Origin of the sequence: Bradyrhizobium sp. LTSP885, from assembly GCF_000938305.1 — a bacterium.
Classification (GTDB): Bacteria; Pseudomonadota; Alphaproteobacteria; order Rhizobiales; family Xanthobacteraceae; genus Bradyrhizobium.
Genome location: NZ_JYMT01000011.1, coordinates 57,672 through 114,651, shown reverse-complemented (window position 1 = coordinate 114,651; position 56,980 = coordinate 57,672). Strand labels below are relative to the sequence as shown.

Below are 56,980 nucleotides of genomic sequence, written 5' to 3'. Positions count from 1 at the left end.
ATCGCGTAGGTCCGAAAGCGATGCACCACCGGCGCGTACATTGCGTCCGCGCCGGAGAACGCACCGAACAGGAACGGCCCCTGCCTGCCGTAGCGCGCATGGCAATCGGCCCAGATCTCCTGGATGCGCGCGACATTGGCCCGCGCATCGTCCGACAGCGCCACGGCGCGGATCGGGCGGTGCAGGTTCATGCCGCATTCGTTGCGCAGCGCCATGAATCCGGAATGCATCTCCGCCGAGATCGCACGGGCGTGCGCGCGGGCGGCGCGATCCGCCGGCCACAACTTCACGTCCGGGACTGTCTCGGCGAGATATTCGATGATCGCAAGCGAATCCCAGACCGTGAGGTTGCCGTCGATCAGCGCCGGCACCTTGCCGGAATCGCTGACGCTGAGGATGCGATCCTTGTCGGCCTGGTCGGTGTAGATCGGAATGAAGACTTCCTCGAACGGGATGTCGTTGGCGCGCAGCGCCAGCCACGGCCGCATCGACCACGACGAATAGTTCTTGTTGCCGATGACGAGCTTCAGCATTGTCCGGAGAATCCTGTTGTAGATCGCATCTTGCCATAGTGCATTGCACGCGTTCAACCTGTACATGACGCGGATGCCGCAAGCCTTGTTACAAGAAGACTTGCTACAAGAATGCTGGCTGCAAAGGCGCAGCGCAGCGGCGCGGGCTCGAGGGAAAGCAACATGACTGGCTATTGGGTCGATGTCTTTGCGGTCGGCTTCTTCGCTCTGGAATGGACGGTCTATGCCATCACGCTGGAGCACACCGTCTACGGACGCGACAGCCTGTCGGCGCGCATGCATGTCTATCGCGAGATCTGGGTCAGGAACCTGCTGGATCGCGAGTCGCGGATGGTCGACATGCAGATCATGGCCAGCTTGCAGAACGGCACGGCGTTCTTCGCCTCCACCAGCCTGATCGCGATCGGCGGCGCCTTGGCGCTGCTGCGTGAGACCAACGATGCATTGACGGTGCTCGGCACCCTGCCGTTCGGCTTGAGCCCCTCGCCTGCGCTGTGGGAGGTCAAGTGCGTCGGCCTGATCCTGATCTTCATCTACACGTTCTTCAAATTCGCCTGGGCCTATCGCCTGTTCAATTACGTCGCGATCCTGTTCGGCGCGATGCCGCCGGCGACACAACGCGGCACGCCCGCGGCCGAAGCGCACGTGATCCGCACCACACGACTGTTCGAAAGCGCCGGCCAGCACTTCAATCGCGGCCAGCGCGCGTTCTTCTTCGCGCTCGCCTATCTCGGCTGGTTCGTCAGTCCCTGGGTGCTGTTCGTCACCACGGCTGCGGTCGTGATCGTGATCTGGCGCCGGCAATTCACATCGAACGCCTGGGAGGCGATGGGAAGTTGACGCCTGGAGCGCGATTGGATGCCCTCAGTGCGTCCTCGCCGGAACGTTCTGCAGGGCGCTATCATGTTGCACGAGATAAGCATCCAGCTTGCACAAGAGGTCCTGCCGTTCTTGCTCGGATACAAAAGCCGCGCAAAGGCCATTGCGGGCCAAGCCCACGATCTCGCTCAAGGAGAGGCCGAGAGCTGACCGGCAAGCGAGCAGATTCTCCGTGACGTAACCATCGAAGTACGGCGGATCGTCCGAGTTGATGGTGACGTGCAGACCCCGCGCCATGAGCTCCTTCAGTGGATGCTTGTCCATCGACGGCACCACATGCAGCCGGACGTTGGACAGCGGGCATATTGTGAGGGCGATGCGCTTGTCGGCCAGTTCGCGAACCAAATCAGGATCGGCCAGACAGGCATTGCCATGGTCGATCCGGTCGACCTGCAAGAGCGACAGCGCCTGACGCACATAAGAAGCCGGGCCCTCCTCGCCGGCGTGAACGGTCGTGCGGAAACCTCGCTTGCGGCATTCCTTGAAAAATCTGGCGAACTTCGACGGCGGGTTGCCTACTTCCGCGCCGCCCATGCCGATGCCGATGATCCGATCCGCCCATGGCATGATCTGGTCGAGCACCGCGAGCGCATCCGCTTCAGTCCGGTGCCGCTGGACGCTGATGAGCAGTCCGACACTCGTGCCCTGTTCCCTGCTCGCATCATCCATGGCCCGGAGCACGCCCGACATCAGGGTTTCGATCGCGACGTCGCGTGTCGTGAAGCTCTGCGGCCCGATGAAAAGTTCCGAACGGATCACACCATCTTCGTGAGCCCGTCGCAGATAGGCGCGGGTCACGTCGTAAAAATCCCGCTCCGTCACCAGGACTTTGCAGCCCTCATAATAGAGATCGAGGAACGATTGCAGGCTGGTGAATTGATAGGCTGCGCGCAGCGCATCGGCGCTGTCCCATCGCAGCCGCAAACCGTTACGGGTCGCGATGTCGAGCATCAATTGCGGCTCGATGCTGCCTTCAAGATGCATATGTAGATCGGCCTTGGGCAGGCCGCGAACGAAGGACTCGATGTCAAGCATTGACTATTTCCTATTGACGGTTGGTGGGGCACCCTTGCCGTCACGCGACAAGACCTTGATTGATTGACGCCGTTCAAGGTGGAAAGGCATGAAGCTCAACCCGCTCGCGGGTTCGTTCTTCAGGATGGAGAGCAGCCTCTCCGCCGCGACCGCGCCCATTTCCTTGAAAGGCAGGTGGATGGTGGAGAGCGGTGGATCGACGTATTGAGCCATCACCGAATCGCTGCAGCCCACGATCGAAATATCGTCGGGTACCGACAGACCCGCTTCCCGGATGGCCATGATCGCGCCGAGCGCCAGAATATCGCCCGTGCACGCGATCGCGGTGTAGCCGGGTGACTGATCGAGGAAGCCCCGAACAGCCGCCCGCGCCGTAGCCGCGTCATAGTCTTCGGTTTCGGCAACACCAAGCGGAGGAAGTTCGATGCCACGCGCCGCGAGTTGTTTGAGGGCTCCGCGTAGGCGGTCGGCAACCGGCGGCGTATTGCCGGTCGGGCCGGTCAGCACCGCGATCCGGCGGTGCCCCGCATCGACCAGGGTGTCGATCGCGAGAGCCATAGCTGCTGCGTCCGGCATGGCGACCGAGAACGAGTCGGGATAAATCTCCGCGCAGTCCTGAAACACCACAGGCACGTTGCGGGATCCCAGAATGCGCAAGATGTCGGGATGACGGCGGGAGCCAGTGAGTATCAGACCATCTACGCCTCGGCTGAGCATGGTCCTGACTTGTTCCAGTTCGCGGTCGACGTCTCGGTTGGAACAAGCGACGAGCACTCCGTAACCGGCCGCCCGCAAAGTTTCCTCCGCCGCTTCAATTGTCGGCGCAAAAACCGGATTCGACATCGTGGGAACGATCAATCCGATCGTCTTCGAGCGACCATTGAGCAGAATACGCGCGGCATTGTTCGGGATATAGGACAGCTTCTGAAGGACTTCCTCGATGGCCTTCAACTTCGAGGCCGCGACCATGTCCGGCTGATTGAGGGCACGAGACACCGTCGCGATCGAGACGCCCGCCAGCCGGGCAATCTGCTTGAGCGTTACCTCGCCCTCGGGTTGCGACGAGGGGGCGTTCCGCAACGTATTTTCAGTCGTCATGCCTGGCATCTCCGCCGCCCGGGCCCGCCCGCTTCCTGGGCGGGCGGCCAAAAATTCCGGAACGGTTGCGGTTTCCAATCTTCATGCAGCGGTCACGTCTTCGGTGCGGAATTTCTGCACTGCCTTGAATCGGCTGACAATGTAGTCGCCGAACGCCACCGGGTCGTGCCGCGGCGGATTCTGCTCCGAGCAGCACGTCGGCAAGCAAACCACCGGTGCGTCGTAGTCCAAATTGAAGAACATCGGGATCGAATAGCGCTCCCGTCCGGTGCGATTGGTAACGCGGTGGAAATTGGACACGTAGCGGTCGTTGGTCCAACGCTGGAAAAGGTCGCCGATATTCACGACGAGCGTGCCGTCAATGTATGGCGCAGCAATCCACCCGCCGTCACGCTTCTTGAGTTCAAGACCTCCGATCGGATCCTGGGCCAGCAAGGTGATCATGCCAAAGTCGGTATGCGGTGCGGCACCCAGTGCCGTGGCCGTGGCCGTCGGCGGCTGGGGCGGATAGTGGAACATCCTCATCTGCACCATTGGCTTTTTGGCGTATTGAAGGAAGTAGCCCTCGTCCAAATCCAGCGCGCGTGCGATCAATCGGAGCAGATTCTCGCCAAGGGTCTTGGCTTGTGCGAAGTAAGCCTCGGCGGCTTCGCGCAGCCACGGCAACTCTTCGGGCCACTGGTTTGGCGCGTGCAAGGGACGCCGGGCAATCACATCCGGGTCGTCCAGCGCCAGGTCGAGGCCGACCTCATAGCTTTCCTTCAGATCGGCTTCGAAGCCCGGCTGCTTGGTAACCCCTTGGGGCATGAATCCGCGACGGAAGTACGGATGCATCACATGGCGTTGCCGCATTTCCTCGGGCAGAGCGAAATACCGTCGGGTCGCGCCAAACACCGCGTTGAGGATGTTCTCGGAGATGCCATGGTTGGAGACATAGAAAAAGCCTGTCTCCCGGCAGGCACGATCCAGATCTCGGGCGAGCTCGTCGATCGGCTCTCCCCGGAGCAGCGGCGCAAGGTCAAGCACGGGGACTTCACTGCGGTCTGCGACACGGGTCGGTTCAATCATGATTGGTCCTCACATTTCCAGGTTCGAATGGGATTGGCGAATGGGATTAGAAGGTCGCGATCCGGCCTCTGTCATTGACGCTGGTCCAGAACAGGAGCCGGCGCTGAACAGTGACGATGATGCCGTGCAGCCCGACCCCGATCAGTGACAGCACGATCAGAATGGCGAAGCTGCCTGCCATATCGAAAGTGAAGTTCTTCTGCAGGATCAGAAATCCGAGACCGGCCCTCGCGCCGACGAATTCGCCGACGACAGCGCCGATCACGGCGAGTACGATTGCGATGTCCAGCCCGGCGAAAATGTACGGCAGTGCATGAGGCAGGCGAACCATGTGGAACACCTGCCAATCGTTCGCCGTATGGGCCCGGAGCATTTCGATCTGGTCGCGCGGCGCGGAGCGCAGGCCTGCGATGGTGTTCGCCAGCAGCGGGAAGAAAACGATCGTCGCGGTGATCACGACCTTGGACGACAGGCCGTAACCGAACCAGATGACGATGATCGGCGCGATCGCCACTTTCGGCACGGTCTGGAACGCCACGACATAGGGATAGACCACCCGTTCCAAGAATTCCGATTGGCCGATCGCGACGCCGAGGACAATTCCCAATACGGCGCCCGCGGCGAAGCCCGCGACGATCTCGGTGAAGGTGACGCCGAAATGGTACAGGAATGACGGCGACATCACCTCTCGCACCAGTGCCATCGCCACACTGCTGGGGGGTGGCAGGACGATCGCCGGAATTTCGAGCACGCGGACCGCGACTTCCCAGGTCGCCATCAGGATGACGAACAAGATCGGTGCGACCAGACCGTTCTCCTTCAAGGAGGCGGATCGAACCCGTCTCGCAGTTTTTTCGGGCTTGATGGTCACGCTGTGAGCCCGCGCAGATATGCTTCCGTCCATCAATCCAACTCCGCTTCTGTGCTGAAGTGGCGCCGAATGGCCGTCACGTGGCGGCCGAACTCGGGCGTGTTGAACATGGCCAGCGTTCGGGGACGAGGCAGCTCGACAGGCAGTATTTCGGCGATCCGTCCCGGCCGTGGCGTCATCACGATCACCCGGTCCGCGAGGAACACCGCCTCCGGAATGCTGTGTGTCACCAGCACGACGGTGATCCCCTGCTCCCGCCAAATCCGAAGCAGCTCCAGATTCATGGTTTCTCTTGTCATGGCGTCGAGCGCACCGAACGGCTCGTCCATCAGCAGGAAGTCAGGCTGGTGCACCAAAGCCCGGCAGATCCCGGCGCGTTGCGCCATGCCGCCGGACAGTTCCGCCGGATAACGATCCTCGAAGCCCGACAATCCTACGGTCGCGAGCAGCGCCCGAGCTCGCTGCACCGCGGCTTTCTTCTCCATGCCCTGAATCTCGGCAGGTACGGTCACATTGGCCAGAACGCTCCGCCATGGCAGCAGGACTGGCGATTGAAACACGACGCCCATTTCGCGTGTCGGTCCGTTCACGCTGCGCCCGTTGATCAACACCTGGCCGGACGTACGCTCGAGGGTGCCGGCCAGGATGCGCAGCAGCGTACTCTTGCCGCAGCCGCTGGGGCCGACAATGGTGACGAACGACCCATGCTCGATCGTTACGTCGACGTTCTCGAGGGCCACGATCTCGTCGTACCCATGCGAGCGGTAGCGCTTCTCAAGCTGAGCGATCGCAACGCCGGTCATTGCGCGACCTCGCACGTCCGAGCGGCAGCACGAATCTTTTCGGCGTCGAAGTCATTGACGCGATCGTAGAAGTTGGGAATCGCGGTCAGATAGCTGTCAGCCGGCAGCGATCCGTTGATGATGCCAGCCTCATTCAGGAAGTTCTGGAGTCGTGCGAGACCTGCGGGATCGGTCGCACCCCACTGGCGCCCGCCGTTCAGCCTGAAGCCATCAGCCAAGGTGCTGAGTTGCGCGTTGATCGTGTTCAGGTCCATGCGCATGGCGGTTTCATCATCGACACCGGAGGGCTTCGTGTCCGGAAACCGGCGCCAGTGAAGCCGCACTGCGCATTCCGGATTGGCCAAGGCATAGACAGTTGCTTTGGCGATGCCCCGGGCGATCGCGACGACCTTGTCGGGATCGGAAGATATCGAGCGCTGCAACGTCCCAAGTGAATAGTCGGGATAGGTTCGCCATTCCGCCGGAACGATTTCGCGCAGCTCCAGCCCGGCGTTGCGAAAACTGGCAACGCCGGGAGCCCAATAGATGAGCGCATCGACCTGACCGCGTCGCATGGCCTGCACCGGCGGCGCCCCAAGGCCCAGCGGCAGGAAGCTGATTCCAGCCGACTCGACCGTAATCCCCTGTTGCTTCAGCGAGTGCTGCAGCAGCGACACCCCGGCACTGACCACGCTGAACACGCCAATGGTCCGGCCTCTGAGGTCGGCAATAGTCCGTATCTTCGAATCGACCGGCACTGCGATCGACCAGTCGGTGACGCCGTTTGCCATGACGACACGAACCGGGAGCTTGTTGGTGACAGCGGATTGAATGATGGCGGAGGCATTCGCCTGCACGAAGTCGGCGTTACCGGCGACAAGGAGTTGGATCGCCTGCAACGAAGAGCCGACCGGCTGCACGTCGACATCGTAGCCTTCCTCAGTCCAGTAGCCGAGGGAGAGCGGGAGCGTGACCATCGGGTAGCCGACATTAAGCACCGACGTCCCGACGGCGAGCACGACGTGTCGCGGTTTCTTTGCTTCGGCCAGACAGGACAGGGGCGTCCCCACCACTAGTAATGATAAAAGCAATAGGAAACAATTCTCACGTAGACAGCGCATTGGAGCTCATCTCCCATTTTGCCTGAAAACCTTTGCAAAAACAACTGCAAACCTTTTCAGACGATCTGCAAAGGTTTTCAGCAAGAAATATGCCAGTTCTAGAAACTGATTTGGAACAGGATCATGCGGGATTGGGAGCTACCGGTTAGGTCGGCGGTTGACCGTCTCTTGGCCACTTCATGCGCAAAAAATGATCATGCCGGGACTGAATCGCCTGCCTTGCTCAGTATTCCCGACCGAAGCCCGCTTCGCACCACGCCGCTACGACCCAAAATCGCGCGGCGTGAAATCGAGATCGAGCACCTTCCATTCGCCGTAGCGCTCCCTGGGCAGCATCCCGTAAGGCTGGCAGGCCTGCAGCCCAGTCGTCGCGCTCTTCATCAGGAGCACGCCTTTCGCTGATGCGGTGCCCTCGATCAGCTGGGGGGCGACTGCGAGCTTGCCGTCCGGCGTCATCAGCACCCGCAGCTTGACCCTGACGTCGTCGCCGGTGTTCAGGTCGGCCGGAAGTTTCATGCAGGTTTTCAGATGGCGGCGGAATTCCGCGACGATGCCGGTGCCGACGTCGGCCTTCTCGGAGGCCGCCGCGTCGAAATTGTCCTTTCCAGGCGCGCTGCCGGCAGGCGCAGCCGGCAGATCGGGCGGCAGGCCGAGGATGACACCGTATTTGACGGACACATCAGGCTCGGGCGGCGTATAGGCCGGCGGTGACGGCGGCGCAGGCTGCTGGGCAACCGGCGGAGGTAGCTGTGGCGCCGGAGGCGGCTCGGCCTTCGCCGCCTGTTGTGGGGTGGGACTGGGCTGTGGCGCTGGCGGCGTGGCCTGTTTCTGCTGGGGCTGCGGCGTAGGCGGCGTCGCCTGTTTCTGCTGAGGCTGCTGTTGCGGCGGCGTCGCCTGCTTCTGTGGCGGTTGCTGAGCGGCAGGTTGCGGCGTGGCCTGGTCCGTCGGCTTGTCCAGTGACGGCAACTGAAACTCGGGCGTCGGTGACGGGCTCGGCACGGGATCAGGCTTGATCTCGGCAGCCTCCTGCTGCGTCACGACCTCGACCGGCACCGTGTCGGCGGCGACGGGATCGAACTGATGGACTTCCGAATACAGGAAAATCAGCCCAAGCAGCGACAGGTGCACGAGCACCGACGCGATCATGTCAGTGTTTGGCCGGAACTTCATCCCACTCGATCAAATCGTGATGTCTCCCCGCCCTTTAGCATAGCGGTTGGGGCCGACCTGCCTCAATCCCATTTCGGCGCAAAACCGAAATCGGTCAGCCGGCCATCCGCGCTGCCCATCGCGGAGATCTCCCGCATATCCGCCTCGGACAGCTCGAAATCGAAGATATTGATGTTCTCCTGCAACCGCTCGAGCTTCGAGGTGCGCGGGATCGCGGAAACATTTTGTTGCACCAGCCAGCGCAGGCAGATTTGGGCCGCGGTCTTGCGATAGCGGTCGCCGATCCGCGCCAGCGCGCGGTCGCCCTTGATGCGGCCCTTCGCGATCGGGCTGTAGGCGACGAGCGCCAGGCCGTGGCGCGCGCAGGCCTCCATCACCTTGGCCTGGTCGAGATAGGGATGGTACTCGACCTGGTCGCAGGCGAGCGGCTCCGGACAGGCCGCCACTGCCTCTTCGATCAGCGCCACCGTGAAGTTCGAGACGCCGATATGCCGCGCCAGTCCCGCTTGCTTGACTCGCGCCAGCGCACCGAGCGTCTCGGCCAGCGGCACCTGCGGGTTGGGCCAGTGCAGCAGCAGCAAATCGACCTCGGTCAGGCGCAGCCGCGCCAGGCTCTCCTTGGCCGATCGCTCGAGGTCCTTGGGCAGGAAATGGCTGGTCCAGACCTTTGACGTGACGAAGACGTCGTCGCGCTTGATCCCGGAAGCGCGCAGCCCCTCCCCGACCTCGCGCTCGTTCTCGTAGATCTGGGCGGTGTCGATATGACGATAGCCGAGCCGCAGCGCCTGCTCGACGATGCGCGCGCAGGTTCGGCCGCGTAATTCCCAGGTGCCGAGCCCGATCGCCGGGATTTTGGCACCATTGCCTTCGATGAAGATCATGCGGCCATTATGGGCCGCCAGGCCTGCGCTGCCAACTCACGCCGGCGTGGGAAGTTGAGGATCGCCACCGCCTTCGCGTGCAAACCGCATCCGGCAAATTTCGTCGCGCGAGCGCGGCTCACCCGGGCGATCGCCAGATTCGCCGGACGAGGTGAACTGCTTCACATCTTTTTTCTGCCAAAGGCCGGGTTACGGTGGCGAATTGCTGTTGAATCAACCCGCAAGCGAATTTCCGTGGGAGAATATTATGAGCGATCCTCTTGCCAAGCTGATCACGCTGACGGCGCGCCTAACTCAGACTCCGGGCGAGACAGACAGGCTTGTCATTGCCAGCGGTGGAATCGAGTTTGAAGGCCCGTTTCCAATGAACGCCGGTGACGTATTCGACTTCGACGATCAGGACCTCGTACCCTTCTCAGGGCAACTGCAACTTGATCTGATCGCGGAGCATCCAGGTCAGCAGCCCGCGAACCTCGGGCCGGTCATCATCCGAGCCGACGAACAGGGCCGCGGAGAACTGACGCAGCAGTTCCGAGGGTCCGGAGCGCTCTACGATCTGGCGTACAAAGTCATCTGACCGATCAAGCACGCACGAAGGCTACGCGCGTCACGACGGCGCCTGCTCCCGCGCATAGTGCGTCGGCGACACTCCGACATGGCGGGTGAACGCGACGCTGAACGCGCTTGCGGAACCGTAGCCGACGCGTTCGGCAATTTCGGCGATGCCGCTTTCATTCTGCCGGAGCATGTTCTTGGCCACCGCCATGCGCCAGGCGAGCAAATACTCCATCGGCGCGACGCCCACCGCGCGGCTGAACCGGTCGAAGAACGCTGAACGGGAGAGCGCGGCGTCCTTCGCCAACTGTGCCACCGTCCACGCGCTGGCCGGGCTCTCATGCATCCGTCGTATCGCGACGGCAAGGCGCTCGTCGGCGAGCCCGCGCACCAGGCCAGGCGACGCCGGGGTGCCCGCTGTCGAACGCAGCGCTTCGATCAGAAGCACTTCGAGGAGGTGGGCGAGGATGACCTCGCGCGCCGGACGCCGTTCGCGGAATTCGTCTCTCACGAACTGCACCAGGGTCGCAAGCCGCGGCTCGCCGCGCACATGCACGAGTTGGGGAAGCAGCGACAGCAGCAAGCCCGCGTCGGGGGAGCCGAAGCTGCAGTGGCCCACCAGCATCCGCAGGTCGGTCGGGCCGTCCTGATCCCCGATCCTGAACTCGCCGGTGGCCAGCGCGACCGGCAGGTTTTCGGGAGCCGCTTCCGAGGGAGGCGCGAGGCTGGACATCGCGACGCCGTAAGCCGCAGGGATCAAGACGAAGTCGCCCGAGCAGAGCGTGATCGCTTCGTGCCCGTCGATCACGAGGCGACAGCCGCCCTCGAGCACCACGCAGTAGAAGGGCTGCCCGGCGTCCGAGCGGCGGACCTGCCACGGCCCGGCGCCGACAATCGCCTTCGAGAACCGGGCGCCGGGCTGCAGCAGCGTGACGACCTCCGCGAGCGGATCGACCATATCTGGACTCCTGCAAACGCATCATGGACTTTCGAATATAGAGCGTCCGGCTGCGGTGGCCTATCTCCTCGATACGGTCAACCACCCAAGAGTCCTCCATGAAAAATATCCTGATCACCGGATGCTCGTCCGGCTTCGGACTTGAAACCGCCAAATACTTCCTCGATCGCGACTGGAAGGTCGTCGCCACGATGCGCAGTCCGCGCGAGGACGCCCTGCCCCGTTCCGAGCATCTGCGCGTGCTCGCCCTCGACGTCACTGATCCCGAGAGCATCCGCCAAGCCGTCGAGGCCGCGCGGCCGATCGACGCGCTCGTCAACAACGCCGGCTTCGGCGCAGCCTCGCCCTTCGAGACCACCCCGATGGCGACGGTGCGCGAACTGTTCGAGACCAACACCTTCGGCACCATGGCCCTGACGCAGGCGGTGCTGCCGCAGTTCAGGCAGCGCAGGGCCGGTGTCGTCGTCAATGTCACATCGAGCGTGACCTTGAAGTCGATCCCCTTGATCGCGTCGTACACTGCAAGCAAGGCAGCGGTGAACGCATTCACCGAGTCGATGGCGCTGGAGCTTGCGCAGTTCGGCGTGCGCGCCTGCCTCGTGCTGCCGGGACGCTCGCCCGAGACCCGTTTCGGCGATAACGCGCGCGCCCGCATGCACGGTCTCGACCATGAGGCCTATGCCGACCTCGTCAAGAGCGTCTTCGCGCGCTTTGGCGAGCCGGGACCGATCACGCACGCGCAGGACGTGGCCGAAGCGGTGTGGCGCGCGGTGAACGATCCGTCGAGCCCCATGCGTATCCCCGCCGGCGCCGACGCCGTGATCTGGGCCGCGTCGAGCTGAGCCCCAGCCAGTCTGTTTCTCAATTCTCGAACGGAGCCTCATATGCAAAATAGATGCGTCGCCCTGGTCACCGGGGCCAATCAAGGAATCGGCCTCCAGATCGCAAAGGATCTCGTCGCGCACGGCCTCATTGTGCTGGTCGGCTCGCGCAATTTCGAGCGCGGGGTGGCGGCGGCCAGGGAAATTGGAAAGGAGGTTGGACCGGACGCCCATGCGCTCCAACTCGACGTCACGGATCAGGCCTCGATCATCGCTGCGGCGAAGCGCGTTCGCCACGAGTTCGGCCGCCTCGACGTGCTGATCCAGAACGCGGCGATCTCGAATACGAGGAAACTGCCCGGCCAGTCCGTTGAGGATTACGCAAAGACGACCCGCCCGAGCAACGTCTCTCTCGATGAAATGCGCGCGGTGTGGGAGACCAACGTATTCGGCGTCCTCGCCGTCTATCAGGCGATGCTGCCGCTGCTGCGCGGAACGCCAGGCGCCCGCATCGTCAACGTGTCGAGCGGCGCTGGGTCGTTGACGGCGAATTCGGACCCGGCCTTTTCCCACCGCGCAGTCTTCGGCCCGGTCTACCCTGCGTCCAAAACGGCTCTCAACGCCTTGACGGTCGCGATGGCGATCGAGCTGGAGCCAGAGGGGATCAAGGTCAACGCAGTCTCTCCTGGCTTCACCAGGACAAATCTCAACGGATATGCGGGTACTGAGACCGTCGAGGAAGGCGCCCGCGAGGCGGTGCGCGTTGCCCTGCTCGGCCCGGATGGTCCGACAGGAACGTTCACCCACGCAATACGCGGAACGCTGCCGTGGTGACGTCGTCCGTTAGCAGATAGCCTCGTGCCAGCGGATGGCGCGAATGTGCCGGCTCAAGGTTCCGGCTGATATCCGTCGGTCAGCGTCTTCAGGAAGGCGATGATGTCGGCTTCATCCTGCGCCGTCATCGCCGGCGCATCGCCGGCATGGCGGTCGAACGGCGGATCGCTGACGTCGACATTGGCGTGATACTTTTCCGGCAGATCATCGTACTTCCGTAACCTCCCGTCTGCTGCGCGCGGAAAAACCTTCTCCGGATTGGTGTCGCGGAAATTGTAGAAGTCGAGCACCTGCTCGAGGCTGCGGAAGGTGCCGTTGTGGAAGAAGGAGCGGCGGGTCGCGGTGTTGCGCAAGGTCGGCGTCAGGAACATGCCGCAATATTGCGTCTGCTCGGCGACGTCGGTGCGCTGCGGGCCGCAAACCCCGAGATCGAAACGATCGGGGTCGCCGTTTTCAGCGAGCGCGGCATTGCGCGGCGCGCCGAGCGCCTCGTACTGATGGTCGGTGAACAGCGGCGGCAGGCTGTCGCGCGTCGGCGCCGACGTATGACAGCCGGCGCAATTCGCCTTGTCAGGGTCGCCGAACAATTGCAGGCCGCGCAGCTCGCTCTCGCTGAGCCGCGCCCTGCCCTCCAGCCAGTAGTCGTACTTGCTGGTATAGGGATGGAAGCTCACCTCTTCGACCTGATAGCGCGCTACCGCGAACATCGCCTCCGCGATCAGCAACCGCCCGTTGTCGAATATACCGGCGCCGAACAGCTCGGCGAAGCGCCCGGCGTAGGGCGCGCGGCGCAGCTTGTCCGCCACCACCTCGAGACTGCCGCCATCCATCTCGTTGGGATCGAGCAGCGGGAAAAGCGCCTGATCCTGCAGCGTGTCGGCGCGGCCATCCCAGAACAGGCCGCCTTGCGGCACGATGTTCGCCGCAGCAGCTGCAGTCGCGGTCGCGACCTTCTTCGCGCGCGCGCTCTGCTGGCCGAGCGCCGCCATCTGCGCGAGGTCGACGACATTGTCGTCTTCATCCTTCTCGGGCCCGATGCTGAAATTCGGCTGGCGCTCGAGATAGGTCAGCGAGGGAACGGCGCGCGCGCCCTGCCGCTTGAGCGTGGCGCCGCCGAGCATGACCGGCCCGTCATTCGGCGGGCCATAGGCGTGATCCGGGCTATGGCAGGACGCGCAGGACAGCTGGCCTGACGACGAGAGCGACGCGTCGTAGAAGATCTGCTTGCCGAGTTGCGCCATCGAAGACAGCGGCGCAACGGATGGACGCATCAGATGGATCGGATTCGGGTTTGTGCCCATAACCGCCTTTGCGTCCGGAAGTCCGGACGTCTCCACCGCTGCGACAGCGCCGGCCATGCAGAGCAGGCCGGCGCCGAGGAGCCACAAAGTGCGGCCGTTCATGTCACGTCCGACGATTAGCGGTGATGATCAGGCGGGCTGACGATCACGGTGCCGGACGTCGGATCGAGGAACAGCTGGCTCTGACGATCGTCGCGGAAGCGATCGCGATCGAAGTCAAACAGGTCCATGATCGATTCGGCGCTCTCGTCGAACGAGCCGCCACCCAGGCGCTGGCCGTGCAGCCAGTTGTCCTCGATGAAGCGCACCACGGACGCCTGCGTCAGGCGGTCGTGGCTGACGAAATTCCGCTTGGCGTAGGGCGAAATCACGATGAAGGGAATGCGCGTACCCGGACCGCAGCGGCCGTTCACGGGCTTGCCGCTCAGACCCTTCGACTGCGGCTGCTTGGCGGCACCGAGGCCGCACTTGCCGGGACCGTTGACCTGATCGGCGGTCGGATCGTAGGAGGCGCTGGTCGGCACGGCATAGGCGTGGTCGTACCAGCCGTCGGAATCGTCGTAGGTGACGATGACGGCGGTGTCATGCCATTCCGGCTGCTTCTGCAGGAAGTTGATCAGCTCGACATTTCCGGCCTGCTCGTCGAGCGGATCGGAATTGCCGGGATGGCCGTCCTGATAGGCGGGCATCTTGATGTAGGAGACCGCCGGGAAATTGCCGGCTTTGACCGCGGCGTAGAAATCTTCGAGGTCGTAGTTGTGATTGGCCGGATCGACGGTCTTGCTGCCCTCGACATAGGTGTGGCCGATCGCATCGACCGAACTCGGCCGCGCATGGGTCGGGTTGCCCGTCGACTTGTAGTACTGGAACCAGGCGTGGTGCGGGATATAGTCCACGATGGTGCCGCTGACATTGCTCGAGAACGTGCTGCGGGTGCAGCCGGTCGTCCCGTTGGCGTTCTTGAGCGTCAGGTCGAAGCCGCCCATGAAGCCGCCCCAGCTGATATGTTCGGCGTTGAGCAGGTCGCCGATATTCTTGCTGGTCATCAGCACGGTGCTGGTCGCGCTCGAACACTGGTCGTAGGCGGGATCGGTATCGCCGATCAACGTCAACCCGCCCTGGCCGTCAGCGATCGACGAGGAGCTGCCGATGATGTTCTGCGCGCCGTTGGTCTGGCCGGAGATCACCTCGAGCGCGCCTTGTGTCGACGGACCGTAGGTGCCGGTGTAGGTGTTGTCGTTCATGGCGAAGTTCTGGGCGTAGTTCCAGAACGCGGTGACGGTGTTGCCGTCGAAATAGCCCAGCACCTGCGCGTTGGTGCCGAAGGCGCCGACGCCGCCGGCCGTGCCACGCCCGGTGAATTCCGGAAACAGGTCGGCCTTGCCGTTGTCATAGGCCTGCTGCTCGGGTGTGTAGGCGTGGTTCTGCGATTTCGTGTTGGCCTGGGTGCGGTCGAGACGGAACGGATTGGCCGCGCCGGTGCCGTTAGCCGGGTTGAGGTTGGGATTATTGGTCAAGAGGTTCGCATTGGCGAGGTTGTTCACCTTCGGCGTATGCGGCTTCGCGGTGAAGGGAATCGAGCCCGTCGGGTTGGCTGCGTTCGGATACGTCGCAAAATAATGATCGAACGAGCGGTTCTCGTTGAAGATCACCACGAGATGTTTGATCGGCGTATCGGTGTCGATCTCGTGCGGATGACGATGATCCCGCTCCCATTCGTCCTGAGCGGTAGCGCTGCCCACGAGCGCAGCAGCAATCACACAGAGTCCGACCGTCGAAAGAAGTTTGGCTTTCACCGTAGTGCCCCCAGCTATTGCAAATTTATGACGTTAGCGTGCGACACGTTAGCCACGTCCCGTAACAGGTCTGTGTCGGTTTTATGCAGTCGATGAATATCTGTGAAAAAATGACGCGCGTATTTCTCGCGACGGTTGCAACACGCGCGACTGCATACGGAGGTCAATTCGCATAAGCTTGACGGCGCGGCGCTCCGAGTCCACGAGAGAAGACGCGGAAAAAAGCTCATGCGCGCCGCCGAAAGCGGAGCCCGTTATTCACCGCCGGCGTCCGCCGTCCGCTTCCTAGGCGTGCGGCCAAATTAGGATCGATGCCAGCATCGTTCTTGCCAGCCCCAAAGGCCGCGAAGTACGGTGACGGAACAAGCTCATCTCAGAATGGGCCGGACCGGGAGAAAACGCATGATGACTTTACGCCCTGCTCTTTGTGCCATCGGCTTGGCCGGCCTCATCGGCAGCGGCCTGGCGCAAGCCGGAACCAACGACATCCTGATCGGCCTTGACAACAAGGTCACCTACGGTCCCGAAGGCCAGATCAACGGCGCTCCCGGTAACGACGCCGTGCTGGTCGTGGACATTTCCAACCCGGCCAAACCCAAGATCCGCGCCAACCTGCCGCTGACGAACTCCCTGCTGGGCCCGCCCACCAACCTGCAGATCACACCGGACGGCAGACTGGGCCTGGTCGCCAATTCCGTAGTCCACGTCCAGGAGGGCAACTCCTGGAAATCGGTCCCCGATAACAAACTGTACGTGATCGATCTCACGGCCAACCCGCCGAAGTTGATCGACACGGTGACCGTGGGACGGCAGCCATCTGGTCTGTCGATCTCCAGAAAGGGCGACCTCGCGTTGATCGCCAACCGGGACGGCAAGAGTGTCTCTGTTGTCTCGATCCAGGGCTCGACGGTCAAGGCCGTGGGCGAGGTACCGGTGGAGCAGCAGGCGGCCGCCGTCGTCATCGCACCCGACGGCAAGCGCGCCTTTGTCTGCCTGAACCTCGCGAACAAAATCGGCGTGTTGGCGATCGATGGACAGAACGTGACCTACGACAAGTCGATGGACATTTCATCGGCGTTCACTCCCTACAACATCGACATCACACCAGACGGCAAATACGTCATCGCCTCGAATACCGGTGCACAAAAGAACAACGCCGATGCCGAGGTGATCATCGAAGCCACCGGCCCACATCCCCACGTGGTCGATGTGATGACCCCCGGTACGGGACCGGAAGGCTTCGCCATCGCGCCCAACGGGAAGACCGCAGCCGCCCCACTGCTGCTCGGCACCTCGGCCAAGGACAGCGACTGGTTCAAGACCAAAACCGGCGAACTCGTCCTGATGTCGATCGGCACCGGCGGTAAGCTGACGGTGACTGCGCGTGCGCCGCTCGGCGGCCTGCCGGAAGGCATCGCTTACAGCCCGAACGGCGACTACCTCTATGTCGGCAACTATTTCGACAAGGACCTGCAGGTGTTTCACCTCGCCAACGGCAAGCTGACCGAGGTAGGACCCAGGCTGAAGCTGCCGGGCCAGCCGGCGTCCATGCGCGCGCCGGCGCGGTAGAGTGCGTCCCCATTCCGCCGGTCGCGGAATGGGGCTTCCACCAACAGACCCCCACACTCGCCAATGCCAATGTGTTCCCAAGGCGCGTAGCGAGCGTGTTTTTGCGTGTCAGGTCTTGGCAAGGCCTCGCGAAAGAAGTAATTTCGTTTTTTCGGAAGTTTTTCTTGACACCAACCCCAACTCAACCGTTTAATGCACCCGTCTCACCCGATTGAGGGGCGTGCGCACGTCACGAACGCGCGGTGGGATGCGGTGGACGCCGAATGCGCAACAGACGAGTGCGCATGAAGCGGACGGCGAAGTCGTGTGGTCCTGACGCTGCAATGCAGGCTGAAAGTTTTTGAGAAGCTGACGCTTCTCAGAGACAACGGTGGCAACAAAGCGCTCACCGGGGAGAGCACGTATAAGCCGTAACCCATCGCGCAGGGAAAGCCGGAGTGCCTCCGCTGAACCTGTATGCTCGTGTGCGCTTTCTTTTCTACCTTTGCACACGAGACCGCGGGTGCAGCGTGCACCCGGCTTTTCCTGCGCCCTCTTCAACGAGAGGGCGGAACGAGATGCAGAGCTCGGACAAATCATGTCGCGAGAATGCGGAGTTGCGTCCCCATCCACAGTTGTCATCGCCCGGCCTGTGCGCAATTGCGCACATGGACCGGGCGACCCAGTATTCCAGAGACAGTCGTGATTGAAGCGATAGGCCGCGGCGTACTTGGTCGCCCGGTCAAGCCGGGCGATGACACCGAAGATGGGGCTGAGACATTCGCTCAGATCGCGAGAACGCGCCGCGCCAACTCAAGCCGGCGCAGGCTCGCTCGACAGCGCCGCGAACACCGTCTCGGGCGAATGCGCGATCACGGCGAGCAGTGCGCGGGCGGAGCCGCGCGGTGCGCGCTTGCCCTGCTCCCAGTTGCGGATGGTTTCCACGGGGACGCCGAGCTTGGCGGCGAATTCGAGTTGGGTCAGTTGCGCACGGCGGCGCAAGTCACGGACCGCAGGCTGTGACGCGCATGGCGCGGGTGCCGGCATCGCGGAAGCCGGCATCGCAGGAGCCAACGGAAATTCCTTGCCGTCGCGCAATTCGACGATCCGTCCGTCCGCCTTGAGCCGCAAGCGCTGCATGATGTCCCCCTTGGGCATGGACACATCATCCGCAAAGCCGCTTAAGGTCCGATTAACGATAAGGGCTGATCTAATTCAGGCCAAACCACAAAGTGGCGATGCCGAGAAACGAGAAGAACCCGACCACGTCGGTGACCGTCGTGACAAATGTGCCGGAAGCGACTGCGGGGTCGACCCGCACCCGGTCCAGCACGATCGGGATCAAAATGCCCCCGAGCGCGCCGGCAACGAGATTGCAGACGATGGCGAGGCCAATCACGATCCCGAGGCCGGGGATCTTGAACCAGGCCACCGCGGCAATGCCGGTGATGATGGCGAACGCGAGGCCGTTGACGAGCCCGACCGTGGTCTCGCGCAGCACCACGCGCATGGCATTGAAGGAGCCGAGCTCGCGGGTGGCGAGCGCGCGTACGGCCACCGTCATGGTCTGGGTCGCAGCATTGCCACCCTGGCTCGCCACGATCGGCGCCAGCACCGCGAGCGCCACCATCTTCTCGAGCTGGCCCTCGAACAGACCGAGCACCGACGACGCCAGGAAAGCGGTGGCAAGGTTGACCAGCAGCCAGTTGAAGCGGCCGCGGGCGATGGTCCAGACCGTGTCGGAGAGCTCTTCGTCGCTGGTGACGCCGCCGAGCGCCTTGAGGTCTTCGTCGGCCTCCTCCTCGATCACGTCGACGACGTCGTCGATGGTGATCACGCCGACCAGATGATCTGTCGTGTCGACCACGGGGGCTGCGACCAGATTGTACTTGCCGAACATCCGCGCGACCTCCTCCTGGTCCTCCAGTGCGGAGACCCGGCGGCGGTCTTCATCGACCAGTTCGGTGATCGGCACCGGACGGCGCGCGCGCAACAGCGCATCCAGCGAGACCGCACCAAGCCAATGCTTGTCGGCGTCGACCACGTAGATTTCGTAGAACCGCTCCGGCAGGTCGGGCGTGTCGCGCATGTAGTCGATCGCCTGGCCGACGGTCCAACTTGGCGGCACCGCGATGAACTCGGTCTGCATCCGCCGGCCGGCGGAGTTTTCCGGATACAGCAGGCTGCGCTCGATGTCCTCGCGTTCGGCCGCCGGCAGCTTTTCCAGGATCTCTTCCTGGTCCTCCTCGTCGAGGCTTTCCAGCAGCTCGACGGCATCGTCGGATTCGAGTTCGCGGACGCCTTCGGCGACCGTCTCCGGCTCGAGCTCTTCGAGAATCTCCTCGCGGACGGTCTCGTCGACCTCGTTGAGCGCCGAGAAGTCGAAATCCGCACCGGTGATCTCGACGAGGGAGACGCGGTCCTCGGGCGCAAGCGCCTCGATCAGATCGCCGAGATCGGCCTCGTGCAGTTCCGCCACCACCTCACACAACAGCGGCCGGTCGGCGGCGTGGATGGCGCGCGTGATCCCTTCGACGAATTCGTGGCGGAGCTGCCCCTCCTCGTCGCGCATTGGCGTGCGATCGAGCACGTCCGTGCCGACGGGTTGGGCAGCGTCGATGTCCTCGGCCATGCCGCGTCTCGCCGGTTTGACAGGAATGGAGAATTGGTCTGAGTTGTGCGGAACGGATTACCTAATCGGTGGTGACCTGTGCAATGAGAAATGTGTCCAACGGAACACGATCAAAACGGCATGCCCTCGCGCTGCTCGTCGCGATCGCCCTTGCGCCCATCTCTCTGATCACCTCCGCGCGCGCCGCCGATTGCCCGCGCGAGGACGCGCTCGGCACCTCCCGGGTGCTCGAGGTCGATCCCGCGACCTATCCGCGCGTCGGGCTGAAGAGCTTTCCGCAGACCCTGCCGCTGCAAGACCACGAGATCGTGCTGACCTTCGACGACGGGCCGACGCCGGGGACCACCGACAAGGTGCTGGAGGCGCTGGCAGCCGAATGCGTGCGCGCTACCTTCTTCATGGTCGGCCGCAACGCGACCGATCATCCCGATATGGTCCGCAAGGTCGCCCGCCTCGGCCACACCGTCGGCTATCACAGCTGGGACCATCCGCATCTCAACAAGCCGTCGACGGACGAAGCCGAGGCCAATATCGACCGTGGCATCGCAGCAGTCGATAAGGCGCTGCACGGGACGGCGAGCACGACCCCGAGGACGCTGTTTTTCCGGTTCCCCTATTTCGAATCGACGCCCGAGCTGCTGGACGTGCTGGAAAAGCGCGGTATCGCGGTGTTTGGAGCCGATTTCTGGGCCAGCGACTGGGTCAAGATGACGCCCGAAGAGGAACTGAAACTGCTCACCGCGCGGCTCGAAGCCCACCGCAAGGGAATTATCCTGCTGCATGACCCGCAGCAGCGAACGGACGACATGCTGCCGGCCTTTCTGCGGTACCTGCGCGAGCATGATTACCGCATCGTCCATATCGTCCCGGCCGCCGCCAAAGTCGTGTCCGATCGGACACATTGAACCCGAGCCAGGAGTTGGACTACAGATCGGCTGGATTACAGATCATTAAGGCCGCGTTCATGGCGCCGCCGTTAAGGACTTCGCAGTGCGTTTGGAATGCGGCCGAGGATCTATGTTAGCTGGTGTCCTGATGGGTATCCGGGAGCGGTCATGGACCGCCATTGGCGGTGCGTTACTGGGTTGTTTCATGGCCCAAACGGCGCTTGCCGCGGACTGCCCGGGCAACCCCAACGCGCTTGGCACATCCCGGACCCTCGTGGTCGATCCCCGGGAACATCCGCGGATCGGCACCATGCAGTATCCGGAGACGCTGCCGCTCGCCGATCACGAGGTGGTGCTGACCTTCGACGATGGCCCGCTGCCGAAATACAGCAACCAGATCCTGGCCATTCTCGCCAGCCAATGCGTCAAGGCGACCTTCTTCACCATCGGCAGCCAGGCCAACGCCAATCCGGAAGGTGTGCGCAAGCTGATCGCGGCCGGGCATACCGTCGGCACGCACACCCAGCACCATCCGCTGACCATGAACAAGATGCCGATCGAAAAAGCCCGGCAGGAAATCGACGACGGTATCGCCTCGACACTGGCCGCGCTGAATGGCGACAAGAGCAAGCTTGCGCCGTTCTTCCGGATTCCCGGATTGCTGCGCGCCACGGGCGTCGAGCAATATCTGGCCTTGCAGGGCATCCAGGTCTGGAGCGCGGATTTCCCGGCCGATGACTGGCGCCACGTCTCGCCGCAGCGGGTCTACGACCTCGCGATCCAGCGGATCGAGGCCAAGGGCAAGGGCATCCTGCTGCTGCACGACATTCAGCCGCGCACTGTCGCGGCGCTGCCACGAATCCTGGCCACGCTGAAGGAACGCGGCTACCGCATCGTCCATGTCGTGCCCACGACCCCGGATCTACCGGCGACGCCGACAGAGCCGCAGCAATGGTATATGAATCCGCCGTCAGAGAGGGTGGCGGTCAAGCGCTGGCCGAGCGTTCCGAATTTCATCTTCGCCGAGACGAGGACGCTGCCCGCACCGGTGTTTTCGAACCTGGATTGGCGCGACGCCGAGGCGCTCGATCACGCGCAACACGCCCACATCGGCGAGTCCCGGCGGGCGCTCTGGCCGCAGCCGCAGCTCGCGCAGCTGAATTCAGCCCCGACCTTGGCGATCCCGGCAGCGGGCGTCTTCAGAATCCCCGAAGGAGAGCGCCCGACCCTGCTCGCAGCGCGATCTCGAGCCGCTCGCGTGGCGAGCGCGGCCACGCCGGCTGCGCCCCGATCGCAGGCCCTCTCCGCTCGCGCGGCCAAACGGACCGCGCATCTGCCGCCGGCTGCGGCCCATGGTGCGGTTCATGGCAAAGGTCGTGTCGCGCCTGAGCATGCCGAGCAGACCAAGAAGCTAGGCTCGGTCCGCGTCGCCAGCCTGAAGAAGCGCGCGCCGCGCGCGGAAGCGACGGCGATCGCCAAGCGGGTCGCGGACTAATTCGTGACGATTTTCGCGATGCAGAGCAGAATCACCAGCGCGAGAAAGAACAGATCGATATAGGCCTTGATCTCGCCGGCGTGCCGGAGCGCGGTGACGTCACTGACGATCTGCTTGCGCGAGGCCGCCGAATTGGGCCCCTCGCCCGAGGATGCGAACAGCCGGCGCGTCTCGCCTTCCAGCCGCTCGATGCGCTGGAAGAAGGAGAAGGAGCGCAGGGCGGAGAACGCATGCATCGCCGCATAGATGAAGACCAGGATCGCCACAATCGCGCGCTGCTCGTACTTCTCCAGGTAGTTCAGGCTGAAATAGACCAGCCCCAGGAACACGAAATTGGAGAGGGCACGGTAGGCGTAGCTCAAAAACGTCATTTGGCGCTCCTGGTGAAACTTGTTTCCCAGCCCACGCTGCCAGCAGAATCAGGCCTCTCGGGCCGGCAGCGCCGAACCCGCAGGCAATGCGCCCGCGAAACTACGCGATCGCTGTTACAGGACGGCATCGGCTGGCCCCGGCCGCGCCCAAATTCCGGGTGCAAGCAGGCGGGCATGGTGCATCCTGCTCCCCGACACGGTCGGGCAAGCCGAAATTATGCTGATATTGTTGGTGCGCTCGGAGGGACTCGAACCCCCACGATTTTACTCACTGCCACCTCAAGGCAGCGCGTCTACCAATTCCGCCACGAGCGCTGGGGATTCCGGCTTGGACCCCATGGGGATCAGCCGGATCGACGGGGCCATTTAACAAATCAGAGATGCAGGGACAAGGCGGTTGGTGACGGAATTAACTACCGAACACCGGGCAATTTCGGCAGCATTTGCTTGACCTCGACCGCGATCCGGTTGCGGTCGACCAGGACCACGCCGCTGGCCACCGGAAGGTTGTTGGCGAGGATCTTGACCTCGTCAGCCTCGGTGGCGTCCAGTTCGATGATGGCGCCGCGGGACAGCCGCATCACCTGGTGGATAGGCATGGTGGTCGTGCCGAGGACCACCATGAGATCAACGCTGACTTTATCGAGCGTGGGCACTTCTGAACCGCCGAACTGGAACTAAATTGTGAGTTCAACTGATCACGTTAGGGTTAGCCAATGGTTAACGACCGCCAAAGCCTTGATTTGACGACTTTTGCCCTGCCCCCGGGCAGCGGCGCGGTCGAATGGCAGGTTTCGGACCGTCCCGTCCCCTATCCCGATTCCCTTGCCGAAATGGACGCAAGGGTGGCGGATATTGCCGCTGGGAGCGCGCCGGAGCTGGTGTGGCTGCTGGAGCACCCGCCGCTCTACACCTCGGGAACCAGCGGCAGGGACGATGACCTGCTGAATCCCCGTTTTCCGCTGTTTCAGAGCGGCCGTGGCGGCCAGCTCACCTATCACGGCCCCGGCCAGCGGGTCGGCTATGTGATGCTCGACCTGAAGCGGCGGCGGCCGGACGTGCGCGCCTATGTCGCCTCGCTCGAGGAATGGATCATCCGCACGCTCGCGGCCTTCAACATCCGCGGCGAGCGCCGCGAGGACCGCGTCGGGGTCTGGGTCAGGCGCCCCGACAAGGGCTTGGGCTTCGAGGACAAGATTGCCGCGATCGGCGTCCGCCTGCGCCGCTGGGTCTCGTTCCACGGCATCGCCATCAATGTCGAGCCGGACCTGTCGCATTTCCAGGCGATCGTGCCATGCGGCGTGGTCGATCCCCGCTACGGCGTCACCTCGCTGGTCGATCTCGGGCTTCCCGTCACCATGGCCGATGTCGACGTCGCACTCCGGCAGGCGTTTTCCGAGGTGTTCGGTGCCGCTGCAAAAGCCGGCAGCGAAGCGGCCGCGCTGTGATCCGATGCGCAAGCGCTTCCTGGTCGCCTTTATCGTTCTCGTCGTAGCCGGATTGTCGTTTCACATGCTGGACACATCAATTGCCGAACGCCGCGAAAACGAGATCCTGCAGCATATCCAGGATTTCATGGCGCAGCACGGCGGCGAGAAAGCAGTCGTCTTCGTCGGCGACAGCATCGTGCAGGATGCACACTTCGCGCCGACCCTCTGCGGCCGGCCCGTGATCAATGCCGCCTATGGCGGCGCGGTCGCCAGCGGCGTGCTACGGCTGGTCGAGGCGTTCGACCGCATCCGGCTTGCTCCGGCCGTGCTGGTGATTTCGGTCGGCATCAACAACAGCATTCGGGTCGACCGGCGTCCGTTTGCCGAAACCTATCGTGAGATCGTGCAGCGGGCCGGCGCGCTCGCCGGCAAGGTTTTTGTGGTGTCGCTGACGCCGGTCGCAGCATCAGGCGTGATGGCCGACGAGATCGATCGAGCGCTCCTGTCGGAGATCGACCGGGCGATCCGGCAGACCGCGCGCGATCGTTCGATCCCGCTGATCGATGTCGGCTCACTGCAGACAAAGACAAGCCCGGTGGTCGCAGACGGCGTCCATCTCAGTGCCGATGGATACGCCGCCTGGACTGCCACGATCGAGAGCGCCATCAACGCGCAGTGTCCCTAGAGCGTTTTCGAGCGAAGTGGATGCCGGTTCGCGTGAAGAAAACGCGTCAAAACAAGAATCTGGAGCGACGCGCCCGCCACGATCACGCAGCGGCCTTCTGCGGCGAGACGTCGAGCTTGCCGGCGATGTAACGACGCTCCTGGGTCAAGCCGCCGAAGCCATAGGCGTCGCCCTTGACCTCGTCGACATGCGCGTAGGTCTCGTTGTGGAGCGGACCGAGCAGGTCTTCCATCCGCTGGAAGAGGGCCGCGAGATAGGCCGCCTTCTCATCCTTGGTATTGGTGCCTTCGGTCACATGGATGTCGAGCCAATAGCTCGCGAGCTTCTGTTCGGCGAGCGACTTTCCGCCCGCGAACCAGCCGGCGGCATCGGCGGATTTCACGATGATTGCGGTGACCCTGGGATCCTTGTGCAGGATCCTGGCCGTGAGTTCGGACACGGCCGCGGCGATATCCGCCTTCAGCGTGGGCGTTTGGCGGGAGGTTGTGTAGGTGACAGTGATGAGGGGCATGATCGGTCTCCTTGAAATCCGCTGGCGCGAGTGAACCGCGCCTCTTCCAACTAGACCTTTCCGCATCATCTTGGTATCTTATCTATGTCAATATCAATGATAACGATTGTTGATCATCCATGACAACGCTCGACATCGATACCGTGCAGGCCTTCCTCCTCGTCGCCGAACTGCAAGGCTTCACCCGTGCCGCCGAAGCGCTCGGCATCACGCAGGCCGCGATCAGCATGAAGCTGCAGCGGCTCGAAGCGGTGCTTGGCAAGCGGCTGGTCGAGCGCTCACCGCGCGCGGTGCGGCTGACTGCCGACGGCTCGGCCTTCCTGCACCACGCCCGCGCCCTGATGGAGGCGCATGATCGCGCGCTGTCAGGCGAGACGCCGGCGCGGCAACAACTCACGCTCGGGATCAGCGATCATGCCGCCGGTCCCGAGCTGGTGCCGCTGCTGGAACGGCTGCATGCGACGGCCTCACAGCTTGCGCTCGCGGTGACCATCGGCTTCTCGCGCGAGATGCTCGACGCCTACGATGCCGGTGCGCTCGACGCGGTGATCGTGCGCCAGGAAGGCAGCCGGCGTGGCGGCGAGAAACTGGCCGAGGACGAGTTCGGCTGGTTCGCGACCAGGCGCTTCGTGTGGCCGCGCGGCGACGCGCTGCCGGTCGCAACATTGGCGCCGCCCTGCGGGGTGCGCGCTTTGGCGGTCCGCGCGCTCGACAAGGCCGGCATCGCCTGGACCGAAAGCTTCGTCGGCGGCGGCGTCACCGCAGTAGTCGCCGCCGCGCTCGCAGGTCTTGCCGTCGCCCCCCTCGCCCGTCGCATCGCGCCGCCGGGGTTGGTCGATATCGGGCCGGCGCACAAATTGCCTCGGCTCGGCGCGTCAAAGGTGATGCTGCATTCAAAGGTCAGCGATCCCGCCAAACTGGCGGCATTGCGCACGCTGGCGGCGACGTTCAGGAGCGTCGCCGCGGCAGCCTAACATGCGTGCTACAAAATCGCCTCGAATGCGCTGCGGAGCGTTTCGTGTCGGAACACAAAGCCGTTGCTCAGTGCCTTGTTCGGCAGCACGCGCTGGCCGCCGAGCAGGAGCTCTTCTGCAAAGTCGCCACCGACGGAACGGAGCAGCGCGGCGGGAATCCGGACAATCGCGGGTCGGTGCAGGCAGCGTCCCAACTCCTCCGTGAACGTCGTGTTGGTGACGGGGATCGGTGCGGTCGCATTGATCGGCCCGGACAGTTCGGGCTTGGCGATCAGGTGCGCGATCAGACGCACGAGATCGTCGCGCTCGATCCATGACATCCATTGCTTGCCCGAACCGATCGGACCACCGAGACCGAATTCAAACGGCGTCAGCATCCGCGTGATAAAGCCGCCATCGGTTCCGATCACGAGACCGACGCGCAGATACACCACACGCACGCCGAGATCGCCGGCGGGCTTGGCCGCACTCTCCCAAGCTTCGCACAGCTCGTGGCTGAAGCAGGCGTGTGATTTCGCCGATTCGGTCAGCACCTGGTCCTGCCAGAGCCCGTACCAGCCGATCGCGGATCCACTCACCAGCACGGATGGTTTGCGATCGAGCCGCGCGATCAGCCTGACGATATCCGTGGTCATGTTGACGCGTGACGTCAGGATTTCGCGGCGCTTGGTCTCGGTCCACAGCCCATTGCCGATCGGCTCGCCCGCGAGGTTGACGATTGCATCGATCCTCGTCTCCGCCGGCAACTGGTCAAGGCTGGTGATCAGCGTGATCGGCGGCCGCAGCATCTCGGCCTTGGCCGGATTGCGGATCAGCGCAATCACCTGATGGCCTGATGACGTGAGGCTTGCGACAAGCCGGCTGCCGATGAAGCCGGTCGCGCCGGTGACAAGCACGGTCTGCCGTGCCGGCCATTTGTCGACGAGAGTTGCTGCAGGCACGCTGGTCATCCGCCCGAGCCGCCTGGCAGCGGCAATATCCCTCACGCCAAAGACAGCTGCGCCGATCGCCGAGGCGGTCGCGAAGACGCTCAGTAGCCCAACATAGGCGGGTTCAATCGCAGTCGGCCGCATCGCCCAGTCGATCAGGACCGGCAGCAACAGCAGGAGAATGGCGCCGTAATTGATCGCGAGCAGCGTGTGATTGATCCGCTCGCTCGGCGGCAGCTTTCGGCTCAGATCCTCCTCGACGAAATCCATCAGCGTGATGACGACCTCGACCACCAGCACTGCGATGATTGCGATCGCAAAGATGCCGTGCACCTCCAGCCATCCGAGCACCAGGAACAACAGCGCATAGAGCATGTTGCGGAGGCTGTGCAGCTTCAGCTCGTGACGCTGCGAGGGGCGCCAGGCCAGCCGCTCGGTGAATTCATGGTGATAGAAGGTATCGAACGCACCCATCGCGATCTGGATCGTAACCAGGGTCCACAGCAACGGCGTCATGACGAGGCCTCCCTGAACACGGCGGACTGACGGATCAGCCGGCCAAAACGAGGGTGGATGATCTCGAGCGTGAAGCGGAAGTCGCCGCCACCGAGATCGGAGTGGGTGACGGTGAGATCGCCGGGCGTCAGCCAGACCGGCAGCGACAGCCGCAGCAGGCGGCCGACCTGCAGCGCGTAACTGACACTGTGGAACACCAGCGCCTCATGCTCGACCGCAATGCGCAGCGCCATGCTGATGCCGAAGCCGACATATTCCTCGAGCCCGGTCGGACCGGCGAAACGTTTTGCGGAATGAATGACCTGCGGAAAGCCGTCGCGGCGCGCGCAGATGCGGGTCCATATCTGGCCGCCGCTTGCCGCGTCCTCGGTCACTGTGACGATCATCGGCACGCGCGTCTCGGTGCCCGTCGGCAGCGGTCCACCGATCAAACGCGCGGCCTGCGCCAGCCACCAGCCAAGCCGGTTCGACCAGGCCTCTTCGACCTCGCCGACATAGACGACGCTGTTGCCGTCCGCGACACGCTTTGAAAATCGCCGCCAGATCGCCAGCGGCAGGCGGCCCCAATCCTCGTCCGGCAGCAGTGCATGGAAACGACGATCGTCGAGCAGCTTTGGATCGGAGACCGGCGATGTTCTGAGGCTGGATCTTCTTGCGGACGCCATCGCACACTCCCGTACCGCGCTGTCCCTATTTGGCTTTGCCCATGGGGAGGAAACTCACGATCTTCTCGCCGAGCTTGATCAGCGCGACCAGGCGCGGACGCGGCACATTCAGCATCTGGGCGTACCAACGGTCGACCAGCTCGGTGAAAGCCAACATCTCCTTCAGACGCTTGCTGGCGACCGGGCTGATGGTCGGATCGTCGGCGGCATCGGAGACGCAGGCCCGCAAGGCGTCGACTGCGGGATCGATCTCGCGTTCCTTGCGCCCGGCCGCGATCCGCGCCGCGACCTCCCAGATGTCGGTCTCGGCCTCGAAGTGATCGCGGCGGTCGCCGAGGATCGGCACGCGCCGGATCAATCCCCAGGACAGCAATTCCTTGATCGAGTTGGAGACATTGGAGCGCGCCATGCCGAGCGTCTCGGCGATGTCCTCGGCGGTCATCGGCGTTTCCGCCAGATAGAGCAGCCCGTGGATCTGGCTGACCGAGCGGTTCACCCCCCACTCGTCGCCCATGTCGCCCCAATGCAGGATGAAGCGCTCGACGGCGGCGGGAAGTTTCTTCTTGGCGGTTATTTCTGTCATAACAGAAATATCAGATAGTTCGGAGCGGAAGTCAAGAGCCAGGTCGGGCCCGGCTGCTGTCGTCTCCAACGCTGACGGTGAACGGGTCGTGGCGGTCAGACCGTGGGCAGGAACGAGAACCGCTCCCCTGCCCGGCGCAGGTTCAACAGATCGGAATTGCCTGTCTCCACCTGCACGGCATCCACGCGCGCCGAGACCGGACCGCGCCGACACGTCGCGACCATCCCGGAGACGACATCTTCGGCGCCCGAAAACACCGCCTCCACGCTACCGTCGCGGCGATTGCGGACCCAGCCGTCGAGGCCGCGCGACGTCGCCAGCTCCGCGACCCAGGCACGATAGCCGACGCCCTGCACGCGGCCGCGAACCATGACGTGATGGATCACGCCGTTCATTTTTTCAGGCCAAGGAACTCGCCGCTACGCGCCTTGGTCTCAGCCTCGCGCATCACGCGGCCGGTCAGCTCGGACGAGGCGATGCCCTTGAGAGTCTTCGGCGAGGCGCCCTCGCGCAGCGCCTTCAAGGTTTCGTACACGGCCTGGGTCGCGGCCGCGAACGGTGCGTGGCCCTGCAGCGCGATCCGGACGCGTTGGCCTGCCAGATAGTCCAGCGCGGTCATCTCCTCCGGCGCGCCACCGAGCACGATCGGCAGCGTCGTCGCAGCCGAGATCGCCTCCAGTTCGCCGCGCGCCTTGATGCCGGTGAAGAACAGCGCATCGACGCCGACGGCTTCATAGGCCCTGGCACGCGCGATCGCATCGTCGAGATTGGTGATCGAGACGGCACCGGTACGTCCAATGACGACGAGCGAGGGATCGCCGCGGCCGTCGAGCGCGGCCTTCATCTTGCCGACGCCCTCCTCCAGCGAGATCAGTTGCGTCTTCGCCTCCCCGAACGCCTGCGGCAGCAGCGTATCCTCGATGGTGAGGCCGGCGGCGCCGGCGGTTTCGAGCTCCTGCACGGTGCGGCGAACATTGAGCGCGTTGCCGTAGCCATGGTCGGCATCGACGAGCACGGGCAAGGCCGATGCGCGCGACAGCCGCCGCATCTGCTCGGCAAGCTCGGTCAGCGTGATCAGCGCGATGTCGGGGTCGCCGAGCACCGCGAGCGACGCCACCGAGCCGCCGAACATGCCGAGCTCAAAGCCGAGATCCTCGGCGATCCGGATTGAGGTCGCGTCATAGACCGAGCCCGGACGGATGCAGGTCGAACCGTTGAGGATAGAACGTAATTTCTCTCGGCGTTGACGGAAGGCCATTTGCTATTCCCCTTCTCCGTCATTCCGGGGCGATGCGAAGCATCGAACCCGGAATCTCGAGATTCCCCGGTGCGCGATTGCTCACCTGCGGTCTGGTGCTACCTCACCATCCCGAAATGACGAAGTCTACGCGAACTCCAAAATCAGTGCGTCGACCGCGAGCGTGGCACCGGCCGCGGCGTGGACCTTCTTGACCGTGCCGTCGCGCTCGGCGCGCAGCACGTTCTGCATCTTCATCGCTTCGATCACGGCCAGCGTCTCGCCGGCCTTGACCTCCTGCCCCTCGGTCACCGCGATCGACACCACGAGCCCGGGCATCGGACATAGCAGCTTCTTGCCGGTGTCGGCCGCCGTGGTCACCGGCATCAGCCGCGCTGATGCCGCCTCGGCCTCGGTAAAGACATAGACCGGAACCTCGAAGCCCTGGTGGGCCAGGCGGAAGCCGTTGTTGATTGCACGCACCTGCAAGGCGACCAGATTGCCGTCGATCGTGCCCTGCCAGACCGGTTCGCCCGGTGCCCAGGTCGACACCAAATTGTGCGGGTTGCCCGGCAAGCCGTCAGCGCCGACGAAGCGCACTGCGATCGCATCACCCTCACGCGCGACGTCGAGCGCGATCTCGGCGCGATCGAGCCACACCGCGCGGCGGCGCTCGCGCTGGACCACGCGGCCGCCCATCTGGCCGGAAATCTGCCGCTTGCGTTCGCCGAGCACGTGATCGATCGCGGCGCCGACCGCGGCCAGCCGGCGCGCGATCTCGCCCTCCGGTGATCGCGCCGAAAATCCCTTCGGGAATTCCTCCGCGATGAAGCCAGTCGAGAGCCGACCCTCGCGCCAACGCGGATGGTTCATCAAGGCCGACAGGAACGGGATGTTGTGCCTGATGCCGTCGATATAGAACGCATCGAGCGCGGTCGCCTGCGCCTCGATCGCGGCCGCACGCGACGGGGCGTGGGTGACGAGCTTGGCGATCATCGGATCGTAATAGATCGAGATCTCGCCGCCTTCCTGCACGCCGGTGTCGTTGCGGATGGTGATGCCGTCATGGCTTGCTTCCGCCGGCGGGCGATACTTCACCAGGCGCCCGATCGACGGCAGGAAGTTGCGGAACGGATCCTCGGCATAGACGCGCGATTCCACCGCCCAGCCGGTCAGCGTCACGTCCTTCTGCGCGAGACCAAGCTTCTCGCCTGCGGCGACGCGGATCATCTGCTCGACGAGGTCGACGCCGGTGATCAGTTCGGTCACGGGATGCTCGACCTGCAGGCGCGTGTTCATCTCCAGGAAGAAGAAGCTCTTGTCCTGGCCGGCGACGAATTCCACCGTGCCCGCCGAATCGTAATTCACGGCCTTGGCCAGCGCGACCGCCTGCTCACCCATCTTGCGGCGGGTCTGCTCGTCGAGCAGCGGCGACGGCGCCTCCTCGATGACCTTCTGGTTGCGGCGCTGGATCGAGCATTCGCGCTCGCCGAGATAGATCACGTTGCCATGCTTGTCGCCGAGCACCTGGATTTCGATGTGGCGCGGGTTGACGATGAATTTCTCGATGAAGACGCGATCGTCGCCGAACGAGGATTTCGCCTCGGCCTTCGCAAGGCTAAAACCCTCGGCGACCTCCGCCTTCGAATGCGCGATGCGCATGCCCTTGCCGCCGCCGCCGGCGGAGGCCTTGATCATCACGGGGTAGCCGATCTCGTCGGCGATCAGCACCGCGTGCTTGTCGTCCTCGATAACGCCGAGATGTCCCGGCACGGTCGAGACATTGGCCTTGGCGGCGGCCTTCTTGGATTCGATCTTGTCGCCCATCGCGGCGATCGCGCCGGGGTTCGGGCCGATGAACACGATGCCGGCGGCCTCCAGCGCGCGCGGAAACGCCTCGCGCTCGGACAAGAAGCCGTAGCCGGGATGCACGGCCTCGGCGCCCGTCTTGCGGCTGGCCTCGACGATCTTGTCGATCAGAAGGTAGCTCTCGGCCGCGGCCGGCGGGCCGATCAGCACGGCCTCATCGGCCATTTCGACGTGCAGCGCGTCGCGGTCGGCCTCGGAATAGACGGCGACCGTCTCAATCCCCATACGGCGAGCGGTCTTGATGACCCGGCAGGCAATCTCGCCGCGGTTGGCGATCAGGATTCGTTTGAACATGCTTTTGTTGCTTGGGCTTTTGGCTTGGTTTTTCGACTTGATTTTCGACTTGGATTTCGACTTGGGCAGGATCCCTCCCGCGCAATCTGGCACGGGCGATTGGACGTCACCAGCCCGTGGTACAGCAAAACGAACCGGAGGCAACGGTCTCGTGGGAGCCGGCCCGGTGTCTGGCGGTAGTCTGAGGGGTGCTTCAGCCCGAATAGGTCTGGAAGCGACCACGCGAATGGGCGCGCGCGACCGCTTTCATCAGCTCGCCGACCTCATTTTCCAGGAATTCGTTGGCAACGATCAGCGCGCGGATGGTGGAGCGCATGTCCCCGCCGCAAGCTGAGATGGCCTGATCGACAGCCGCTTCCAGCCCGTCATCGTCGTCAGATTCGGGCCGTGCAGACGTCATGGGGGTATCCGGGATCGATTGCGATCGTATGTTCCTATTTTGTTCTCATCAAGTCAATCGGATCTTTGGCCGGGTGTCGCCTTCTGGGGCGCCTTTTTCTTCCGCCAGCTTTCTTCCGCCAGCATGCGAGGCATCGCGGGGTCCAGATGTCAGCAATGACCTCGACGATGACACCAATGGTCCACCGGCCATGCGCGCATCCTTCAATTGCAATGCCTCGCGCTTCAGGTCGGCACCAACCGCCGGATGTGATGTCTCGCATGCTCGTCTTGCAAACAGGCCTTGGTTCGATCACGCCAGCCTGTGCTAGAAGTTCGACTGCCCGCCAAAGACCTGAAGTGAAAATATGCGGTTCCGAAATCCCGTCGCCATCGCACTTCTGCTTGGATGGCTGCCTGTGAATCCCGGCCTCGCCGCGTCGGCGGTCGTCAAGGACGGCAGCTCGATCCAGCTCGGCAATGTGACCTATCGCCTCGACGGCATCGACGCGCCGGCCGTCGATCAGCCCTGCATCGACGAGCACGCCGATCCCTGGGCTTGCGGCGTCGAAGCGCGCGACCGGTTGACCAAGCTGATCGGTGGCAAGCCCATTCATTGCGACGATATCGGCGTCGATCCCACCGCAAAGAAGCGCCGCCTCGGCGTCTGCAAGATCGAGGGCGATCCGACCAGCCTGAGCCAGGTGCTGGTCCGCCAGGGCTATGCGTTGAATGTCGAGGCATCCGCCACCGGCCGCTTCAAGCCGGACGAAGCGGCTGCAAAGGACGACCGCCAGGGACTTTGGAAAGGCTGCTTCGTCGCGCCGCACGAATTTCGCAGCGGCAAGAAAGACGGCGCGCTGCTCGGCAACTCCTGCCCGGCCGACCGCGACACGCAGATCCGCGCGGCGCTGTTTCCCGACGACCTCGCAATGCCGGCCAGTTGCAACATCAAGGGCAAGTACGCGGTGCGCGCCCGCGTCACCGGCAATGTCGGCATCTATCACCTCCAGGCATGCCGCAGTTACCCGGGCTTAACCAATCCGGATCGCTGGTTCTGCTCGGAGGAGGACGCGCAGGCCGCCGGGTTCCGCAGGGCCTATAATTGCCGCCCCAGTGCGAAGAGCAAGTGAGCGGCAGAAAATCACCGCTGGCAAAACCGCCTCGTCCTGTGTGAGACTAAGCCCACGAGGTTGCCGGCACGAATGACCCCTCCCGATCCCTCCGATGTGCTCCCCGAGGCCGCGGCCGCGGAACGGCTGCGGCAGCATCTCGAGGAGATCGCGCGCGAACGCGATCGAGCCCATCGTGCATTGCAGGATCGCGAAGCCGAACTCGCGCGAATCCAGCGCATCGCGCGGGTCGGCGGGCTCGAGATCGATTTCCGCGACGGCGTGCGGAACCGCCGCTCCCCCGAATATCTGCTGGTGCACGGGCTGCCGCCCGATGAAATCAATGAAACCTACGAGAACTGGGTCGGACGAATTCACCCCGAGGACCGCGAGCGGACGGTCGAGCACCTGTTCGGCGTGCTCAAGGGCCGAAGCGAGGACTATACGGCGGAGTACCGGATCATCCGCCCGAACGACGGCGAGAGCCAGTGGATCCGCGTCGTCGCCAAGATCGAACGCGACCGCAGCGGCCGCGCGCTGCGCCTGGTCGGCGCCGATCTCGACGTCACCGACCAGATGCTGGCGCAGGAGACGTTGCGCGAGAGTGAGGAGCGCTTCCGCCTGATCGCCGACAGCGCGCCGGTTCCGATCTGGGTGACCAAGCTCGACCGCACGCGCTCCTTTGCCAACCAGGCCTATCTCGACTTTCTCGGCCTGTCGTTCGAGGAGGCGATCGTGTTCGACTGGCGCAAGGCGCTGCATCCGGACGATCTGCCCCGCATGCTGCAGGAGCAGATCACGGGTGAGCTCTCGCTCAAGCCATTCGTGCTCGAGGCACGCTACAGGGACGCCGCGGACGATTGGCGCTGGCTGCGCTCTGAGTCGCAGCCGCGCTGGGATCCGAACGGCAAGCATATCGGCTTCATCGGCGTCGCCCATGACATCACGGCCGCCAAGGAGGCCGAAATCGAGCTGCGGAAGCTCAACGAGTCGCTGGAGCGGCGGATCTCCGAGCGTACCGCGCAGCTCGAATCCAACGAAGCGCAGTTGCGCGCGATCTTCGAGACCAGCCATCAATACCAGGGGCTGCTCAACCAGGATGGCGACCTGCTGTACGCCAACAGGACCGCGCTGGCCGGCATCCGTGCCGATCCAGCCGACGTCGTCGGCAAGCCGTTCTGGGACACGCCGTGGTTCAGTGCGACCGAAGGCATTCCCGAGGCGGTCAAAGGCGCCTTCGCCACGGTGATGCGCGGCGAGGACGTCAAGCTCGAAATGCTGCTGCGGCTGCCGATCGGCGAGCGCTACTTCGATTTCGAGATGCGGCCGCTGCACGACCGGCACGGCACGATTGTCGGCGCGGTGCCAGAAGCCATCGATATCACCGAGCGCCGCCGTGGCGAGGAAGCCTTGCGGCAGTCGCAGAAGATGGAAGCGGTCGGCCAGCTCACCGGCGGCGTCGCACACGACTTCAACAATCTCCTGACCATCATCCGCTCCGCGACCGACTTCCTGCGCCGCCGCGAGCTCCCCGACGAACGCCGCCGCCGCTACATCGATGCGATCTCGGAGACCGTGGAGCGCGCCTCCAAGCTGACGGCCCAGTTGCTCGCGTTTGCGCGCCGGCAGCCGCTCAATCCCGAAGTGTTCAACGTCGGTGCGCAGGTCGACAGCGTGGCGCAATTGATCCGGCCGCTGGTCGGCGGGCGGATCCACATCGAGGTCAGGATCGACGATCCCGACTGCTTTGCGATCGCGGATATCGGCCAGTTCGAGACCGCGCTGATCAACCTGGCCGTCAACGGCCGCGATGCCATGGATAACGAGGGCCAGCTGACGATCGCAGTCAGCAAGGTCCACACCATCCCCGCGCTGCGCGCCCAGGCTTCGCGCAGCGGCGATTTCGTCGCGATCTCGATCCAGGATACCGGCAGCGGCATCTCGCCCGAAAATCTCGACGCGATCTTCGAACCGTTCTTCACGACCAAGGAGGTCGGCAAGGGAACCGGTCTCGGATTGAGCCAGGCCTTCGGCTTCGTCAAGCAGTCCGACGGCGACATCGAGGTCACCAGCACGCCCGGACACGGCGCGAGCTTCACCATCTATTTGCCGCAGGCGATGCGGCCCGCGGATGCGAAGGTCGCCGCCTCCGCCGGCAACGAGCAAACCTCGATCGGCCGCGGCTATCGCGTCCTCGTCGTGGAGGACAACGACGATGTCGGCCGCTTCTCCACCGAGCTGCTTGAAGACCTCGGCTATTCCGTGAAGCGCGCCGCCAATGCCAATGCTGCGCTGGCAGTCCTGTCGGAGAACGAGTTCTCTGCCGACCTCGTGTTCTCCGACGTGATCATGCCCGGCATGAACGGCGTCGAACTCGCCGGAATCATCCGCGATCGGTTTCCCGGCCTGCCCGTGGTGCTGACCAGCGGCTACAGCAACGTGCTCGCCGAGAACGCCCATTCGGGCTTCGAATTGATCCAGAAGCCCTATTCGGTCGAAGCGCTGTCGCGCACGCTCAGGAAGGCGATCGTCGAGCAACGGACAACCGCCTCGAAGGCGTAATGACGCTGCGCGCGATCGCAGCCTATTCGATCATCACATGCGCGACGCCGAGTTCGAGAATGCCGAGCGCGCGGGCTGCCGCGGTTGAGACGTCAATGATCCGTCCGCGGATGAACGGGCCGCGATCGTTGACACGACACTGGATCGATCGCCCCCGGTAGGACACCGTGACCATGCTGCCGAAAGGTCTGCTGCGATGTGCGCAGGTCATTTCGCCACTCCTGCCGATGCCACGATAATAGGACGCAAGGCCGCTCTCTGCGTTTGCCGTGCAAGAGGCAAACAGCAGCACAGCCGCTGACGCTACTGCGGCTTTCATGGTTACCTACCGGTCGAGCCCTGCAAGGGAACTCGGTTCCGGCAGAAGGGTTCCCGGTTCCGGCGATGCCGTTCCAGCAGATGTCCTATGCGATGATGGCAGTCAGCAGCCGCTACGCCGCGTCCTCGACACCAGCGGCGGCCAGCAGCGTCCGGACTTCCTGCGCCGGAACCGGCCTGCTGAACAGATAGCCCTGCATCTGCGTGCACCCGAGCATCTGCACGGTGTCGCGCTGCTGATCGGTCTCGACGCCTTCAGCGGTCGTGATCATGTTGCGGTCGGCGGCGATCGAGACCACCGCACGGATGATCGAGGCCGAGCCGGAGTTGCCGGCCACTTCCTTGACGAAAGAGCGATCGATCTTGATTTTGTCGAACGGGAAGCGCTGCAGATATTGCAGCGACGAGTATCCGGTTCCGAAATCGTCGAGCGCGATGTGGACGCCGAGCGCGCGGAGCTGGCCGAGCGTGACAAGCGCCGCATCGTCGTCGGCGATCAGCACCGCCTCGGTGATCTCGAGCTCGAGCCGTCGCGGGTCGAGCCCGCTCTCGGCGAGCACGCCTGCGACCTTCAGCGCCAGCGTTTCCGACTTGAACTGGACCGGCGAGACGTTGACCGCGACGCGCACATGCGCCGGCCAGGCGGCCGCCTCGATGCAGGCGGTGCGCAGCACCCACAGCCCGATCTCCTCGATCAGGCCGGTCTCCTCGGCCACCGGCACAAACTCCATCGGCGAGATCATGCCGCGGACAGGGTGGCGCCAGCGCAACAGCGCCTCGCAGCCGGTCACCTCGTTGCTGCGCAGGTCGACCAGCGGCTGGTAGTAAAGTTCGAAGCTGGCCTCGGCCAGCGCGGTTCGCAGGTCCGCCTCCAGCTCGCGGCGCAGATTGGCCTGCTTCTCCATGGCGGGATCGAAGAAGCGATAGGTCCTGCGGCCAGCCGCCTTGGCGGCGTACATCGCAAGATCGGCGCTCTTGAGCAGGTCGAACAGGTCGGAGCCATGGCGCGGCGCGACCGCGATCCCGATGCTCGCATCGCTCGACAGGCGATGGCCGCAGCAGTCGAACGGCGCGCGCAGCGACTGATAGATCCGCGCAACCAGGTCGCTGACATCGTCGTCCGAATTGATGTCGTGCTGGACGATGGCGAATTCATCGCCGCCGAGGCGCGCGATGAAGTCGTTCGGTCCGATCGATTGGCGCAATTTCTCCGCAACGCCTCTGAGGAATTCGTCGCCGATCAGATGACCGAGCGTGTCGTTGATGCGCTTGAACTCGTCGATATCGATATAGTGGATCGCGAACGCGCGCGCAGCGGACTCGAGCAGCAGCCCTTCTGCATGGCGCTGGAACAGCGTGCGGTTGGGCAAATTGGTCAGGACATCGTAATGTGCGAGATGTTCGATCCGCGCCTGCACCCGCCGCCCCTCGGTGACATCCTCGAGCGTGGTGGCCCAGCCGCCATCGGGCGAGCGCTTGTAGATCAGGCGGATGTTGCGGCCGTCGGGCGTCGTGACCGTGGTGTCCTGGACGTTGTCGCCGTCCCGATTCGTGAACCGAGCGCAATATTCGTCGACGTCGCCGACGAAGGAGCCGGTCGCCTGCCGATGCAGGATCAGATCGCGCAGGTGACATCCGGGCTTGGCGACCTCGGGCGAGATGCCGAACATGTCGATATATCGCTGATTGCAGATCACGAGCCGTGACGAGGCGTCGAACAGCAGGAGCCCCTGGGTCATGTTGTTGATGGCGGTGTCGAGGTGCTGGCTCTTCTCGGACAGCCGGCGCTGCGCGGCATCGTGCTGTTGTCTCAGCTGGCGTACGATCAGGAAGATCATGATGATGACGACGACCACGGCGAGAACCGCGGCGAAGAACTCCAGCTTGGTCTGCGCGCGCCAGTCATCCAGCGCGCTCGACACTCTGGTCGTCGCAAGAATCAGGATCGGAAAGTGGGACAGCGCTTTGACGGCCCCGACGTTCTCCTCGCCCTGCGAGTTGAAGAAGCGGCCCGAACTGTTGCCGCCCTGGCTCAGGACCTTCCGGAACTGCGGCTGGTCGATGATGTTGCGGCCGACGACACTGGTATCCTGCGGGTAGCGCGCGATGATGGTGCCGTCCCGATGAATCATCGAGATCACGGTGTCGCCATTCAGGGCCAGCGAGGCGACGAAGTCCTCGAAATGGCTAGGTTCGACGCCGCGGCTGGCAAACCCGATAATCTCGCCGTTACGCCCCGTGATCTTGCGCGCGAAGATCGTGGTCCAGTTTCCCGTCACCTTGCTCATCGCCGGTTCGACGATGACGTCGGGTGTCGGCTTTCCCGAGGTGAATTCTCGAAAATAGCGCCGCTCCGCGATGCTCACATCAGGCACCGGCCACATCTCGGACGAGTTGATCAGCCATCCCTTGGCATTGAAGAGACTGAGGCCGCCGACGTGCGGCAGCGTCGCCAGGCGGGTGCGCAGCATTTCGTGCGCGCTCAACAACGACATGTTCTTTTCGAATTGATCGGCGGTCTCGATCTGCCCCGTCTGCATATAGCTCACGATGTCATCGTGGACATGCTGGAGATCGCTGAGCTGCTGATCGAAATGCCGCGACAGCAGCAGCGCCGTGTTGTCGAGCTCGCGCTCGGAAACCTGCAACGCGCGTTGGCGGTACTGCAAGGCAAGGTAGCCGGTGCCGAGCGTGATCGCGAGCACCAGCAGCGCAGCACTCAGCACGAGCCATTGAATGGCGCCGAGCCTTGTGGCGCGCAGCACACCTGCTATCGACAGCCATCGGTGTTCCGGCATATCGTCGTTCGTTGACATTTTCCTGACCCTGCGGGTGCCCTTGTACGGGACCACAACCCAAGGCGCGGTTAGGAAAGTCAGTTATCGGTCGGTTAAGGTGTCCACACACCCAACGGCGGCCCGCCCCGGCAATACGTCGTCAGGAAGCCGCCCTCACCGCTCCGGGCGCCGCCCTCGCCTCTTTCAGGCTGCACTCGATCAGCGCCCCCTCGATGGTGAACTTCGAGAACGGTGAAAGCGGCGTCGCGACCTGAAGTGGCGCGAAGAATTGCGAGTCGCCCGGGCTCTTCAGGAAGAAGCGGATGTGGCTGGCCGACAGCGCATCCCGCGACAGCCAGACGACGCCGGAGAACAGCGCGACGAGCATCTGGGCGTAGTCGCTGGTAGCGGCAAGGCCGAGGTCATAGATCGGCGAGACGTTGACGAAGCGCGCGCGCAAGGCAGGCGTCGGATATTTGCTCATCAGCAGACGCCTGACCTGGCAGACCGCGTGAACGCGCTCACCGTCGGTCAGATAATACAGGCCCTGACTATCCTCTTCCTTGGAGGTCAGCGCCTCCAGGGCGGCGAAGCCGCCGAAGGTGGCAAATTCCTCCCCGACGCCTTCAGCGTCCTTCTTCCACTGTGCCTTGATGTTGCGCCAGGACCGCTCGGGATCCTTGATTGGCAGAAGCCGCATGGTTAACCGGCGGTTAGCGCGAATACGTTTATCAAGCGATCTTATGTCGCAGGCCTTAAACTTTTGCTTACGGCGGTAGTCGGGTGCGTCGATTCATCCGCGCGCCCTCTGCCGGTCGCTTGACGCGGGGCGCCCGCGCACGGGGCCAGATGGATATTCCACCCATGGCATGGTCAGATGCCAACGCTGATGTGACCGGGGTCTTGCCGTTCGATGGATGCACTCACCCTGTTCGGATTGTTCGCCGTGAGCATGATGCTCGTCTGCTATGCGGCCGAAGAGCGCAGCCCGTGGTTCATCCTCGCATTCGCGGTCGCGTGTGCGCTTGGCTCGATCTACGGATTCCTGCAGGGTGCTTGGCCATTCGGCCTGGTCGAAGCGGTCTGGGCCGTCGTCGCCGCGCGCCGATGGCTGATGCGTCGCGGCACAGCCAGCATGTAACGTTATAGTATTCGCGACAATTCTGTCGTGCGCTTGCGCTTGAATGCGCGGGAGTGCGGCGCTAACTAGGGCGCATGGGCGCTTCATCGGCCACGACTCAGTCTTCCTCACACAAAGCAGCATCGCGCCGATGGCGCGGTCTGCTCGCGGGATTGATTTCGCTGGCACTGGTGCTGTCCTTCTTCCATGGCTGGATGTCCGACGGCGACGACGACGCAGGATTTGCCGTGTCCATCGCGCAGTCGATCGACGACACCGGTGGCAAGGCTCCAACCCACCCGGCATCGCTGCACGGCGATCACTGCCTGACCCACGTTGCCTCCGTCGCGCCGCAGGACACCGTGGTTGCCATCGCGTATGCGCCGCATGCCTATGGCGACGTCAGCATGGGCCTGCCGGCATCGGCCGACCACCTCTCTCCATTCAAGCCGCCACGCGCCTGATCTGATCGGCATCACCGGTCGCGTCTCGCTGCCATCAGGCAGCGAGCAGGTTTCCGCACATATCGATGTTGCGACAGCGCAAGGCCATTGGCCTGCGCTCGCGGAGAGACGCAGATGAAACGGATTGTTCTATTTTCCGCCGGTGTCGTCGCCGGCATTGGGCTCGTCGTTCTGGCAGAGGCATGGGCCGGATGGCCAATGCCCGTCCCGGCTACGACGCAGCAGACGGCCACGGCGAAGTCGCGGAAGGTCGAGGCCGGGCATCAGGCGCCGGGACACATTGAATCAGGACACATTGAGCTGAACGAAGACCAGATTCGGGAAGCCGGCATTACGCTCGCGCTAGCCAGCGGCGGCATGCTGAAACGGCATTTCCTTGCGCCGGGATCGCTGATCCCCGATGCCGATCACATCGGCCGCGTGTCGGTGCGCGTGCTGGCGACGGTCGCGGAACTGCGCAAGCGGCTCGGCGACAGCGTCGAGAAGGGCGAGATCGTCGCCACCATCGAGAGTCGCGAGGTGGCCGATGCCAAGAGCGAATACCTCGCCGCACGGCTAACCAATGACCTGCAGCAGACGCTCTATGCCAGGCAGAAGACGCTGGTCGAGAGCCGCATTGTGTCGGAGAACGAGTTCCTGCGCACGCGGCTGACCGCGAACGATGCCCAGATCAAGCTGGACGGCGCGCGGCAGAAATTGTTTGCGCTGGGCCTGTCGGAAGGCGAGATCGCCGACCTGCCGAGCCAGCCCCCTGAAAGCCTGCGCAAGCAGTTCCTGCGCTCGCCGATCTCGGGCCGCGTCTCGGAGCGGCGCGTCGATCTCGGCGGATTGATTGGCCGCGAGGGCCAGGAGAGTGAGCTCTTCGTCATCGTCAATCTCGACGACATCTGGGTCGATCTTGCCGTCTCACCAGAAGACATCGGCTCGGTTCGCGAAGGCGTTCCGGTCAGGATCCGCGCCATCGGCAGCGAGGATGAAGCCGTCGCAGACGTGATCTTCGTCAGCCCCCTGCTTGATCGCGAGACCCGCAACGCGCGCGTCATCGCGACCATGTCGAACAGGGAGCATCGCTGGAAGCCCGGCACGTTCGTCACGGCGGAGGTCCCCCTCACAGGTGCGCCATCGCTGGTGATCGTGCCGAAAAAGGCGCTGCAGACCATCAAGGGCACGCCGACCGTCTTCGTGCGCCAAGCCGACGGCTTCGAAGCGAGGTCGGTGCGCACCGGCCGGGAAGACGACGATGATGTCGAGGTCCTGGCCGGTCTTGCCGCCGGCGAGACCATCGCGCTGGAAAACACCTTCACCCTGAAGGCCGAACTCGAGAAGGACGATGCGGAGCACGATCATGATTGAGCGCATCATCGCCCTTGCGATCGAGCGTCGCTGGGTCGTCGTCACCCTCGCCGCCATCCTGATGCTGCTCGGCGGCATCGCGCTGACCAGGCTGCCGATCGACGCGGTGCCTGACATCACAAACAAGCAGGTCCAGATCAACACCACGGCGCCGGCACTGTCGCCGACGGAGATCGAGAAACAGGTCACCTTCCCGATCGAGACCGCGCTGGCCGGAGCGCCGGGACTGGAGAGCACGCGGTCGTTGTCGCGCAACGGCTTCTCGCAGATCACGGCTGTATTCAGCGAGGCGACCGACATCTATTTCGCCCGCCAGCAGGTCGGTGAGCGTCTGACCGAGGTCCGCACGCGTCTGCCGCAAGGCATCGAGCCGCGGATCGGTCCGACCTCGACCGGCCTTGGCGAAATCACCATGTGGACCGTCCACTTCTCCGGGCAACCCGTGCCAACCGACGGCATGCCGGGCCTGCAAAGCGACGGCCGTTTCCTCACGGCGGATGGCCAGGTCCTGCGAAGCGATGTCGAGAAGGACGCCTATCTGCGCACGGTGCAGGATTGGATCATCAAGCCGCAGATCAAGATGGTGCCGGGCGTTGCCGGTATCGATTCGATCGGCGGCTATCTCAAGCAGTACCAGGTCCAGCCTGATGCGGCGAAGCTGATCGCGCTCGGCCTGACCTTTGCCGACGTCGCCAAGGCCATCGAGGGCAACAATGTCAGCCGCGGCGCGCGCTATATCGAGCGCAACGGCGAAGGATTTGTGGTGCGGTCCGGCGGCCGCATCGAGACCGTCGACGAACTCGGTGCCGTCGTCGTCACCACCCGCGGCGGCGTCCCGGTCCGGATCCGCGATATCGCGACGGTGTCGATCGGCGGCGAGACCCGCACCGGCAGCGCCAGCGAGAACGGCCGCGAGGTTGTGATCGGCACGGCACTGATGCTGATCGGCGCCAACAGCCGGACAATCTCAGCCGCCGTCGAGCGGCGGCTGCGTGCCATCGCGCCGTCATTGCCCGCGGGTGTCGAGGTCAAGACGGTGCTGGATCGCACCCAGCTGGTCGATGCGACCATCGGCACGGTGGCCCGAAACCTGACCGAAGGCGCACTCCTCGTCATCGCGGTGCTGTTCGTGCTACTGGGCAATTTCCGAGCGGCGCTGATCACGGCGCTGGTGATCCCGGTCGCCATGCTGATGACCGCCATCGGCATGTGGCAGGGGCGGATCAGCGCCAATCTGATGAGCCTCGGCGCGCTGGACTTCGGCCTGATCGTCGACGGCGCCGTCATCATCACCGAGAACAGCCTGCGCCACCTCGCCGACAAGCAGCAGGCGCTCGGCCGCGTCCTCACCCGTGACGAGCGGCTCGCCACGGTGCGTGCCTCAGCCGTAGAAATGGTCCAGCCAACCCTTTATGGACAGGCCATCATCCTGCTGGTCTATGTGCCGCTGCTCACCTTCACCGGCGTCGAAGGCAAGATGTTCGAGCCGATGGCGCTGACCGTGATCCTCGCGCTCGCCGCCGCCTTCGTGCTGTCGCTGACGCTGGTTCCAGCGCTGATCGCACTCGCCATCACCGGCCGCGTGCAGGAGAAGGAAAACCGCCTCGTTGCGGCGTTGAAGGGCCGGTACCATCCGTTGCTGCTACGCGCGGTCGCAACGCCCGTGCCGGTGATTGCGGTTGCGGTCGTGCTGTTCGCGGCCGCTTTGTTCGGCTTCAGTCGCCTGGGCCAGGAGTTCATCCCCTCGCTCGACGAGAAGAACATTGCCATGCACGCGCTGCGGATTCCCAGCACCGCGTTGTCGCAATCGCAGGCGATGCAATTGTCCGTCGAGAAGACCGTTAGCCGCTTTCCGCAGGTGTCGTTCGTCTTCTCCAAGACCGGCACTGCGGAAGTGGCGAGCGATCCGATGCCACCCAACGCATCCGACACCTTCATCATCCTGAAGCCGCGCGCGCAATGGCCGGATCCGTCGATGACCAAGGAGCGGCTGATCGAGGAGATATCCAAAGCGGTCGGCCGGTTGCCGGGGAACGTCTACGAATTCACCCAGCCGATCCAGATGCGCTTCAACGAACTGATCGCCGGAGTTCGCGGCGATATCGCGGTCAAGGTGTTCGGCGACGAGTTCGAACCGATGCTGAAGGCCGCCAACGAGGTTGCGTCTGCGCTACGCACGGTGCGGGACGCGACCGACGTCAAGGTCGAGCAGGCCGGTGGCCTCCCCGTGCTCGAGATCAAGGTCGACAAGGCGGCAATCGCCCGCCGTGGCCTCAGCGTCTCGGCCGTGCAGGATGTGATCGGCGCCGCAGTCGGCGGCCAGGACGCCGGCGTCGTGTACGAGGGCGACCGCAGCTTCGACATCGTGGTTCGGCTGCCGGAAAGCGTGCGCTCCGATCTCGAGGCGCTGAGCAACCTGCCGGTCGCGTTGCCGAAGGCGACGCCGAACTCAGCCGTGCAGAGCCTGCCGCTCAACCGCGTGGCGAAATTTTCCTTCACCGAAGGACCGAACCAGATCAGCCGCGAGAACGGCAAGCGCCGCATCGTGGTCACGGCCAATGTCCGCGGCCGCGACCTCGGCTCGGTGGTCGAGGATGCACAAGCCAAAGTGGCGCAATCGGTGAAGCTGCCGCCGGGCTACTGGATGATTTGGGGCGGCCAGTCCGAAAACCTGGCCGCGGCCCGCCAACGCCTCGGCATCGTCGTGCCAGCCTGCTTTGCGATGATCTTCCTGTTGCTGCTTGCGGCCATGGGCTCGGCGCGCGACGCGCTCCTGGTGTTCAGCGCCGTGCCGCTGGCGCTGACCGGCGGCGTCGCCGCGCTTTGGCTGCGCGGCATGCCGTTCTCGATCTCGGCTGCGGTCGGCTTCATCGCGCTGTCGGGCGTCGCCGTGCTGAACGGGCTGGTGATGTTGAGCTACATCCGCCAATTGCGCGAGCAAGGCGTGCCGATGCTGTCAGCGATCGAGCAAGGCGCCCTGACCCGCTTCCGGCCCGTCGTGATGACCGCGCTGGTTGCTTCGCTGGGCTTCGTCCCGATGGCGTTCGCCACCGGCACCGGCGCCGAGGTGCAGAAACCGCTCGCCACCGTCGTGATCGGCGGCCTGATCAGCGCAACCCTGCTGACGCTCGCCGTGCTGCCGGCGCTGTATGCGCGGTACGGTCATGCCGGTCATGGTGCGCGCAATGAGAGCACGGCTGTTCAGCCCGCGGAATGACGGCTTGTTGGGCGGCGCTCGGTTGGAAAAACTGGGGCTATTGGCGCGCCGGGAAGGCACTGTAACAATTCTGTCATGTGACAAAACTAAACGAGGACGGCGGCGACCAGCCGCGGGCTGCTTTTCATGGGGAAATCATAAATGCGTCGCGCCATTGCACTGTTGTCCGCCAGCATGATCGCGTTGTCGGCGGGGGCCGCCTCGGCGCAGAACGCCAAACCCCGCAACCTCATCCTGTTCGTTCCGGACGGCCTGCGCGGCGGCATCGTGACGCCGGAAACCGCACCTGCGATGGCCGCGATCCGCGACAAGGGTGTGCATTTCAAGAATTCGCATTCACTGTTTCCGACCTTCACGATGGCGAACAGCTCGGCGCTGTCGACCGGGCATTATCTCGGCGACACCGGCACCTTCTCCAATACGATCTATACCGGCTACAGCTCGGTGCCGGCCGGCGACACGGTCGTTCCCTTCATCGAGAATGATGCTGTGCTTGCCGACATCGACGATCATTTCAACGGCGACTATCTCAACGAAGAGACGCTGCTGAAGATGGCCCGCCGCGAGGGCTTCAGCACGGCAGCGATCGGCAAGGTCGGCCCGACGCTGCTGTTCGACCACACCGATCGCGGCAAGAACACCATCGTGATCGACGATTCCACCGGCGGCAAGACCGGCGTTCCGATCTCCGACGAGATGAAGGACGCGCTGACCAAAGCCAATTTGCCGCTGGCCACCCCCGGCCGCGGCGACAATGCCAAGGCCGGCGATGCCGTGACACCCGGCACGACGGTCGCCAACGTTGCGCAGCAGGCCTACACGGCCGACGTCGCGACCAAGGTCGTGCTGCCGATGTTCAAAACGCGCAACAAGCCGTTCGTGCTGGTGTTCTGGTCGCGCGATCCCGACGGCAGCCAGCACAACACCGGCGACAGCCTCAACACCATCACCCCCGGCATCAACGGCCCGACCTCGCTGGCCGGCATCAGGAACGCCGACAACAATCTGGCGCAGCTGCGCAAGGCGCTCGACGAGCTCGGGCTTTCCGCCACCACCAACATCATCGTCTCCTCCGACCACGGCTTCTCGACCATATCGAAGGAGAGCAAGACCAGCCCCTCGGCCAGGATCGCCTACGACGACACGCCGAAGGATTTCCTGCCCATGGGATTCCTGGCGATCGATCTCGCCAAGGCGCTGAACCTGCCGCTATACGATCCGAACGACAAGAACGCGAAGGTCGCCGACAATGCCCACCCCAAGGCCGGCAATGGCGTGCTCGGCCAGGATCCGGCCAAGCCTGATGTCGTGATCGCGACCAATGGGGGCTCGGACCTGATCTATCTGCCGAACCGGGACAAGAAGCTCACCGACCGCGTCGTCAAGGCGCTGCTCGAGCAGGACTATATCAGCGGGCTGTTTGTCGACGACAAGCTCGGCAAATTCCCCGGCACGCTGCCGATGTCGAACCTCAATCTGAAGGGCAAGGCGACGACGCCGAACCCGTCGATCGTGGTCAATTTCCGCTCGTGGTCGAGCGGCTGCGAGATCCCGACCAACTGCTCGGTGCAGATCGCCGACACCGTGCTGCGCCAGGGCCAGGGCATGCATGGCAGCTTCAGCCGCGGCGACACCTACAACTTCACCGCGGCGATCGGCCCGGACTTCAAGTCCGGCTATGTCGATCCGCTTCCGGTCAGCAACGCCGATGTCGGCATCACCGCGGCCCAGCTGCTCGGCCTGCGCGCCCCGAACAATGGCGGGCTGACCGGCCGGGTGATGTCGGAGGCGCTGCCGAACGGCATCGTCCCGAAGATGGCGGACGGCACCCTCACCTCGAAGCCTTCGGCCAACGGCTTGCGGACCGTGATCAAGTTCCAGCGCGTGCTCTCGACCCGCTATTTCGACGTCGCCGGGTTCCCGGGGCGGACGCTCGGGCTCGAGGCCGACGACAAACAGAAAACGGCGGGGAAGTAACCCCCGCCGCTCTCAAGAAGATCTTGCGATCGGGATGATGGCTTACATCATCCCGATATCGAACACGTTGGGCAGCTGCGTCGCGAGCGGCAGCGCGGTCGCGCCGACCAGCGTCGCAACCATGGCCGCCAGCGCATGACCGGCGCGGCGCTTGCCGCGCATCTGGCTTGCGATCCACTCCAAAACCTTGGTGTCGATCTTGGTCGCCCGCGCCGGCGCCCAGCCCTCGATGTCGGTGTCGGGTGACAGCGCCACCGCGCGGGGCGGCACCGGCAGGCCGGACTCGGACGCGGCATGATGCGCGACCGCCTTGGCGAGCAGGTCGTCGAACCGGCCGTCATCGCTACGCTCGGCGGCGGCCTCGTCGATCTGGAACAGCGCCTCGACCTCGGCCCGGCTGATCGGCTGATCCGCGACGGCGTCAGCCGTCAGGATGCGCGCGCACCATTTGGCGTCATCGGCATCGAGCGACCGGGAGAAATGGATACGGCCCTTGGTGGTCGGGCCTTCGCCGGTAATGACGCCGTCGCGCACGATGGTCAGTGCATGGGCGGCGGTGCTGCGGCAGGAGGGTTGCAACGCACCGCTGAGAGCCTCAGCGGTCTTGGTACTTGGGGCGGACATAGTGTGACTTTCAATTCCTATTCTTAGGCCAGCTTTTCCATGCGGGCGTAAACGAGTGGTTAATGATTCGGAACTTGTGTTCCGAGATTTTTAGATGGTTGCTATTTGGTCGCTGTGATCACTGTCACGGTTCGGTCGTATAGCAGCCGGCACCGGTGAGATGGCGGTCATAAAAGGCATTATCTGGGCATTTCCAAGCTTTTACTGTCGCAGTTGTTATTTCGTCGCAGGGGCAAGGATCAAAACAAGTTGCTCCGTATTCCTCTCCACGGGGAAGGATTTCGCCTTTTTCGTCGCCCGGTTCACTTGTGCCTCGCTGCCTCGTATAGTGACGGCGACGCTTCGAAATCAGATTAATCAGCAACTTCAATAGCATGAGGTAAGATCATGGCACTTCAGATTGGCGCGACGGCCCCTGACTTCGAAGCCCAGACCACCGAGGGCAAAATTAAGTTCCACGACTGGATCGGCAGCAGCTGGGCACTGCTGTTCTCCCACCCGAAGGACTTCACCCCGGTCTGCACCACCGAGCTCGGGGCGCTCGCCCATCTCAAGCCTGAATTCGACAAGCGCGGCGTCAAGCTGCTCGGCCTGTCGGTCGACCCGGTCGACCGCCACGCCAAATGGGCCGAGGACATCAAGGAGAGCCAGGGCGCCGCACCGAACTATCCGATGATCGGCGACACCGATTTCAATGTGTCGAAACTCTATGACATGCTGCCGGCCTCGACCTCCGGCGACCCCCTCACCCGCACCGCCGCCGACAATTTGACCGTTCGCAATGTCTTCGTCATCGGCCCGGACAAGAAGATCAAGCTGGTGCTGGTCTATCCGATGACCACTGGCCGGAACTTTCAGGAGATCCTGCGCGTGATCGACTCGCTGCAGCTGACCGCCAAGCATCGCGTCGCCACCCCCGCCGACTGGAAGCAGGGCGAGGACGTGATCATCGCGGGCTCGGTCAGCGACGACGAGGCCAAGACGATCTATCCGGACGGCTGGAAGTCGCCGAAGCCTTATATCCGGATCGTGCCGCAACCGAAGTAACGGCAGGCACGTAACGTAGGGGTGACACCCACTCAGCCGATCATCGTCTGGTTCCGCGACGACCTGCGGCTGTCGGATCACCCGGCCCTGCACGAAGCAGCCAGCCGCGGTGTGCCGGTAACTTGTCTCTATGTGCTGGACGAAGAAAGCCGCGCACTGAAACCACCGGCCGCGCGCCCCCTCGGGGGCGCGGCGCGCTGGTGGCTCGCGCAATCGCTGCGCGCACTCGGCAACGATCTCGCAACGATCGGCGGATCGCTGGTGCTGCGCAAGGGACCGGCGGCGAGCGCGATCGCCGCGCTGGCGCGCGAAGCCAATGCCAACGCCGTGTTCTGGAACGACATCGCGCAGGCGCCGCATCAAGCCGTTGCCGGGGATGTTGAGGCCGCGCTCGCAAGTAACGGCATCTCTTCGCAAATCCTCCCGGGCGACCTGCTCGTCGAACCCAAGGCGATCCGGAACAAGGAGAACCGCGGCCTTCGCGTGTTCACGCCTTTCTGGCGGCGCGTGCAAGGGCTCGGCGATCCACCCAAGCCGTTGCCGGCGCCGAAGAAGCTCATATCCGTTCCCGGCATCGCGAGCGAGGCCGTCAGCGACTGGGCGCTCGAGCCGACGCGGCCCGATTGGGCCGGCGGCCTCCGCGAGAGCTGGCGTCCCGGCGAGGCCGCGGCGCAGGCGCAGCTCAAGGCATTCCTCGATGATGGTATCAGCGGCTACAGCGGCGACCGTGACCGGCCTGACCGCGACGGCACCTCGCGCCTGTCGCCGCATCTGCGCTTCGGCGAGATCAGCCCGCGCCAGGTCTGGCACGCCGCCCGCTTCGCCGCCGCCGAGCACCCTCGCCTTGTCGGCAACGTCGACAAATTCCTCAGCGAACTCGGCTGGCGCGAATTCTGCCGCCATCTGCTGTTCGACGTCCCCGATCTGGCCGATCGGAACCTGCAGGCGCATTTCGACGGCTTTCCGTGGAAGCGCGACGCCAAGGCGCTCAAGGCCTGGCAGCGCGGCCGGACCGGCTATCCGATCGTCGACGCCGGCATGCGTCAGCTCTGGCACACCGGCGTGATGCACAACCGGGTGCGGATGGTGGTGGCCTCGTTCCTGGTCAAGCATCTCCTGATCGACTGGCGCGCCGGCGAACAATGGTTCTGGGACACGCTGGTTGATGCCGATGCCGGCTCCAATCCCGCCAACTGGCAATGGGTCGCGGGTTCTGGCGCCGATGCCGCGCCCTATTTCCGCGTCTTCAATCCGATCCTGCAGGGCGAGAAGTTCGATCCTGACGGTGGCTATGTCAGGCGCTGGGTGCCGGAGCTCACTCGCCTGCCCGACAACCTGATCCATCAGCCCTGGACCGCGACGCCGATCGAACTCGCAAGCGCCGGCATCGAACTCGGCAAGACCTATCCGCAGCCGATCGTCGATCACAAGCAGGGCCGCGAGCGCGCGCTGGCCGCCTACGCCAAGATCCGCGGCAAGGACTAAGCGCGACGATTGACCAGCAGCACCGCCCCTGCGCAAGCGGCCATGCCCACGATCGCGACAGTGTCGAGCCGCTCGCCGAACAGCACATAGGCCATCAGCGCGGTCACCGCCGGCACCAGATAGAACAGGCTCGCGACCGAGGTCGCGGCATGGTGGCGGATCAGCCAGTACAACAGCCCGATCGAACCGATCGACAGCGCAAACACCAGCCACGCCAGGCCCAGGATGAATTCGCCGGTCCAGTGCACGACATTGGCTTCGAACAGCCATGCGCCGATCGCAAAGAAGATCGTGACCGCGATGTACTGCACGAGATTGCCGGCGCGCCAGTCGATCGCGTTGCAGTAGCGCCGCTGATAGAGCGTGCCGAGCGTGATGCTGATCAGCGAGACGCCGGAAGCGAACCAGCCCCAGCCCGCCTCGCCCGTCATCGGCCGGTTGTGCAGGATCAAGACGACACCGGCGAGACCGAGCACAAGCCCGCCCCATTGCAGCGGCGTGACGCGCTCCCCTAACCAGCGGTTGGCAATCGTCGAGGTCAGGATCGGCTGCAGGCCCGGGATCAGCGCCGACAGCCCGGCCGGTATCGAATGCGCGATCGCGATTGCGGTGCCGCCGAGATAGATGCCATGCACCAGGATGCCAGCCACCGCGCTGTGCATCACGCCGGTCCAATCAGGCCATTTCGGCCGCGCGACCGCGGCGATAACAGCCATCACCACCACCACGAGCGCCATCCGGATCGCCAGATAGGTCAGCGGCTCGGCATTGTTGATGACGTATTTGGTGGCGATGAATCCCGTGCTCCACAGCACGACAAAAATCGCCGGTGCCAGACGAGCGGCAGTTTCCTCGAAGCTTTTGTTCATTTGCGGCCGTCATTGCCTGAAGATGTGGCGGCGGGCAATCGCGATTTTTTGCGGGGCGTGATGCGAGGCGATGCTCTGACCAGGTTGGTGCTGTCGTCGCCCGGCTTGTCCGGGCGATCCAGTATTCCAGAGACGTCAGTGATTGAGTCGATGCGCCGCGGCGTACTGGGTCGCCCGGTCCATGTGCGCAATTGCGCACAGGCCGGGCGATGACACTGTGGATGGGGACGCAGCTCCGCATTCTCGCGACATGATTCGCCCGAGCTTTGCTCTTCGTTCCGCCCTCTCTAAGCAGAGGGCGCAGGGAAAGCCGGGTGCACGCTGCACCCGCGGTCTCGTGTGCAAGAGTAGAAAAGGAAACGCACACGAGCATACAGGTCCAGCGGAGGCACTCCGGCTTTCCCTGCGCGATGGGTTACGGCTTATACGTGCTCTCCCCGGCGAGACTAGGCTTGCTTGTCACCGCCATCAGCACGGGGCGTAGCCTCTTGCTGATAGGACACCTACCACTGGGGGCGTCAGGCCTGCACGACTTCGCTGTCCGCTTCACGCGCTCTCGTCAGTTGCGCAATCAGCGTCCACCGCATCCCACCGCGCGTTCGTGACGTGCGCTCGCCCCTCAATCGGGTGGGACGGGGAGATTCATACACTGAGTTGCGCTTCTGATAAAGCGAAATATTTTCGCACAAGGGCTTGCGCCGTCGGGCAACTCAGTGATTGGCGGGTGGACTTCAAACAGACCCTGCAGAGCCGCTTCGCGAAAGCGAGGGCTCGCTCCGCCAGTCACGGCAACGTTGCTCCGAAGAACCCTTCCGAGGAACCCTTGCACATTGCGGCATCTTGTTTGCCCGGATAGGCTCGTGGTATCTCGCGAACATCGGCTGCGGCTATCCCGATACCACGTGCGGGCGATCTGTCGCCGCCGATGCCGACGGCCCACAACAAGGCACAAGAAGCCGGCTGGAAACATGGATCAAGTGACATTGGTGGTCGTTCGGGCGGTCGAAAGTGGCGCGACGACGACGAAACGCATTATTGACGCGACCGGACTGTCCCGACTCAAGGTCGAGCGTGCATTGAGCGCGCTGGAAAAGCAGAAGCTGCTGTTTCGCGAGGGCCAGGGCGCATGGGCCATTGGGATACCGCCGTCGACACCGAGCGTCCGGCAGTGTGGAACATGCACGCTGTGCTGCAAGGTGCTCGAAGTGACCGATCTCGGGAAACCGGTGAACACGGTCTGCAACCATATTCGGACCGGCGGAGGCTGCGAGATCTACGATCAGCGTCCGCGACAGTGCCGGTCGTTCAGCTGCGCCTGGCTGCAAGGGCATTTCGATGACGATTGGTTCCCCGAGACGACTGGCATCGTCCCGCATTTCAGCCTGGATGCGCTCAACATCCAGGTCGATCTCGACCATCCCGACCGCTGGCGCGAGGAGCCCTACTTCAGCAAATTGTGCGAATTGTCGCTCAATGGCCTCAAGGCGAACGCATCCCGCAATTACGCCACCCTCGTCATCGTTGGCTCCGACAAATACCTCATGCTTGGGCGGACCATCGTCCCCGATCCAACGCTGTTCGGTACCGCCTTCGTGCCGATTACGCACGATACGTTCCGCTACTGGAAGGCGAGGTCGCTGGAGCATCTGCAGCGGTTGAACGATCGCGTCATGGAGATCCAGCGTATCCACCAGGAACTTGGGTATTGCGCCATCCCCGATGACGACGACCCTCACCCGCCCTATCGCCCCGCCCTTCTCCAAAAGTCGACAGAGCTGCGTGAAGTGCCCGCGAGATGACCGTGCCTGAACCATCCGCCCGGTGCGCTACGATCGATTGATCGCGACGCGTTTTCCTAGCGCGAACCGGTATCCACTTCGCTTGAAAACGCTTTAGTCTGTGACATTGTCACGCCGCCAGTCAGGCCACGGAATCGCCCAATGCCCACCAACGACAAACTGACCCTGAAATTTCGCTGTCCGCGAGAACTCGAAGGATATCTTCCGCGGCCGGTGCCGGCCGCCCAGGGCGTTCCCGACTGGCTCAAGGCGATGCCGGCGAAAGCCTTCAGCTCGATCAACCTGCGCGACGAGGAAACCGTCAAGCGGTGCCCGCCGTTCGTCGACGCCATGACCCACGGGTTTCTGCTACCGCTGATCTGCGACTTGAAGGTCGAGAACGGAGAGATCACCTGGGACAATGATATCCCTCCGGGAGGAGAACTCGATTTTCCGCGCTCGCCAATCGGATTCCACGATCCAGGTCAGGTCACCGGCACGCCGATTTTCGACGCCGGGCGCTTCTTCATGAAATTCCACAATCTGTGGGCCATCGAAGCCCCGGAAGGGTATGCGGTCTACTTCACGCACCCTGCCAATCGCTTCGATCTGCCCTTCACCACGCTCACCGGGTTGGTCAATTGCGACGTTTATACCGATACCTGGGTGCACTTCCCTGCGCACTGGCATGACAGGAATTTCAGCGGCGTCCTCCCGAAGGGCACGCCGATCGCGCAGTGTATTCCCGTCAAACGAGACAGCTGGACCGCGCAGACGTCTGTCTTCACGGCGGAAGAAACCAAGCGGGTTCACGAATTCCGAAATGAGCTGGGGCGGCAGCACGATCTCTACCGGAAGAATTTCAGACCCTAGATTCTTGCGCTGACGCGTTTCGCCTTGCTCGCAAGGAAGCCGCTTCTCGGGATCGTGCTTGAGCTGTTCAAGACGATTCTCCCCCAAGGAATTTCGCAACCGCGCTCATATCGAAAAAGAAGCGGCCATGCGATGACGCGGCAAGCACGTAGGCGGCACGGCCAAGCAAATGGGGTCGGCCCTTCATGACTACGCGGAGCGCCGCCTCGGCGGCGTCGCGCTCTCCCTTCTCCATGAGACAGGTGGCGAGGTTGGCACGGGTCAAGCCGTCGTCCGGACGCAGCGCGAGTGCGTGCCGGTAGGCATCCGCAGCAGCGGTATAGTCTCCCTCAAGGAGCAGCACCCGGCCAAGTTCGCTCAGGATATCGGTGCGTCCGGGCGCAGCGTCACGCGCGACAGTCAGGATGTCGCGAGCCTTGGCACGCTCGCCGTTCTGCTGCAGCAGGCGTCCGAGGTCGAGCTTCAGGTCGACGCTCTCAGGGGCCAATTCGACGCCGTCTTGCATGGTCTGGATGGCTTCATCGAAGCGTCCGGCTTTGGCAAGCTGACCTGCGAGTTCCTGAAAGGCGGGCAAATAAAGTGGGCGCCGCGCAGCGGTGCGCCGGAGTTGCTCGATGCCGTCAGGCGCCCGCCCGGAATCGCAGAGCGATGCACCAAGCAGGGTCTCGATTTCCCCGTCATTGCCGCGGCGTGCAACCCTTTCGAGCGGCGCAATCGCCTCGCCTGCCCGATTCTGGCCCCTCAGGGCGTGAGCCAGGATCAGCGCCGCATTCCGGTCGGTGCGGCTCGATTTCAGGATCTCGGTTGCAATCTTCTCCGCCAGACCGAACTGCTGCGTTCGCAGCGCCTGCGCGCCTTGTTGCAAGGCCTGAGCAAGAAGATTGTTTTGCCTGCCACTCACGAGAGAACTTCACCAAGATGGGATGATATCGGCGTTTAGCCTGCCATCCACCGAGCGTCCAAGCAACAGTCTCATGAAAGACGCGACGCGCGAGACGGCTCGCCCTACCACTCGTCTGGACAGGGATCGACGATCTTCCAGAGATCGACGCCGTTCTTGATCTTCTTCATCTCGGTGGTGAGGCCGCCATTGCGGCGGATCCAGTCCTTCACCGTGTCCGGGTAATAGGACATCAGGTCGGAAGTGCCTTCCATGCTGGTGACCTTGATGCCGAAGGTGAAGGCCTTGTCGTAATAGGCCTGGTGAAACCCGAGGCTGGCCTTCGGCGTCACGCAGATCTTGTTCATCGGCACGATGCCGAACACCAGCGTGCAGGCGGAATTGCAGATGCCGTCGATGACGACGCGCTCGCCGCGCTCCTTGATGCGCTTGTACTTGGCCTTGTACTCCTCGACATAGCCGCCATGGTCGCGCGTGATGTGCAGATCCGCCCGCGCAGGCGCGGCAGCCAGAACGAGAAACAGCAAGGCAAGGGGCGTGATGCGCATGGAACGTTCGAAACCGAAATGCCTGGTCAGGATGGGTCGGCCCGGACGGACCTCACCCCAAGACTCTGGCCGGACTGTGTTGGCAATCGGTTAAGCATCCGCAAAAAGGCGAATTTTGGCGCGCTGTGACTGATTTCCCGCAGCTTTCCGCCCAATTCCGGGTTAAATGAACCATGGAGCGGCCCAAATGGCCGATTCCAGCGTGATGCCCGGAGGCCGCCAATGACCAAGATCCAGCTTTTTGCCGCGTTCGCCGTTGCCATGGCAGCCTCTGCCGCCGTGGCCTTCACCCCGGCCGTCGCGGCCGACCTCTCCGCCTACCCGCACCACCGGCATCACCACTATCGGCACGCCTATTGGGGCCTGCCCTACCACATCAGCTATCTGCACAATTACGGCCCCGGCCCGGACGCGGGCACCTTCGCCTTTTACGACGGCCCCTCGACCAGCAAATGCTACCAGAGCTCGGCCGCCTATATCGGCCAGGACCGCCGCCGGCATCCCTGCTTCTGAGGGCGGAAAAGCGGCGGGAGACGGCGCGGACACCGCATCGGTGGACACGCGCCGGGGCTGCTGGCCCTCGCAAGCCAAGTCTGATAATCGACCCACACGCGCTCGTAGCTCAGCTGGATAGAGCATCGGATTTCGATTTATTTTTTGCACCGATTCATGGTGCTACATGGCGCACGTCGAAATGCAAGTTATCCTTTATTTGCAGGCATAACTCGCTCATAGTGCTCACGCGCGTAACACCACAGCACGCGCGATTGCTGAGCCAAAAAGAGCCAAATGCCTACCGCGCGCCTCACCGATTTGACCGTGCGTTCGCTTCCCGCGGGCACGCATTTTGACGAGACGACACCTGCCTTTGGCATCCGAGTCGGCAAGCATCGCCGCACGTGGATTGTCATGCGAGGCCAGGAGCGACGGCGCATCCGGATTGGCCACTACCCTGCCGTCAGTCTTGCCGACGCCCGGAAGGAGGCCAAGCGGCTCCTTGCTGCGACGCCCCTAAGCGGTCAGCGGGTGACCTTCGGCGAGGCCTACGAGATCTTCAAAACGGACTACATCGCCCGCCGGAAGGCGCGTACCCAGCGGGACTACCGCAGGATGATCGAAACGCACTTCCTCCCAACGCTCAAGCCGAAGCGTATGGACGCGGTTACCCCGTTTATGCTTTCGGCCATCACAGACCCCTTGATCGATACCCCCAGCGAGCAGGCCCACGCCTTGGCCGTCTGCCGGATA

General features: G+C 63.7%; 54 protein-coding genes and 1 tRNA gene (2 of these 55 only partly in view). 23 read left to right on the top strand and 32 right to left on the bottom strand.

The window, feature by feature from the left end:
- Positions 1–533, bottom strand: partial view of a glutathione S-transferase family protein gene (locus tag UP09_RS07945; RefSeq protein ID WP_044537532.1) — the 5' portion only. The gene continues 121 nt to the left of window position 1, outside the view; the window shows 533 of its 654 coding nt (coding positions 1–533); its start codon is at positions 531–533; the stop codon falls past the left edge of the window.
- Between the two features lie 162 nt (positions 534–695).
- Between UP09_RS07945 and UP09_RS07940 the strand changes: the two genes are divergently transcribed.
- Positions 696–1,373 carry a DUF599 domain-containing protein gene (locus UP09_RS07940; protein ID WP_044537547.1) on the top strand — a complete coding sequence of 226 codons (678 nt, stop codon included), beginning with the start codon at positions 696–698 and terminating at the stop codon, positions 1,371–1,373.
- A gap of 24 nt (positions 1,374–1,397) precedes the next feature.
- On the opposite strand, the gene UP09_RS07935 is transcribed toward UP09_RS07940, so the two are convergent.
- The 8 genes from UP09_RS07935 to UP09_RS07900 all read right to left on the bottom strand — a co-directional run bounded on the left by UP09_RS07935 (position 1,398) and on the right by UP09_RS07900 (position 9,438).
- On the bottom strand, positions 1,398–2,447 hold the full coding sequence (locus UP09_RS07935; RefSeq protein WP_044537530.1) for an adenosine deaminase: 1,050 nt from the start codon (positions 2,445–2,447) through the stop codon (positions 1,398–1,400).
- A gap of 3 nt (positions 2,448–2,450) precedes the next feature.
- Positions 2,451–3,545 carry a LacI family DNA-binding transcriptional regulator gene (locus tag UP09_RS07930; RefSeq protein ID WP_052833004.1) on the bottom strand — a complete coding sequence of 365 codons (1,095 nt, stop codon included), beginning with the start codon at positions 3,543–3,545 and terminating at the stop codon, positions 2,451–2,453.
- 81 nt (positions 3,546–3,626) lie between these two features.
- Positions 3,627–4,613 (bottom strand): isopenicillin N synthase family dioxygenase, encoded by a 987-nt coding sequence (locus UP09_RS07925; RefSeq protein WP_044537529.1) that lies wholly within the window; start codon positions 4,611–4,613, stop codon positions 3,627–3,629.
- A 46-nt stretch (positions 4,614–4,659) separates the two neighbouring features.
- On the bottom strand, positions 4,660–5,436 hold the full coding sequence (locus UP09_RS07920; protein ID WP_245301808.1) for an ABC transporter permease: 777 nt from the start codon (positions 5,434–5,436) through the stop codon (positions 4,660–4,662).
- An 80-nt stretch (positions 5,437–5,516) separates the two neighbouring features.
- Entirely contained in the window at positions 5,517–6,287 is a 771-nt protein-coding gene (locus tag UP09_RS07915) for an ABC transporter ATP-binding protein (RefSeq protein WP_052833003.1), read from the bottom strand.
- Positions 6,284–7,285 (bottom strand): ABC transporter substrate-binding protein, encoded by a 1,002-nt coding sequence (locus UP09_RS07910; RefSeq protein ID WP_052833002.1) that lies wholly within the window; start codon positions 7,283–7,285, stop codon positions 6,284–6,286. Before UP09_RS07910 ends, UP09_RS07915 begins: the two co-directional genes overlap by 4 nt.
- A 363-nt stretch (positions 7,286–7,648) precedes the next feature.
- On the bottom strand, positions 7,649–8,557 hold the full coding sequence (tolA, locus tag UP09_RS07905) for a cell envelope integrity protein TolA (protein ID WP_044537526.1): 909 nt from the start codon (positions 8,555–8,557) through the stop codon (positions 7,649–7,651).
- Between the two features lie 62 nt (positions 8,558–8,619).
- Positions 8,620–9,438 (bottom strand): aldo/keto reductase, encoded by an 819-nt coding sequence (locus tag UP09_RS07900; protein ID WP_044537525.1) that lies wholly within the window; start codon positions 9,436–9,438, stop codon positions 8,620–8,622.
- Between the two features lie 247 nt (positions 9,439–9,685).
- Here UP09_RS07900 and UP09_RS07895 point away from each other — a divergent pair, with 247 nt between their 5' ends.
- Entirely contained in the window at positions 9,686–10,015 is a 330-nt protein-coding gene (locus UP09_RS07895) for a hypothetical protein (RefSeq protein ID WP_044537524.1), read from the top strand.
- A gap of 30 nt (positions 10,016–10,045) precedes the next feature.
- On the opposite strand, the gene UP09_RS07890 is transcribed toward UP09_RS07895, so the two are convergent.
- Positions 10,046–10,951 (bottom strand): AraC family transcriptional regulator, encoded by a 906-nt coding sequence (locus UP09_RS07890; RefSeq protein ID WP_044537523.1) that lies wholly within the window; start codon positions 10,949–10,951, stop codon positions 10,046–10,048.
- 98 nt (positions 10,952–11,049) lie between these two features.
- Here UP09_RS07890 and UP09_RS07885 point away from each other — a divergent pair, with 98 nt between their 5' ends.
- Both UP09_RS07885 and UP09_RS07880 read left to right on the top strand, forming a co-directional pair.
- Entirely contained in the window at positions 11,050–11,793 is a 744-nt protein-coding gene (locus tag UP09_RS07885) for an SDR family oxidoreductase (protein WP_044537522.1), read from the top strand.
- A gap of 42 nt (positions 11,794–11,835) precedes the next feature.
- The gene (locus tag UP09_RS07880) at positions 11,836–12,606 is read left to right on the top strand and encodes an SDR family NAD(P)-dependent oxidoreductase (protein WP_044537521.1); all 771 of its coding nucleotides are present in this window, start codon (positions 11,836–11,838) and stop codon (positions 12,604–12,606) included.
- Positions 12,607–12,659: 53 nt separating this feature from the next.
- Here UP09_RS07880 and UP09_RS07875 read toward each other — a convergent pair whose 3' ends face one another.
- Both UP09_RS07875 and UP09_RS07870 read right to left on the bottom strand, forming a co-directional pair.
- The gene (locus UP09_RS07875) at positions 12,660–14,009 is read right to left on the bottom strand and encodes a cytochrome-c peroxidase (RefSeq protein ID WP_044537520.1); all 1,350 of its coding nucleotides are present in this window, start codon (positions 14,007–14,009) and stop codon (positions 12,660–12,662) included.
- Positions 14,010–14,023: 14 nt separating this feature from the next.
- On the bottom strand, positions 14,024–15,703 hold the full coding sequence (locus UP09_RS07870; protein WP_044537519.1) for an alkaline phosphatase family protein: 1,680 nt from the start codon (positions 15,701–15,703) through the stop codon (positions 14,024–14,026).
- Positions 15,704–16,105: 402 nt separating this feature from the next.
- Between UP09_RS07870 and UP09_RS07865 the strand changes: the two genes are divergently transcribed.
- Complete coding sequence (locus UP09_RS07865) at positions 16,106–17,272, top strand: YncE family protein (protein WP_197082631.1); 1,167 nt, start codon at positions 16,106–16,108, stop codon at positions 17,270–17,272.
- 792 nt (positions 17,273–18,064) lie between these two features.
- Here UP09_RS07865 and UP09_RS07860 read toward each other — a convergent pair.
- Positions 18,065–18,391 carry a helix-turn-helix domain-containing protein gene (locus UP09_RS07860; protein ID WP_044537518.1) on the bottom strand — a complete coding sequence of 109 codons (327 nt, stop codon included), beginning with the start codon at positions 18,389–18,391 and terminating at the stop codon, positions 18,065–18,067.
- Between the two features lie 70 nt (positions 18,392–18,461).
- A complete protein-coding gene (gene mgtE / locus UP09_RS07855; protein ID WP_044537517.1) occupies positions 18,462–19,883 on the bottom strand; it encodes a magnesium transporter in 1,422 nt (473 codons plus the stop codon).
- A gap of 83 nt (positions 19,884–19,966) precedes the next feature.
- Here mgtE and UP09_RS07850 point away from each other — a divergent pair, with 83 nt between their 5' ends.
- Positions 19,967–20,788 (top strand): polysaccharide deacetylase family protein, encoded by an 822-nt coding sequence (locus UP09_RS07850; RefSeq protein WP_082070035.1) that lies wholly within the window; start codon positions 19,967–19,969, stop codon positions 20,786–20,788.
- Between the two features lie 112 nt (positions 20,789–20,900).
- Entirely contained in the window at positions 20,901–22,265 is a 1,365-nt protein-coding gene (locus tag UP09_RS07845) for a polysaccharide deacetylase family protein (RefSeq protein ID WP_044537516.1), read from the top strand.
- Here the strand turns inward: UP09_RS07845 and UP09_RS07840 are convergent.
- From UP09_RS07840 to UP09_RS07830, 3 genes are all read right to left on the bottom strand, one after another.
- Complete coding sequence (locus UP09_RS07840; RefSeq protein WP_044537515.1) at positions 22,262–22,636, bottom strand: hypothetical protein; 375 nt, start codon at positions 22,634–22,636, stop codon at positions 22,262–22,264. The genes UP09_RS07845 and UP09_RS07840 overlap by 4 nt on opposite strands.
- 230 nt (positions 22,637–22,866) lie before the next feature.
- A tRNA-Leu gene (locus UP09_RS07835) sits at positions 22,867–22,951 on the bottom strand.
- A gap of 98 nt (positions 22,952–23,049) precedes the next feature.
- A complete protein-coding gene (locus UP09_RS07830; RefSeq protein ID WP_044537514.1) occupies positions 23,050–23,292 on the bottom strand; it encodes a FliM/FliN family flagellar motor switch protein in 243 nt (80 codons plus the stop codon).
- 60 nt (positions 23,293–23,352) lie between these two features.
- Here UP09_RS07830 and lipB point away from each other — a divergent pair, with 60 nt between their 5' ends.
- The gene (gene lipB / locus UP09_RS07825) at positions 23,353–24,084 is read left to right on the top strand and encodes a lipoyl(octanoyl) transferase LipB (RefSeq protein WP_044537513.1); all 732 of its coding nucleotides are present in this window, start codon (positions 23,353–23,355) and stop codon (positions 24,082–24,084) included.
- On the top strand, positions 24,044–24,751 hold the full coding sequence (locus UP09_RS07820; RefSeq protein ID WP_245301804.1) for an SGNH/GDSL hydrolase family protein: 708 nt from the start codon (positions 24,044–24,046) through the stop codon (positions 24,749–24,751). The genes lipB and UP09_RS07820 overlap by 41 nt, the downstream gene beginning before the upstream one ends.
- Before the next feature lie 82 nt (positions 24,752–24,833).
- Here the strand turns inward: UP09_RS07820 and UP09_RS07815 are convergent, their stop codons facing one another.
- A complete protein-coding gene (locus tag UP09_RS07815) occupies positions 24,834–25,262 on the bottom strand; it encodes a tautomerase family protein (RefSeq protein ID WP_044537511.1) in 429 nt (142 codons plus the stop codon).
- Positions 25,263–25,381: 119 nt separating this feature from the next.
- On the opposite strand from UP09_RS07815, the gene UP09_RS07810 reads away from it, so the two are divergent.
- A complete protein-coding gene (locus UP09_RS07810; RefSeq protein ID WP_044537510.1) occupies positions 25,382–26,236 on the top strand; it encodes a LysR family transcriptional regulator in 855 nt (284 codons plus the stop codon).
- 8 nt (positions 26,237–26,244) lie between these two features.
- Here the strand turns inward: UP09_RS07810 and UP09_RS07805 are convergent, their stop codons facing one another.
- The 7 genes from UP09_RS07805 to UP09_RS07775 all read right to left on the bottom strand — a co-directional run bounded on the left by UP09_RS07805 (position 26,245) and on the right by UP09_RS07775 (position 32,729).
- Positions 26,245–27,681: a TIGR01777 family oxidoreductase gene (locus tag UP09_RS07805; protein WP_044537509.1), complete on the bottom strand. Its 1,437-nt coding sequence runs from the start codon at positions 27,679–27,681 to the stop codon at positions 26,245–26,247.
- Positions 27,678–28,346, bottom strand: a complete 669-nt coding sequence (locus tag UP09_RS07800; RefSeq protein ID WP_044537508.1) for a DUF4166 domain-containing protein — start codon at positions 28,344–28,346, stop codon at positions 27,678–27,680. Before UP09_RS07800 ends, UP09_RS07805 begins: the two co-directional genes overlap by 4 nt.
- Before the next feature lie 25 nt (positions 28,347–28,371).
- The gene (locus tag UP09_RS07795) at positions 28,372–28,929 is read right to left on the bottom strand and encodes a GbsR/MarR family transcriptional regulator (RefSeq protein ID WP_044537507.1); all 558 of its coding nucleotides are present in this window, start codon (positions 28,927–28,929) and stop codon (positions 28,372–28,374) included.
- A 95-nt stretch (positions 28,930–29,024) separates the two neighbouring features.
- Complete coding sequence (locus UP09_RS07790; protein ID WP_044537506.1) at positions 29,025–29,324, bottom strand: acylphosphatase; 300 nt, start codon at positions 29,322–29,324, stop codon at positions 29,025–29,027.
- Positions 29,321–30,187: an isocitrate lyase/PEP mutase family protein gene (locus UP09_RS07785; RefSeq protein WP_044537505.1), complete on the bottom strand. Its 867-nt coding sequence runs from the start codon at positions 30,185–30,187 to the stop codon at positions 29,321–29,323. Before UP09_RS07785 ends, UP09_RS07790 begins: the two co-directional genes overlap by 4 nt.
- 126 nt (positions 30,188–30,313) lie before the next feature.
- A complete protein-coding gene (locus tag UP09_RS07780; protein ID WP_044537504.1) occupies positions 30,314–32,329 on the bottom strand; it encodes an acetyl-CoA carboxylase biotin carboxylase subunit in 2,016 nt (671 codons plus the stop codon).
- A 193-nt stretch (positions 32,330–32,522) separates the two neighbouring features.
- Positions 32,523–32,729 carry a hypothetical protein gene (locus UP09_RS07775; RefSeq protein WP_044537503.1) on the bottom strand — a complete coding sequence of 69 codons (207 nt, stop codon included), beginning with the start codon at positions 32,727–32,729 and terminating at the stop codon, positions 32,523–32,525.
- Between the two features lie 346 nt (positions 32,730–33,075).
- Between UP09_RS07775 and UP09_RS07770 the strand changes: the two genes are divergently transcribed.
- Both UP09_RS07770 and UP09_RS07765 read left to right on the top strand, forming a co-directional pair.
- Positions 33,076–33,840: a thermonuclease family protein gene (locus UP09_RS07770; RefSeq protein ID WP_044537502.1), complete on the top strand. Its 765-nt coding sequence runs from the start codon at positions 33,076–33,078 to the stop codon at positions 33,838–33,840.
- Positions 33,841–33,912: 72 nt separating this feature from the next.
- Positions 33,913–36,381 carry a PAS domain-containing hybrid sensor histidine kinase/response regulator gene (locus tag UP09_RS07765; RefSeq protein WP_044537501.1) on the top strand — a complete coding sequence of 823 codons (2,469 nt, stop codon included), beginning with the start codon at positions 33,913–33,915 and terminating at the stop codon, positions 36,379–36,381.
- A gap of 22 nt (positions 36,382–36,403) precedes the next feature.
- Here the strand turns inward: UP09_RS07765 and UP09_RS07760 are convergent, their stop codons facing one another.
- From UP09_RS07760 to UP09_RS07750, 3 genes are all read right to left on the bottom strand, one after another.
- On the bottom strand, positions 36,404–36,700 hold the full coding sequence (locus UP09_RS07760; RefSeq protein ID WP_044537500.1) for a septal ring lytic transglycosylase RlpA family protein: 297 nt from the start codon (positions 36,698–36,700) through the stop codon (positions 36,404–36,406).
- Positions 36,701–36,812: 112 nt separating this feature from the next.
- The gene (locus UP09_RS07755) at positions 36,813–39,515 is read right to left on the bottom strand and encodes a bifunctional diguanylate cyclase/phosphodiesterase (RefSeq protein WP_044537499.1); all 2,703 of its coding nucleotides are present in this window, start codon (positions 39,513–39,515) and stop codon (positions 36,813–36,815) included.
- A 121-nt stretch (positions 39,516–39,636) separates the two neighbouring features.
- Entirely contained in the window at positions 39,637–40,176 is a 540-nt protein-coding gene (locus UP09_RS07750; RefSeq protein ID WP_044537498.1) for a hypothetical protein, read from the bottom strand.
- Positions 40,177–40,389: 213 nt separating this feature from the next.
- On the opposite strand from UP09_RS07750, the gene UP09_RS07745 reads away from it, so the two are divergent.
- The 5 genes from UP09_RS07745 (at position 40,390) to UP09_RS07725 (ending at position 47,607) form a co-directional block, all read left to right on the top strand.
- Positions 40,390–40,617 carry a hypothetical protein gene (locus UP09_RS07745; protein ID WP_044537497.1) on the top strand — a complete coding sequence of 76 codons (228 nt, stop codon included), beginning with the start codon at positions 40,390–40,392 and terminating at the stop codon, positions 40,615–40,617.
- Positions 40,618–40,769: 152 nt separating this feature from the next.
- Positions 40,770–41,060 (top strand): hypothetical protein, encoded by a 291-nt coding sequence (locus UP09_RS07740; RefSeq protein ID WP_044537496.1) that lies wholly within the window; start codon positions 40,770–40,772, stop codon positions 41,058–41,060.
- Between the two features lie 114 nt (positions 41,061–41,174).
- On the top strand, positions 41,175–42,413 hold the full coding sequence (locus UP09_RS07735; protein ID WP_044537495.1) for an efflux RND transporter periplasmic adaptor subunit: 1,239 nt from the start codon (positions 41,175–41,177) through the stop codon (positions 42,411–42,413).
- The gene (locus tag UP09_RS07730) at positions 42,406–45,630 is read left to right on the top strand and encodes an efflux RND transporter permease subunit (RefSeq protein WP_044537542.1); all 3,225 of its coding nucleotides are present in this window, start codon (positions 42,406–42,408) and stop codon (positions 45,628–45,630) included. Before UP09_RS07735 ends, UP09_RS07730 begins: the two co-directional genes overlap by 8 nt.
- A gap of 141 nt (positions 45,631–45,771) precedes the next feature.
- Positions 45,772–47,607: an alkaline phosphatase family protein gene (locus UP09_RS07725; RefSeq protein WP_044537494.1), complete on the top strand. Its 1,836-nt coding sequence runs from the start codon at positions 45,772–45,774 to the stop codon at positions 47,605–47,607.
- 42 nt (positions 47,608–47,649) lie between these two features.
- Here the strand turns inward: UP09_RS07725 and UP09_RS07720 are convergent, their stop codons facing one another.
- Positions 47,650–48,231 carry a hypothetical protein gene (locus tag UP09_RS07720; protein ID WP_044537493.1) on the bottom strand — a complete coding sequence of 194 codons (582 nt, stop codon included), beginning with the start codon at positions 48,229–48,231 and terminating at the stop codon, positions 47,650–47,652.
- Between the two features lie 387 nt (positions 48,232–48,618).
- Here UP09_RS07720 and UP09_RS07715 point away from each other — a divergent pair, with 387 nt between their 5' ends.
- Positions 48,619–49,278, top strand: coding sequence for a peroxiredoxin (locus tag UP09_RS07715; RefSeq protein WP_044537492.1), 660 nt, complete (start codon positions 48,619–48,621; stop codon positions 49,276–49,278).
- Between the two features lie 21 nt (positions 49,279–49,299).
- Positions 49,300–50,763 (top strand): cryptochrome/photolyase family protein, encoded by a 1,464-nt coding sequence (locus tag UP09_RS07710; RefSeq protein ID WP_044537491.1) that lies wholly within the window; start codon positions 49,300–49,302, stop codon positions 50,761–50,763.
- Here UP09_RS07710 and UP09_RS07705 read toward each other — a convergent pair.
- On the bottom strand, positions 50,760–51,632 hold the full coding sequence (locus tag UP09_RS07705; RefSeq protein ID WP_044537490.1) for a DMT family transporter: 873 nt from the start codon (positions 51,630–51,632) through the stop codon (positions 50,760–50,762). The genes UP09_RS07710 and UP09_RS07705 overlap by 4 nt on opposite strands.
- Before the next feature lie 968 nt (positions 51,633–52,600).
- On the opposite strand from UP09_RS07705, the gene UP09_RS07700 reads away from it, so the two are divergent.
- Both UP09_RS07700 and UP09_RS07695 read left to right on the top strand, forming a co-directional pair.
- Positions 52,601–53,431 carry a hypothetical protein gene (locus UP09_RS07700; RefSeq protein ID WP_044537489.1) on the top strand — a complete coding sequence of 277 codons (831 nt, stop codon included), beginning with the start codon at positions 52,601–52,603 and terminating at the stop codon, positions 53,429–53,431.
- A gap of 141 nt (positions 53,432–53,572) precedes the next feature.
- Positions 53,573–54,283, top strand: a complete 711-nt coding sequence (locus UP09_RS07695) for a hypothetical protein (RefSeq protein WP_044537488.1) — start codon at positions 53,573–53,575, stop codon at positions 54,281–54,283.
- Positions 54,284–54,350: 67 nt separating this feature from the next.
- Here the strand turns inward: UP09_RS07695 and UP09_RS07690 are convergent, their stop codons facing one another.
- A complete protein-coding gene (locus UP09_RS07690) occupies positions 54,351–55,184 on the bottom strand; it encodes a tetratricopeptide repeat protein (RefSeq protein ID WP_082070032.1) in 834 nt (277 codons plus the stop codon).
- 104 nt (positions 55,185–55,288) lie between these two features.
- Positions 55,289–55,732, bottom strand: a complete 444-nt coding sequence (locus tag UP09_RS07685; RefSeq protein WP_044537486.1) for a hypothetical protein — start codon at positions 55,730–55,732, stop codon at positions 55,289–55,291.
- 222 nt (positions 55,733–55,954) lie between these two features.
- Between UP09_RS07685 and UP09_RS07680 the strand changes: the two genes are divergently transcribed.
- Both UP09_RS07680 and UP09_RS07675 read left to right on the top strand, forming a co-directional pair.
- Positions 55,955–56,245, top strand: coding sequence for a hypothetical protein (locus UP09_RS07680; RefSeq protein WP_044537485.1), 291 nt, complete (start codon positions 55,955–55,957; stop codon positions 56,243–56,245).
- 276 nt (positions 56,246–56,521) lie between these two features.
- Positions 56,522–56,980, top strand: partial view of a tyrosine-type recombinase/integrase gene (locus UP09_RS07675; protein WP_044537484.1) — the beginning only. The gene runs 687 nt beyond the window's last position; 459 of the gene's 1,146 nt are visible here — the first part of the coding sequence; its start codon is at positions 56,522–56,524; its stop codon lies off the right edge, out of view.

Coding starts and splice junctions, on each gene's coding strand:
- UP09_RS07745 (WP_044537497.1), top strand. CDS start 40,390: ATGGATGCACTCACCCTGTTCGGATTGTTCGCCGTGAGCATGATGCTC.
- UP09_RS07935 (WP_044537530.1), bottom strand. CDS start 2,447: ATGCTTGACATCGAGTCCTTCGTTCGCGGCCTGCCCAAGGCCGATCTA.
- UP09_RS07890 (WP_044537523.1), bottom strand. CDS start 10,951: ATGGTCGATCCGCTCGCGGAGGTCGTCACGCTGCTGCAGCCCGGCGCC.
- UP09_RS07850 (WP_082070035.1), top strand. CDS start 19,967: ATGAGAAATGTGTCCAACGGAACACGATCAAAACGGCATGCCCTCGCG.
- UP09_RS07715 (WP_044537492.1), top strand. CDS start 48,619: ATGGCACTTCAGATTGGCGCGACGGCCCCTGACTTCGAAGCCCAGACC.
- UP09_RS07785 (WP_044537505.1), bottom strand. CDS start 30,187: ATGGCCTTCCGTCAACGCCGAGAGAAATTACGTTCTATCCTCAACGGT.
- UP09_RS07775 (WP_044537503.1), bottom strand. CDS start 32,729: ATGACGTCTGCACGGCCCGAATCTGACGACGATGACGGGCTGGAAGCG.
- UP09_RS07685 (WP_044537486.1), bottom strand. CDS start 55,732: ATGCGCATCACGCCCCTTGCCTTGCTGTTTCTCGTTCTGGCTGCCGCG.
- UP09_RS07795 (WP_044537507.1), bottom strand. CDS start 28,929: ATGACAGAAATAACCGCCAAGAAGAAACTTCCCGCCGCCGTCGAGCGC.
- UP09_RS07860 (WP_044537518.1), bottom strand. CDS start 18,391: ATGCAGCGCTTGCGGCTCAAGGCGGACGGACGGATCGTCGAATTGCGC.
- UP09_RS07880 (WP_044537521.1), top strand. CDS start 11,836: ATGCAAAATAGATGCGTCGCCCTGGTCACCGGGGCCAATCAAGGAATC.
- UP09_RS07750 (WP_044537498.1), bottom strand. CDS start 40,176: ATGCGGCTTCTGCCAATCAAGGATCCCGAGCGGTCCTGGCGCAACATC.
- mgtE (WP_044537517.1), bottom strand. CDS start 19,883: ATGGCCGAGGACATCGACGCTGCCCAACCCGTCGGCACGGACGTGCTC.
- UP09_RS07765 (WP_044537501.1), top strand. CDS start 33,913: ATGACCCCTCCCGATCCCTCCGATGTGCTCCCCGAGGCCGCGGCCGCG.
- UP09_RS07900 (WP_044537525.1), bottom strand. CDS start 9,438: ATGATCTTCATCGAAGGCAATGGTGCCAAAATCCCGGCGATCGGGCTC.
- UP09_RS07730 (WP_044537542.1), top strand. CDS start 42,406: ATGATTGAGCGCATCATCGCCCTTGCGATCGAGCGTCGCTGGGTCGTC.
- tolA (WP_044537526.1), bottom strand. CDS start 8,557: ATGAAGTTCCGGCCAAACACTGACATGATCGCGTCGGTGCTCGTGCAC.
- UP09_RS07915 (WP_052833003.1), bottom strand. CDS start 6,287: ATGACCGGCGTTGCGATCGCTCAGCTTGAGAAGCGCTACCGCTCGCAT.
- UP09_RS07840 (WP_044537515.1), bottom strand. CDS start 22,636: ATGACGTTTTTGAGCTACGCCTACCGTGCCCTCTCCAATTTCGTGTTC.
- UP09_RS07885 (WP_044537522.1), top strand. CDS start 11,050: ATGAAAAATATCCTGATCACCGGATGCTCGTCCGGCTTCGGACTTGAA.
- UP09_RS07735 (WP_044537495.1), top strand. CDS start 41,175: ATGAAACGGATTGTTCTATTTTCCGCCGGTGTCGTCGCCGGCATTGGG.
- lipB (WP_044537513.1), top strand. CDS start 23,353: ATGGTTAACGACCGCCAAAGCCTTGATTTGACGACTTTTGCCCTGCCC.
- UP09_RS07760 (WP_044537500.1), bottom strand. CDS start 36,700: ATGAAAGCCGCAGTAGCGTCAGCGGCTGTGCTGCTGTTTGCCTCTTGC.
- UP09_RS07810 (WP_044537510.1), top strand. CDS start 25,382: ATGACAACGCTCGACATCGATACCGTGCAGGCCTTCCTCCTCGTCGCC.
- UP09_RS07930 (WP_052833004.1), bottom strand. CDS start 3,545: ATGACGACTGAAAATACGTTGCGGAACGCCCCCTCGTCGCAACCCGAG.
- UP09_RS07705 (WP_044537490.1), bottom strand. CDS start 51,632: ATGAACAAAAGCTTCGAGGAAACTGCCGCTCGTCTGGCACCGGCGATT.
- UP09_RS07790 (WP_044537506.1), bottom strand. CDS start 29,324: ATGAACGGCGTGATCCATCACGTCATGGTTCGCGGCCGCGTGCAGGGC.
- UP09_RS07925 (WP_044537529.1), bottom strand. CDS start 4,613: ATGATTGAACCGACCCGTGTCGCAGACCGCAGTGAAGTCCCCGTGCTT.
- UP09_RS07875 (WP_044537520.1), bottom strand. CDS start 14,009: ATGAACGGCCGCACTTTGTGGCTCCTCGGCGCCGGCCTGCTCTGCATG.
- UP09_RS07780 (WP_044537504.1), bottom strand. CDS start 32,329: ATGTTCAAACGAATCCTGATCGCCAACCGCGGCGAGATTGCCTGCCGG.
- UP09_RS07700 (WP_044537489.1), top strand. CDS start 52,601: ATGGATCAAGTGACATTGGTGGTCGTTCGGGCGGTCGAAAGTGGCGCG.
- UP09_RS07770 (WP_044537502.1), top strand. CDS start 33,076: ATGCGGTTCCGAAATCCCGTCGCCATCGCACTTCTGCTTGGATGGCTG.
- UP09_RS07805 (WP_044537509.1), bottom strand. CDS start 27,681: ATGACGCCGTTGCTGTGGACCCTGGTTACGATCCAGATCGCGATGGGT.
- UP09_RS07725 (WP_044537494.1), top strand. CDS start 45,772: ATGCGTCGCGCCATTGCACTGTTGTCCGCCAGCATGATCGCGTTGTCG.
- UP09_RS07695 (WP_044537488.1), top strand. CDS start 53,573: ATGCCCACCAACGACAAACTGACCCTGAAATTTCGCTGTCCGCGAGAA.
- UP09_RS07720 (WP_044537493.1), bottom strand. CDS start 48,231: ATGTCCGCCCCAAGTACCAAGACCGCTGAGGCTCTCAGCGGTGCGTTG.
- UP09_RS07800 (WP_044537508.1), bottom strand. CDS start 28,346: ATGGCGTCCGCAAGAAGATCCAGCCTCAGAACATCGCCGGTCTCCGAT.
- UP09_RS07940 (WP_044537547.1), top strand. CDS start 696: ATGACTGGCTATTGGGTCGATGTCTTTGCGGTCGGCTTCTTCGCTCTG.
- UP09_RS07865 (WP_197082631.1), top strand. CDS start 16,106: ATGATGACTTTACGCCCTGCTCTTTGTGCCATCGGCTTGGCCGGCCTC.
- UP09_RS07895 (WP_044537524.1), top strand. CDS start 9,686: ATGAGCGATCCTCTTGCCAAGCTGATCACGCTGACGGCGCGCCTAACT.
- UP09_RS07755 (WP_044537499.1), bottom strand. CDS start 39,515: ATGTCAACGAACGACGATATGCCGGAACACCGATGGCTGTCGATAGCA.
- UP09_RS07815 (WP_044537511.1), bottom strand. CDS start 25,262: ATGCCCCTCATCACTGTCACCTACACAACCTCCCGCCAAACGCCCACG.
- UP09_RS07845 (WP_044537516.1), top strand. CDS start 20,901: ATGTTAGCTGGTGTCCTGATGGGTATCCGGGAGCGGTCATGGACCGCC.
- UP09_RS07680 (WP_044537485.1), top strand. CDS start 55,955: ATGACCAAGATCCAGCTTTTTGCCGCGTTCGCCGTTGCCATGGCAGCC.